This is a genomic window from Runella sp. (assembly GCF_027484545.1).
GTDB lineage: Bacteria > Bacteroidota > Bacteroidia > Cytophagales > Spirosomataceae > Runella.
The window spans coordinates 1-57,059 of sequence record NZ_JAIXST010000247.1 but is presented as its reverse complement, the minus strand read 5'-3'; the positions used below and the strand labels follow the sequence as shown (position 1 = coordinate 57,059).

Genomic DNA, 57,059 nt, shown 5'->3' with positions numbered 1-57,059 from the left:
GAGGAATAGGATTCTGAGCCAAAAATAAAGAAAGATTTACCCTTTTAATCGCTTTTAGTGAGATACAAGGAATCTTTATGATTTTACTTGCAAAGTTCAACCTCACCCTACCCTCTCCTTTCTGGAGAGGGTTTTAAATCCCCTTCTCCAGAAAGGAGAAGGGTTAGGGATGAGGTTGAATTTTCAAAGTGCAAGTAACTTCATAAAGAGCCGATACAAGCCCATTTAATCATGAAAAGCCTTTTCGTTTCTCTATTATTTTGCGCACATTTATATGCACAAACACCACTCGCCGAGAAGATTGTTAAGCTGCGCCCCGATACTCCGTGGAAACAGGTAGCGGCGGTAAAACTTCATTTCCCAAGTTTCCATCCGCAAGGCATGGTAAAAATCGGAGACTATTTTTTTATGAGTTCGGTAGAAGTGACGCGCAAACGCCAAAACAACGACGGAGGCGAAGGCATCGGACATCTTTTTAAGTTTGATGCGACAGGTAAACTCACCGCTAAAATTTCCTTGGGCGAAGGCTTAATCTATCATCCTGGAGGGATTGATTTTGATGGGCAATTTATTTGGGTGCCCGTAGCGGAATACCGCCCAAACAGCCGTTCCATTGTTTATAAAGTAGACCCCAAAACGATGAAAGGCACGGAGGTAATGCGTTTTGAAGAGCACATTGGAGGTATTGTGCACAATACAGAGGCCAATACGCTGAATGGAGTAAGTTGGGGTTCGCGCAGTTTTTATCGGTGGAAATTGAATGCAAACGGGAACGTCACCAATCCGACGGTTTCTCCTGACCAAATTCGTATCAACAATCCATCCTATTACATTGATTATCAGGATTGTCATTACATTGGACAACATAAGATGCTGTGCGGAGGGCTTCACAGCTACAAAACTTCGCCCGACGCTGTTGCCTTTCGTTTGGGAGGATTGGAAGTGGTGAACTTAGCGGATAATCGCCCCATACACCAAGTGCCGTTGTCGCTTTGGTCTCCCACAGGTGCCCCCATGACCAACAATCCCTTTTGGATAGAAACCACTCCTGATGGTCTTCGGGCGTATTTTGTGCCTGACGATGATGATGCCTCAACGCTTTTTGTGTATGAAGCAGTGGTGAACTGAGAGGAATCCTAAGAAATCTTTCCCCATCGTTAAAGATTTGGCCGGTCTTGTGCTTTTGGTTACAACTTGTTAAACCAAAAACTGACTAAATGATGAAGAAGTTCGTTGCTCAACACCGTCCGATACTCGTAGTTTGTCTACTTCTTACTTTCGCAATATCCACTCGAATCAAAGCCCAAGTGGGAGTAGGGGTAAAAGCGCCAAAAACAGCTGAAGTTTATTTTGACGGCTCGCGCAAGATGCTCGACGAAAAATGGACGTATTGGGATGGTCCGCGTTTGGCGGCTACGCTCCCCATTAAGTGGTTTATTGTCAATGACCCCGTCGATAAAGGAACGGCAGTAAATACCAATGACCCTGCCGCCGCAGGTGGAAAATATGGCTCTGCCGATATTGTAACGAACGATAAGTTCAAGGATTTTCGGGCACATGTAGAATTCTACATTTCCAAAAAAGGAGGCAATAGCGGTGTGTATCTCCAAAATCGGTACGAAATTCAGGTACTCGACGGCGATACCACTTCACACGGAATGGCGGCGGTTATCAACGAATCTCCCTCTCCATACTATGCGTATAATGGGATTGGTAAGTGGAATTCCTACGATATTATGTTCCGTGCGGCTCGTTTTAAGGACGGAAAACTCGTTGAAAAACCGATGGTAACGCTGTATTTTAACGGCAAAAAAGTACACAAGAACCAAAAAATCAGCCAAGTATGGGGTGGACCTAACTCAGGAATTGACGGTGGAAACGACGGTGGAAAAGGAATCACTGATACACCGGGTGGCCTCAAACTCCAAGCCGAAGGCCACGATGTGCTTTACCGTAACATCTGGATTCAAAAAATGGATATTAAAGAGGCTAATACGGATTTTTAAGTGGTCCACGGTCAATAGTCGACAGTCCACTGTTATGGTTGAGACTTGGAGTGTTTTTAAAACATTCCAAGTCTTATTTTTTGACTCTTCCAGTCTTTTTTATTTTTCTTCTCTTTACTATTTTTTCTACTTCTACCGCCCAAAAGGTAAGGCTGGAAACTCCAAAAGCTACGGCTAATTCCTGCCACGTAAGAGGTTGAGTATGAAAAAATTTATTCATAAAAGGTACATAAATCACGGCCATCTGCAAACTTACCGTCAGGGCTACTGCCCCCAGTAAGGTTTTATTGCTTAATAATTCCTGCGTGAATAACGATTCTTTATGGCTGCGAATGGCCAGTACATAGCAAAGCTGACTCATGCACAATACCGTAAATACAATCGTTTGCCAGTGTTTATCCCCTGACTTTAGTTCATACCATTGAGTGCCTACGGTCAATATCCCGGTTAGCAGACCTACCCAAATGATATGAATTCCTAAGCCATTGGCAAAAATACTCTCTTTAGGTTCACGCGGAGGATGTGTCATGAGGCCTTTCTCGGCAGGCTCAGCGGCAAGTGCCAACGCCGGCAAACCATCCGTAATCAGATTGATCCATAAAATATGAACAGGAAGCAGAGGAATAGGCAGTCCGATGAGCGGTGCCAGAAAAATGCTCCAAATTTCGGCCGCATTTCCCGTCATAATGTACTTGATGAACTTCGTGATATTATCATAAATACGACGCCCTTCCCGAACGGCTTTGATGATGGTGGCAAAATTATCGTCCAACAAAATCATGTGGGCTGCTTCTTTGGTCACGTCCGTGCCCGTGATTCCCATGGCAATGCCAATGTTGGCGCGTTTGAGCGAAGGTGCATCATTGACACCGTCGCCCGTCATGGAAACAAATTGTCCCTTGTCCTGTAGCGCTTTGACAATGTTAAGTTTTTGTTCGGGCGATACACGTGCGTACACCCGAATGTCCAGCACCTGTTTTTTAAACTCTTTATCAGTCATTTTTTCCAACTCCTTACCTGTGACCACTTTTTGTTGGTCATTGTCCAAAATACCGATTTCGCGGGCAATGGTGGCAGCAGTAAGCGGGTGGTCGCCGGTAATCATGACGGGAATTATTCCTGCGGATTTACATTCTGAGATGGCTTTTTTTGCTTCTTCTCTTGGCGGGTCTATCAATCCAACCAAACCCAAAAAGGTAAGGTCTTTTTCAATTTCTTCTATTTTGATTTCATTGGGTAAAGTATCCAGAACTTTGGAAGCATAGGCCAACACACGCATTCCGGCGGCGGCCATTCGCTCTTCCTCTTTTTGAATGGGTTCATCTTCGCCGACAGTGATTGGGGCTATGGATTCGGCGGCACCTTTGGTAAATACATAGTATTTTCCTTCGTATTCGTGAATCGTGGTCATTGCCTTTCGTTCCGAATCGAAAGGTAATTCATGAATACGTTTATCATCGTCAACCCAGCGTTTCTCAAAGCTATCCTGTGTTTGGGCGTATTCGAGCATGGCGATTTCTGTCGGGTCGCCCGTGAGTTTTTTATTTTGCAGTTTTACATCCTGATTGAGTGTCATGGCTCGCAACAGAGGAGTTCGGTCGTTTTCATTTTGCAACCAAGTCTCTTTTACTTCCATCTTGTTTTTGGTCAAAGTACCTGTTTTGTCGGTACAGATAAAGGTCACGGAGCCAAGTGTTTCCACGGCATACAATTTTCTAACCAGTGCGTTTTTCTTAGCTAACCGACTCGCTCCCAACGCCAACGAAACAGTTATGACGGCAGGCAAAGCCTCAGGAATGGCTGCTACGGCCAACGAAATGGAAGTGAGCAGCATTTTACCGATTTCTTCACCGCGTAAATAACCTGCCAAGAACAGCAAGGCGCAGAGAATGAGTATGATAACCGTAAGTCGTCGGCCAAATTCGGCCATGCGTTTTTGGAGGGGCGTTTCGCTGCCTTCTTCCTGCAACATGCCCGCTATCTTCCCCAATTCACTTTCCATTCCGGTAGCCACCACTACTCCCGTAGCCCGCCCGTTGGTGATGTTGGTTCCGCTGAAAGCCATGTTGGTGCGGTCGCCCAAAGAGGAATCTTCTTCCTTTAGTTGTTCCACGGTTTTATCCACGGGCAGTGATTCCCCCGTCAGGCCCGCTTCTTCAATTTTCAGTGAATGAACTTCCAGCAAACGCACATCGGCTGGAACGGTATTGCCCGCTTCGAGCAGTACTATATCACCCTTCACCAACTCAGTAGAAGGAATATCTATCGTTTTTTTGTCACGAATGACTTTAGCCGTCGGTACTGCCAGTTTGCCCAATGCCTCCATGGCTTTTTCGGCGCGGTATTCCTGCACAAAGCCAATGACGGAATTGAGAATAATAATCCCCAAAATGACATACGTATCGGAAATGTCACCCACGATCCCCGAAACGATTGCCGCGCCTACCAGCACCAGAATCATTACATTCAGGAATTGCTGAAGAAATAAAACGACGGGAGAGCGTTTGTTTTTCGCTTTTAACTCGTTTCGACCCTCTTTTTCAAGTTTGTCTTGGGCAGTAGAAGCGTTGAGCCCATCAATGGTGGTGTTGTTTTGTTTTAGAACTTCTTCGTTGGGGAGTAAATGCCAATTTGGGTTCATAGGTGTTTTGTTAAAAATGATTGAAAGCGTGGAGTGATACTATTTTGTGATTCACTAAAATTAGCTGAATATTTTGAAGAGAGGATAGGAAGGGGGATGGAATCCTGTCGAATTTTGGTAAATCTATACCCTCAAATCTCCTACATTCCTTGTATGTTCCGTTTTTTACCCATTCTGTTTGTGTTTTTCCCCACCTTTTCTTTTGTCTAACACAATGAAATTTTCAAGCCGGACTTCGTTAAGTAGTTGACAACTCGTCAAAAAACGACAACGGTCGGTATTCCCACGAATACCGACCGTTGTCGTACGCATTGTTGGTTTTCAATCGCCGTTGCGTTTACCGCAATTTCCATTGCTGAACAGTTGTGCTCCACCAACGCGCCCAACGGTGTGCGAAGTGACCGGTGAAAGGGAGGGTAAGTGCGTACAAAGCCGCTGTTTTGGCTTCTGTCATTCCCCACACAATACCGATTTGAATCAGCCAAATAAAAGGGAAGGTAATGAGCGCAAAGAATACGATACGAAAGGCACTGGAAAACTGTTGGTCTTTGAGTTTTTTGGTAAAAATAAACGGAATGGAGTAGGGGATAACGCTGTTAATCCACCCGTAAAAGGCAATGGGAGAAGTCAGAAGTAACGCTAACGTGTTTATTATCAACAAGGAAACAGAGGGCTGAGGTTGTCCGTAAATCTCAGCTTCAATGCCTTGTTGTGCTAAATCCTCACGTTTGGCGGTGGTTTCTGCCATCAGCCTGTCGTAAGCTGTTATATCCTGTTGGCGCAGTTGTGCCAATTCATTTGCTTTGCGACGAACGTTGGTAATGGTATCACCTTCTTTGCGCAGCTCCAAATCGGTCAGCCATTTGAGCGTATCGTGGTTAGGAAGGTCGTCAAAATGCAGCATCAGTGATTTGATATCATCCGACATTCGACGGGTAATTTGGGTCAGTGTGCGGGGTTGATTCTGTTCGTATTCAGCCCGAAAATCCCTGACTTTGAAGGGTTCTCCAAAATTCAGTATCAGACGTTCTCCCATTTTTTGACAGTGCGTATAGTACAGACCGCAAGGGAGAATTTGCAGATTAACGTTCCAATTATGCTCCGTTTCTGCTTTAAAAGCAATACGAGCCAGCCCCTTTTTGAAAGGACGCAAATGATATTGTACGCCGTGATTGCCTTCGGGAAAAGCTGCCAGTGTGCCGCCATTGCTCAGAATATTGACGCAGGTTTGAAATATTTCATCGTTTTGCTGCATTTCGTCCATGCCGTCGCGGAGGCGATATACCGGCAGCATTTTTAAGGACATGAGCAGTTTTCGTACAAAATCCTTCTTGAAAAGATCGGCGCGGGTCAAAAAATACGGTTGACGGGCTCCGACATTGAGCACCACCGCCAACGCATCCATCAGCGTATTTTGATGGTTGGTGACAATTAAAAGGGGAGTATTGGAAGGTAAGTCTTTAGGGTAATTCCTGATTTCCACTTTACGATAAAAAATAACATTATGCCAAAAACGGACGTAAGAACGAAGAAGATTGTAAAAAAGGCTCTTTTGCTTCATAGCACTAAAATATGTTCAAAGTTTAGTAAATTTGTTTTGAAAAATTTTCCAACAATATGACGACTGCCGAACAAAACCAAAAAATTGTTAATTATCTTATTCCCTATCACCCTACCAAAGTAGGAATATTTGGCTCTTATTCACGAGGCGATAATCGAAAAGATAGTGATTTGGACCTTTTGGTAGGGTTTGAAACAGCCTTAGATTTATTCAAATTTATGCGTATTTGGGATGATTTAGAGGATTTATTAGGGTTAAAAATAGATTTAGTTACTGAAAACGCACTTAAAACATCGAATGAACGCGTTCAGAAATCAATCAGCAATGATTTAAGACTTATATATGAAAAGTGATCTTACGTATATAGAACATATTGAAGACTGCCTGAAAACCATTATCAGCTATGTTGAAGATATTTCCCAAATTGACTTTATACAAAATCGAATGGTGCAGGATGCGACTATAAGGCAATTTGAAGTAATGGGAGAGGCTACGAAACGTATTTCTTTCACCCTTCGAGAGCAGTACCCAGAAATTCCCTGGAAACAAATGGCCGGTTTTCGAGATCGTCTTATTCACGATTATCTAAGGGTTGATTTAGAACTGGTATGGAATGCTGCAAAATTTGTCTCCATTGACCTTTTGATACAAATCGAAAAAATAAAAAAAGAAGTTGACGAGGATGTTTAGTAGCCTTTTTATTTATAGCTACGGTGCAATAACCTTTTTGCGGCTCCAATAAAAAGCAATGGCAGTTCCTGATAAAATGTGCCAGATACTCCACCAACCGGCAATGATAGCCATGCCACCCAAAGGTAAATCTGTCGGAAAAACGGCCGGATTGAATAACAACGCCAATCCCAAACCGGAGTTATGGATGCCCGTTTCAATGCTCAGGGTACGACGGTTTTGCAAAGATAACCCAAACACACTTCCCATGCCGTAGCCGGTCAATAAAGCCAACGTATTTTGTAATAACACCACGACAAACACGTAGCCAATGTGATTGATGAAAATATCGAAGTTTTGGGTAAAGGCAATAACAACGAGCGCGATGAAAAATACCAAAGACAAAATTCGAAACGGCTTGAGAAGCACCTGAGCCACTTTGGGTAAATAAATGGAACAAAGCATTCCTATCAGCATGGGGGCTCCTAAAATCAGGGAGACCGATTTGAGCAGTGTACGCCAATCCAACGACAAAGGCCGCACCAATGAACTACTTTGAGCGTATAAGTTGCCCCAAAAAGTAAAATTAAAGGGCGTCATGATCACTGCTATCATCGTGCTGATGGCCGTCAGGCTTACGGCAAGGGCAACGTTTCCTTTGGCCAACGAAGTGATAAAATTGGAAATATTTCCTCCCGGGCAAGCGGCCACGAGTATCATCCCTAAAGCTACACCTACCGTAATGTTGTTGCCCAAGGCCGTCACGAGTAGAAAAGTGACTGCCGGCATGACAACTGCCTGACTCAATACACCGGCTAACAATTGCCGCGGATTTTGGAGGAGGGTATTAAAATGGTGAGGCTTAATATCAAGCGCCACTCCAAACATCATTAATGCCAATGCAATATTGACAGTAGCGGAGCTTTCGGCAGAAAAATTGAGACGGATATAGTCTAAGGCAGTTAAAGATTCTTTCATAAAGGTTAGCTTATAGGTCAATTTTAGGCAATGACAAACGATACTTCACCGCAATCAGGCGGACAATAATAATCAATAATACGCATCCGAGGGCGTTCCAATCGGTTTTGATTCCGTAAAAATCCAGCAACACAAACACAACGGCACCCGCCATGCAAGCCGTAGCGTAGATTTCTTTCTGGAAAATCAACGGAATCTCATTGATAAGCGTGTCGCGAATGACACCGCCAAATACGGCCGAAATCATGCCCAGAATAATGGCGGCGAAAGGATTGACACCGTATTGCAGTGATTTTTGTACCCCAGGAATCGTATAAACGCCAATACCAACTGTATCTAACAGAAAAATGACTTTGTGCAGGCGAAGCATTACTTTTTTGAACAAAACGGTGATAATGACACCTAACGCAATAAAAATCAGGTAGTTCGTGTCTTTCACCCAGGCCAAAGGATACACTCCCAGCGTCATATCGCGAAGTGTACCTCCGCCAATCGCTGTAATGAAACCCGTAAAAAAACACCGAAGAGGTCTTGGTACATTTTCTTGTCGGAAGCCGCCAAGGCCCCCGATATGGCAAATACCAAAACACCAATCATATCAATAGAATACGGCAATGACATATTTTGGGCTGAAAACGAACTGAAGTGCAAAGTAAAGAGAAAGGTGAATGAGAAACCAATTTTTACCTTTCATCAATTATTTTTCACGCTTCATGCAACCTTTCCAGTTGGAGTGGCATCTTATTAGTGAATTTAGCAGCATGAAGACAAAGTAGGAAGTCTACAGTCGATAGTCTACAGTTCTTAGATTGATACCATGGACTATAAACTATCGACTGTAGACCATAAATTTCCAACTTCTCCCCGCAAAAACCGTTTGTAAAGAAAATTAAACCGCTTATGTAAAAAAAGGTAGCTTGTATAGCAAAGTACCGTAGTTTTGAAGCGGAAATTAATAACAGCCATTTTAATTAACAGCCATGAAAACTTTTACGAGTTATGCGGTAGCTATGCTGCTGCTCTGTTCCTCTGCATTTGCGCAATCATCCCTCAAAGGAAAAGTATCGGGTGAAGTTCAGGAAATCACCGCCAAACCCCTCCCATTTGCCACTGTTTTATTATTGAACGCCAAGGATTCTACCTTAGCCAAAGGGGCGATTTCGAGCGAAACGGGCAACTACGAATTTGAAAATGTTGCCTTGGGTCGCTATCTGGTTTCTGCGACCATGATGGGTTTTCAAAAATCCTTTTCGGCTCCGTTTGAAGTGAGTGCGAGCCAAACGATTGTTACCCTTCCCGCGCTGAAAGTAGCCGAAATGACCCAAACGCTTAATGAAGTAAAAATCATCACCAAAAAGCCGTTTGTAGAACAACAGATTGATCGAATGGTCGTAAACGTTGAAAACAACATTGGTTCAGCGGGCGGTACAGCATTGGAAGTGCTTGAAAAAGCGCCGGGAGTTACGGTTGACCGTCAGAACGATCGTCTTCAATTCAAAGGCCGTCAGGGAGTTATGATTATGATTGACGGGAAATTGCAGCAGATTTCGATGCAGGATTTGATGAATATGCTGCAAGCGATGCCCAGCGACAACGTCGAAAAAATCGAACTGATTTCCAATCCTCCCGCCAAATACGATGCGGCAGGTAACACAGGACTGATCAATATTGTATTAAAGAAAAACAAAAACTTCGGTACCAACGGTAACTATACGCTGAGCGCTGGCTACGGACGTTACGAAAAACTGAACGGTTCTTTGGGCCTCAATTACCGCAATGCCAAATTCAATGCCTTTGGAAATGTGAGTGTTTTTCACGCTCGTTTTCGGAACACGCAGGATATTGACCGTGTCATTGCCTACAAGGATCAAATCACGTATATGGACCAAAACAGTCCCCGCGTTGGCAATCCTCAAAACTTGAGTTTTCGTACGGGTATGGATTTTTTTGTCAGCAAAAAAACAACCATCGGCGTATTGGCAACGGGCTTTTTGAACCAATTTAAAATGAACGGTATTTCCAGCACTGATTTCCGCGATAAAAACCAGACGTTGACCAGTCGTTTTGCAACGGATGCGTTTAACCACAATCGCCTGGACAATTATACGGGAAATGTGAACCTGAAACACGATTTTGGCAAAGGTCGTGAATTTAGCGCCGATGCTGATTACTCTTATTTTATCGGAAACTCCGGGAATGACCTCAATACGACCTATTACAGCCCCGAAAATGTAATGACGAGCAAAGACGTTTTTCGCAACATCATGCCTTCCAATATCAGCATTGCAGGCGCTAAAGTTGACTATATTCACCCCCTCAAAAAAGGCAAAGTTGAAGTAGGAGCCAAAAGCAGTCTGGTAAATACGGATAACGATATGCGTTTTGAAACGTTTACTGACAATCAATGGATTTTGGATCCAAAACGTTCTAACCGCTTCATTTACAAAGAGAACATCAACGCAGCTTATGTAAACTACAGCACGACGTTGAATAAAAAGACGCAGTTGCAATTAGGAGTACGCGCCGAACATACGCATTCTAATGGAAACTCGGTAACCTTAAACAATGTAATTGACCGCAACTACGTCAACTTGTTCCCAAGCGTGTTTGTGTCGCGTACGTTGGATACCAACAATGTGTTGAATGTGTCATTCAGTCGTCGCATCGACCGTCCGAATTACAGTAACCTGAATCCATTTCAGTTCTTTTTGGATCCTTATACGTTCCAACAGGGAAACCCCAATTTGCGCCCGCAGTTTACCAATTCGTTCCAGATTATGCACGTTTTCAAAAGTGCTTTTTCAACTACGTTGGCCTACAGCCGCATCAACGACGTGATTGCTGACCAGATTCCAAAACAGATTCCTGAGGAAAACAAAACGTACGTAACCACCGAAAACCTCGACCATCAAGACAATTATAACCTGACGTTGAGTATTCCGATTACGGTCAAAAAATGGTGGACGATGCAAAACAACGTCAGCGCGTTTTATAACCGCTTCCGTTCCTTCTACTACGGAGCCGACTTGGATTTGGGACAATTTGGGGCAACGGTGTTCATGATGAATAATTTCACCCTGCCCAAAGGATACACAGCTGAGTTGAGCGGATTCTGGAATTCACCCACGCAATACAACATCCTCAAAGCGCAGGCTCAAGGACAAATCAGTGCGGGATTTGCCAAGTCATTGTGGAATCGGAAAGCATCGTTGCGTCTGAACATTCAGGACATCTTTTTCCTGAATCGCTTTGCGGGAACGGTTAACTACCAAGATTTGAACTTCAAGGTAATGTCGCGTTGGGAGAGTCGTCAAGTACGTTTGTCTTTTACGTATCGCTTCGGAAATCAGAATGTAAAAGCGGCACGTCAGCGCAGTACAAGCACCGAAGATGTACGTAGTCGGGCCAATTCAGGACAATAAAAACGAATAATTCTTACCGTTCCTTCTGTAACTTTTAGGGAAAAGCAGAGTATTCACGGTAACGAACCCGATAAAGACTTTTAAAGAATTTAGTTTAGGTTAAGAAAACGTCGGAAAGTCGGGCTTCACTTGAGGCCCGACTTTTTTATTATTGAGTTTTTTCCAATAATTCAAATTCAGCTTTAAATAGAGCAGGGCGTTCCTGCACTTTGTCACCAAATTCCATCACAATCCCCGATTTCTTATCGTAACTTTTCCATTCAGGAGCGCCTTTGGCGTTGGGGTTGCCGAATTTGGCAAAATTGACCCAATAATCGGACATGGTATTCTCCAACTGACGGTCTGTCTCCTGCCACGGACGGTTCCACGTATGAAGCGTATGCAGCACATAAGGCACTTCGGAGGTGTGAAAAGCACCGTAATTTGGGAAATTGGGCTTATCCGGTGGAATGTGCGTAAATTGGTAGAGATACGATTTGCTTTTATTGAATCCCGCCCACAAATTTGCCGACATCGCTGCAAACGACAACAGACCTACTTTCAGTTGCGCGGCTTTAGCTTCCTCGTCGGTAGCGGCGGGAAAAAGTTTTAAAAACTCCTCGGCGTTGGCACCGTATCTTTCCTGTGCCTGCTGCTTAAACTTCTCAGCCGTCAATGCCTGCCCGCCCATGATACCGCCGTCGCCCGACACCCAACCGGCCATGAGTGGCACGTCGTTGTGTTTGCCTTCTTTGAAATGTGAGTAAATGTCGGTGGGTAAAACGTGTCCATCCAACGTAACGCCAAATCGTATTCCCTGCGTAGCGGCCAAAATCTCGGCGGGCGTTTTCTTGCGTAATTCAGCCAAATTGGCTGCATTGGCTTTCTTTTGGAACGCTTCTCCGTTCTTTTCGGCACTCGCTAAGGTCGTTGGAATGCGGTTGGAAAGCATCCCGCCGCTTTCGGCAATGGCACGGTGGAAAAGGCGTTTGGCCAACGGCGAAGCTACCAAACAATTGACACTCATTGAGCCGGCCGATTGCCCCGCAATGGTCACATTATTGGGGTCACCGCCAAAGGCGCCGATATTTTCCTGTATCCATTTCAACGCCGCAATTTGGTCTAACAACCCATAATTGCCCGAGGCATTGTTTTGTTCTTTGCTCAATTCGGGATGCGCCATAAAACCCAGCGCTCCCACGCGGTAATTAATGCTCACAAACACCACTCCTTTTTTTGCCATCTCTGCGCCATCGTAAATAGCACAGGCGGCCGAACCCGACGAAAATCCACCGCCATAGATCCAGACAAAAACGGGACGATTTTCGTACGGTACTTTCGCGCCCGTCCACACATTGAGGTACAGACAGTCTTCGTTCAGCGGCTCAGGCGGAGCAATGAACTCCTCCGTCCAGCAGGAAAAAGGTACGGGTTTGGACTGAATAGGACTGGCCGAAAAAGCCTCGCATTTGCGGACTCCTGTCCAGTTTTTAACGGGTTGCGGTGCTTTCCAGCGCAAATCACCCACGGGCGGTGCGGCAAACGGAATGCCCTTATAACTGTGAATATCACCGTTTTTGGTGCCCGAAAGCGAGCCGTTTTCGGTTTTGACAATGTCAAGCTGTGCAAAGCTTTGCAGCCTGGCCACAAGCAACAAGGCAGAGAGTAGGATAGGAAGTTTTTTCATACATAAGAAATGTAAAAACGGGGGTAAACTACTCGTTCTCTGGAGGCAAAGTGAGCTGTTGAAAGTCTGATTTTAACTGAATGATGATTCAATTTGGCTTAACTTAAATACAAAGACTTATCTGCTTAAATATACACACAGATAAATGTTGAATGAGAAATAATTCATCTTTGTTAGTGAAGGAAGTTGATAAGTCTTATTTTTTCACCTTTCCCATTTCTTCCTTAAAAAAAGCAATCATCTTCTCATAATATTTTTCAATCATCACACCCGGTCCATGACCGCCTCCGGGGATAATAATTAACTCACTTTTGACTTTGCTTTTCTGTAAAGCTTCGTAGAGTTTTTCACTTTGACAATGAGGAACGAGTGGGTCTTTGTCGCCGTGAAAAATCAGGAACGGAGGGTTTTGAGCGTTAACGTACGAAATGGGATTGGCCAAGGCGCATTTATCGGGGTTTTCCTGAATGGCACCGCCCACCAACGAAGATTCGGGTGATTTGGTATCATTGTGCGCAAACGAACTGCCGCAGGCGTCCATGATAAGAAAGTCCGTCGGGCCAAACCAATCCACGATGGCGTTGACCTTGCTGTTTGTTTGGGTGTATTTGCCCAAACTGCCTTCGATATCAACTTCTAAGCCGTGGATGGAGTGCGTTTGGGTGGTGTTAGTCGTTCCCGTCAATGCCGTCAGGTGCCCGCCCGACGACCAGCCCGTGACGCCGATGAATGAGTTATCCATTGAAAATTTGGCCGCGTTAGCCCGTACAAATCGTATGGCGGCTTTCACATCCTGAATTTGAGCGGGAAATTTGGCATCGCTGCTTGAACGGTGGTTAATGCTTACCACGGCAAAACCATTATTCAGAAGAGTTTGACCTAATCCTTCATTGAATACCGTGCTTTTGGAAGAATTAGAAAACCATGCACTCCCGTAAATTGCCACTACAATTGGAAAAGGCGCTTTCCCGACGGCAGGCAAATGAATGTCCAATCGATGCCCCACGATGTCATCGCCTACGTAATCAATATCTAACCAGTGTTTGGAAGAAACAATGGCTGTTTGTTCCGCATTGATTTCTTTGGGTTGCGCCATTGCAATGAGGGAAATGAAGGTGAGCAGGAAAGTGAGGATTTTCATGTTTGGTTTGTTTTAGGCTGACGGATTTTTCCACTGCCAGCAGCATTGATTTTTATGTAATTTCAAAATAGAGTTTATGTAATTTCAAAATAGAGTTTATGTAATTTCAAAGTTAACGATATATTTGTATTGAAAATGAACAGGTTATGATAGAAAGGCAGATAGTGAGTATTATTAATGATTTATGTTCTAAATTTCCCGTAATTGCTCTGACCGGACCGAGGCAATCGGGAAAAACAACGCTACTCAAAAATACATTTCCCGATTATCAATACGTGTCACTTGAAGACATTGACAACCGTGATTTTGCTCAAAATGACCCGAAAGGGTTTCTGAAATTATATGGTGAAAAGGTTATTTTTGACGAGGTTCAGCGAGTACCTCATTTGTTTTCATACATTCAAACCATTGTTGATGAGCGTCGCCTAATGGGGCAATTTATCTTATCAGGTTCGCAAAACTTCCAATTGTTACAGAACATTACTCAGAGTTTGGCGGGACGGGTAGCCCTGTTTAAACTTTTGCCTTTTGATTTTACAGAACTCAGAAATGCGGATCTGTTACCTGACGATTATCCTGATCTACTTATCAAAGGGGCTTACCCGGCCTTGTATGACCGCCAAATCCCTTCCAACGTTTTTTATGCCAACTATCTTCAGACTTACATTGAACGCGATGCTGTTGAATTAATTCATATCAGAGAACTGCGTCAGTTCAGGTCTTTTTTAGGATTGTGCGCGGGTAGAGTCGGTCAGTTGCTAAATATCAGTTCGTTGGCCAATGAATGTGGTATATCGCAGCCTACGGCTAAAGCTTGGCTGTCTGTTTTAGAAAGCAGCTATATTACTTTTCAACTACCCCCTTATTTCAAAAACTTCAGCAAGAGGATTGTCAAAAGCCCTAAACTGTATTTTTATGATACAGGTTTGGTTTGTCATTTGCTCGGTATCAAAACAAGTACTGATTTATTGCATAACCCTTTGAAAGGCAGTCTTTTTGAAAATTTAATCATTGCTGAATTTTATAAACAAAACGAACACCGATACCAACATCAGGACTTTTATTTTTGGCGTGATTCCAACGGAAATGAAGTTGATTTGCTGCGCCCCGATGCAATGACTTTTGATATTTTTGAAATAAAATCGTCCCAAACTATTCTATCTGATCAATTTAAAGGTTTAAAGTTTTTACAGGAAATAGCCCAAGAGACAGTTGCCGCAAAAACATTGATTTATGGTGGGAGTGAAGTCCAACACCGCAGCCAATATACCGTATTGGGATGGAATCACTTATAATTCAATTCTTTAACGATTGAACAAAAAAAGCCCCATTACGGGGCTTAATTATTTGCTAATTAGCAGAATAAAAGATAACTATAGTGCTAAAGCTTTCTCTAACAGCGCCTTAGTGGCCTTTATACCCGCATCTTCGTCTAAGTAATTTTCTTTGGCACCCATCATTTTCATAAATCCTCCTTCGTACTCAATGCCGATGAATCCTTTGAAACTTTTGGGAAGCCCTGCTTTTACGATAGGCATCATTTTGTTGAAATCAACGTCGGTACAGTTTCCATTGGCATCAAACAAATGCGTTTTGGCACTGACTCCTTTGGCGTAAGGCATGAGCTTTTTCACCCCTTCGTATTTGTCAAATTCGTTCAAAACTTTGGCGTCCCTGAAACCTTCCATGGTCATAGTTTTGGGTGTTTCGCGCTCGGTGAAATTGCCGAAATCGGGTAAAACCCCCGCATACGGGTTTTTTACCTGTTTAACTAAACTCACCAACCAATCAGGATTGGTCGAAACGTTGATGTGGTTTTCGATGATGACGCTTATGCCGGTTTTTTGGCCAAATTCCGCCAATTTACCATAACCGTCTACGCCCGCCTTCATCAATTCATCGGGAGTACCGTCGCCGGTCATGTTGACCCGGACGGAATGACAACCTAAAAATTTAGCGGCTTCAATCCATTTGTAATGATTCTCAACGGCTTTCAGGCGTTTAGCTGCGTCGCTTGCGCCCAAGTCGCCTTCGTTGTCGACCATGATGAGCACGTTGGTGACCCCCAAATCTGAGGTACGTTGTTTAAGTTCGCTAAGATAAGCTTGGTCTTTGACTTTGTCGGCCCAAAACATAGACACGTATTCTATGGCATTGATGCCGAAATCGTTTTTGGCTTTGGCCGGAAAATCCATGTTTTTGAGCTTGCCACTGAACAAAGAACTGGCCAGAGAAAATTCAGCCAAAGAAATTTCAAACCATGGTTTGACGGTAGCAAAAGCAGATTCTGCTACCAAACTTGCCGCAGTGACCATTCCCAATTGATTCAGGAATTGGCGGCGATTAAGGTGATTGTCTTGAGATGTCATTTTTGTAAATGGTTACAGTTGGTTTTTAACGTCGGCGAGGACTATCAAACGTCGGCGAGGTTTGGAACGGGGGCGCCCAGCCCTCGCCGACGTTCCCTCTTTACCTACGCTTTACTCCTTTTTGCCTTCAAAAGCCATACCCATGGCTTCCAATTTGATTTTGGAAACTTTGGCCGCTTCGTCCCGAGTGAAATAGATGGTGGCTTTGCCGTCGGCATCAAATTTATCAGGGGTGCCGGTAGCTGTTAATTCTCCGCCCTGACCAGCCGCATTCATAATCACTTTGCCGTCTTTGACACTTACTTCGATGTAGTCAAAAGGCAATCCGGTCATTTTGTATTTACCAGCATACGTACTAAGGTCATTGGCAGGAGCAGTGGTTGCTGCGGGGGCGTTGCCTGAGGCAGGGGTGCCGGTTTTGAATTCAATTCCCATTACAACCATTAGCGAACCTTCCGCTTTAGGATTTTGGAAAACTAAATAAATGTCATGTACACCTTCGGTAGGAGTCAAGTTGATTTTTACCATATTTCCCCCAAAACCTCCTTGGTCAGTAGCTTCAATAAATCCTGATTCGCCAATGACCTTGCCCGTAGGTGAATCTAAGCGAAGCTCAATATTTCCTCCCTGTGCATTTAATTGAGCTTTGGGAGTGGCAACTGTCAATTCAACTCGTTGAATGCCCGTCAAATCAGCCTGGTTGAGTCCAATGTAAGCGCCTGATTTGCTTGGAATCACAAGTTCATTTCCACCAAAAGACATTTTATTTACTGACTCAAATTTATCAAAACCATGCGGACTTACTTTTGCATTGCGAAGCGTGTACGTTTGCTCCGAAGTAAGTGATGGCAAGCCGTTGTTTCCTTGGTCTTCGTAAGATGCCCGGAGAATATACACTCCATAGCCTTTGTCACCAGCAGGTACTTTGGTCGTATACGAACCTGCTGCCGGCAATGAATTGGCGTTGATTTTTTCATTGGAAAGGCTCAAAATGTATTTCACCATATCGCCGGCATCGGCTGCCGAAAGTTGTGGGTGGCCTGCCATGGGAGTTTCACCCCATACGCCGCTACCGCCTGAAATGACTTTTTTGGCGAGTTTTTCGACCGCACCGGCATCTCCTTTGTATTTTTGAGCAATGGCGCGGTACATAGGCCCGATGGATTTTTTGTCAATGCTGTGACACGCCTGACAGTCGCTGCCGGCAATCAATTTTTTTCCGGTGGCAAAACCCGCACTCGCATCCGCCGAGCGGTGACCTTGGGCAATCGCTATTTTGTCATAACCTTCGGCCAAATAGTCAATGCTGACCGCCACTTGTTCTGGTTTGATTTTTCCGTTGGCTAAGCTTCCGTCTTCTTTGTCGTTTACTTTTACCTCATAATCAAATGATTTGTTGGGGAAAAAGAACGTCTTGTTGCTTTTGGGTATATCAAAGGTCAATACCGGAGGTTCATTCCCGGCCGTCAATTCCAACGATTGAGAATTGGTAGCGCCTTTGGCGTCGGTCACGGTTAACGTAGCTTTATACACGCCCGCTTTGGCAAGGGCTAAGGAAGGATTTGCTTCGGTTAGGACTTTGTTAAAACCGTCTTTGGAAGTGATTTTCCACGAATATTTCAAGGCATCACCATCAGCATCGGTAGTTCCTTTGGAAGAAAGATTGACTTTGAAAGGAATCGAACCGCCCATTTTATCGGCAGCTATCTGCACGACAGGCTTTCTGTTTCCGCCGTTGTATTCGATGCGAATCAAACGCGCATCGTCGTTGGCGGTAAACCAACCCGAGCCGTATTCAAGCATGTATAAATCGCCGTTGGCGTCAAATTCCATATCCATTGGATTGCTGAATTTGTAGCTTGGCATGAAGCGGTCCATCGAAACGTAGTTGCCGTCTTTGTCCATCGTTACGGCCATGATCCAGCCGCGCATCCAGTCGTAGGTCAGGATTTTGCCTTCGTAATACTTGGGGAAAGCATGAGCCGAATTTTTGAAATTTTCACTGTAAAATACTGGACCAGCCATGGCATTACGACCGCCACTGCCTACCATTGGAAACTCGGGCGATTCGCCGTAAGGATACCAAATGAAGGCTTTTTGTGCAGGAGGCAATTCTTTTAAGCCGGTATTGTTAGGAGACGTATTGATGGGCTTGGCTGCATCCCATTTCTCTCCCGATTTATTGGCGGCAAAATCAAATTTGTTGTAGGCTTTGTTATCGCCCACAAAATGAGGCCAACCAAAATTTCCTGCTTTGCGAGCCTGGCCTACTTCATCGTGTCCGGCCGGACCGCGGTCGTCAGCCGGTTTGTTGGCATCGGGACCTACTTCGCCCCAATACACAAAGCCCGTTTTCTGATCGACGGAAATACGGAACGGATTGCGATGGCCCATGGTGTAAATTTCGGGACGAAGCCCCCCTGCCCCCGAAGGGGGGGGATTCATTGCAGAATACTTGTCTGTCCACATTTTTTTAGCTCCCCCATCGGGGGCAGCTTGAAAGAGATTTTCTTCAGGAATCGTATAGGTTCCATCCGGTTGCGGTTTGATGCGGATGATTTTCCCGCGCAAATCGTTGGTGTTTGCCGATGATTTTTGCGCATCCCACGATTCACGGCCCGGGCGCTCATCGCTTGGGCTGTAGCCGTTGGAGCCGTGCGGATTGGTGTTGTCACCCGTTGAAAGGTACAAATTTCCTACTTTATCCCACGCGATAGAGCCGCCTGTGTGGCAGCACTCTTCACGTTGGGTAGCTACTTCGAGAAGTACTTTCTTAGAACTTAAGACCAATTCATCGCCGCGTAATTCGTAGCGGGTCAGAATGTTTTTAGGATCGCCGCCGGCAGGAGAGTAGTAGAGGTAAATCCAATGATTTTGGGCGAAATTAGGGTCTTTGCTCAACCCTAACACTCCATCTTCTCCTTCCGAAACTTTGCCTTCTTTGCTCGTGTATTTGGTGCTTACGTCTAATTTAGCAATGGTTTTCAATTGCTTGGTTTTGGTGTTATACAACCGTATCTCTCCTTTGCGTTGGATAAACAAAATACGTCCGTCACCCAATACGGAAAGCTCCATGGGTTCGTCCAGTTTTTCTTCCAAAACCACTTTTGTAAAGCGGTTTTCTTCGGGGCGAGCTTTGTTATAGTCCAGCGCTTTTGGGTTTTCGCCGCCCATAACGTAATTCAAACCGGCCCAAATATGATTTAAGAAAAGAGGTTCCGAGAAGGTTTCGTCGGTGTGGCCCATGGCCGTGTAAAACGCTCTTCCGCCATCAAACTCCTGGTACCAACTCATGGGGTGATTATCGCCGTTTTTGCCGCCCTGATAGGTTTTTTCGTCAATTTTTACCAGTACATTGATGCTGGGGCTGATGTTTTTGAAAGCGTAAAATTCGTCGGTGCGTTCAAACTCGTCGGGCATCCCTTTGGTGGCCCAGTGGTTTTTCATGGCTACGATAAACTTTCCTTTTTGAACGTTGCTGGGAACCGAAGGGTGATCTAAAAAATACGCCCCCGCCAAACGCCCGTACCAAGCCCAACCGTATTCGGTGTCAGTAGCAGCGTGGATACCCAGATACCCGCCGCCTGCTTGAATGTAGTGCTCAAAACCCTCTTGTTGAGCCGCATTCAGCACATCACCTGTCGTATTCAAAAACACAACCGCACGGTAGCGTTTGAGATTTTCGGTATTGAATTGGCCCGCATCTTCGGTCAAATCAACGGTAAAGCCTTTTTCTTTGGCCATTTTTTGAAAAGTAGTTTTTCCCGCTTCAATCGAAGCGTGTCGAAAACTCGCCGTTTTGCTGAAGACAAGCACACGCGGAAGGGAAGTTTGACCAAAAATCAGCCCAGCGCTGAAAGCCGTTATTCCCCAGCAAAGCAGCAGACAACGGGCCGAGTTTCGGAAGTTACGTTTTGTTTTTGTCATGGAATTTTTTCAATTGATAGGTTTGAAAACTTACTAAAGTTAAAAAAAAAGATTGGGATGGTTTTATTATTATCTCAATGTGGGACAATATTAATAACTTTTATTTTATTCCTCAAATTTTTCTGTATTTTTGCCCGAACACCTGCTCTAAAGTATGCCACTTATGAATGAACTTGATGATTTTTTAGCATTAAAAGACCAGTTTATCCCTCAACTTTCAGTCGATTGCGTGATTTTTGGTTTTCATAATCAACAATTGAAAGTATTGTTGCTAAAATTGAAAAATTTAGATGTGTGGGCGCTGCCGGGGGGCTATGTGGAACAGAATGAAGGAATTGACGAAGCAGCCCAACGCATTTTGGAAGAGCGGACGGGGTTGAAGGATATTTATTTGGAACAGTTTCGGGTATTCGGTTCAGCCGACCGTTCCACCAAGGAATTTATTCAAAAAATTATGGAAGTTCATCATCCGGAAGCAATGAATGAACCTTGGGTGTTGCAGCGATACGTTTCCATTGGTTATTATGCTTTGGTCGACTTTTCAAAAGTGAACCCAATGCCCGATTTTTTGTCGGAGTCCTGCGAATGGTTTGAGATGAAACAGTTGCCGAAATTGGCCTTTGACCATAGCGAAATTACCCGAAAAGCCCTTGAAACTCTTCAGTTAATGTTGGATTATAAATTGGTAGGCTTCAATTTGTTGGCCGATACCTTTACGATGATTGAACTGCAAAGTCTTTACGAAACTATTTTGGAAACACCTCTGCGTCGCAATAATTTTCAGCGTAAAATGTTGAGTATGAATATTTTGGAAAGGGTAGAAAAACTCTACACAGGCGCCGCCAACAAAGCTCCTTATCTGTATCGTTTTAAGAATAAGGTAGTACGAAGGACGAATTTTCAATGACGAAGTACGAATGACAATCATTCTGACCCCTAATTTCTGTCTCCTGACTTCTCACTTCTGATTTCCTACTTCTGCTTTTTAGAGGAACATAAATGAAGAAGTTGGTGTTTTTTTTTCATGGATATACTTTACAGCTACCTTCGCCCTTATTGGAAACTCATTCTTGTGGCACTTTCGTTAGCCGCTGTCAACCAGATTTTCTCCCTGCTTGACCCCTACATTTACCGACTAGTTATTGACCGCTACGCTACTGATTTCAAGCGTTTTACGGAAAGTGAATATATAATGGGTATTCTCAAGTTTGTGGGAATGGCCATTGGTGCGGCCATGGTGTCGCGCATTGCCAAAAACTTTCAGGATTATTTTGTCAGTGTCATTACGCAACGTGTTGGAACTCAGATTTACACGGATGGAATCAAACATTCATTGGGACTGCCTTACCAAGTGTTTGAAGATCAGCGCAGCGGGCAAACGTTGGGTGTGTTACAGAAAGTAAAAACTGATACCGAGCGTATGATTACGTCAGTCGTCAACGTGGTTTTTCAGTCCTTGATTGGGATTACGTTCGTGATTATTTACGCTTGGAGTATCTATTGGCCTATCGCACCTGTTTACTTTTTAACGATTCCCGTCATTGCGTGGTTGAGTTCGGTACTGAGTAAACGCATCAAAAAAATACAGACCAAAATCGTAGCAGAAACCACCGCTTTGGCCGGTAGTACAACGGAATCTTTACGGAATATTGAGTTGGTAAAAAGCCTTGGTTTGACCGATCAGGAAATTAAACGGCTCAACGGAAATACTGAGAAAATCTTAGGTTTAGAACTTCGCAAGGTGAAGTTTGTCAGAACCTTAGGGTTTGTACAGGGAACGACCATTAACTTTCTGCGCAGTTGTATCGTGGCTTTGATGCTTTGGTTGATTTTCAAAGAAGTGTTGAGTATCGGTCAATATTTCTCGTTGCTGCTGTACTCGTTTTTTATTTTCGGGCCGTTGCAGGAATTGGGCAACGTGATTCAGTTGTATAGAGAAGCTGAAGTATCGCTTAATAATTTTCGCGACATCATGAGCCGCCCCAAAGAAGCCAAGCCGGCGCAACCGACTCCATTGGCCAGAATTGAAAAAGTAGCTTTCAATGACGTTTCGTTCAAACACCTCACTGCCGCTCGTCCCGCCCTTCGTAATGTCAATTTTGAAGTAAAAAAAGGAGAAACCATTGCCTTTGCGGGGCCTTCGGGAAGTGGAAAAACGACGCTTATTAAATTGTTGGTGGGATTGTATGACCCCGAAGGAGGAAGTATTCTGTACAATAACATTGACAGTCGACAAATAGATAAGGACGAATTGCGGGAACAAATTGGCTTTGTGGCTCAGGACGCCCAATTATTTTCGGGTTCCATTCGGGAAAATTTGCTTTTTGTAAAGCCTACGGCGACCGATGCTGAATGTTTGGACGTACTTCAAAAATCGGCTGCTTATTCACTGCTCAACCGGGCTGATAATGGCTTGGATACGGTCATCGGCGAAGGCGGTATGAAAGTATCGGGCGGCGAAAAACAACGTTTATCCATTGCCCGTGCGCTGTTGCGTAACCCTAATCTGTTGATTTTTGACGAAGCTACTTCGGCGCTAGACTCATTGACCGAAGAAGAAATCACGAAGACCATTCGCGAAATTTCCACCAGTGAACAGCATATTACGGTGCTGATCGCTCACCGATTGAGCACCATCATGCACGCCGACCGCATTTTTGTGTTGGAAAAGGGCAAAATAGTAGAGTCAGGAAACCACGACGATTTACTGACTCAGAAAGGTCTGTACTATGCCATGTGGCGTCAGCAATTGGGTGAAAGTGAAGTAATGACAAATGCCTGAAAAATTGACTGAGAAATGCGACATTTATTGATTGATACCGATACCGGCTCCGACGATGCAGTGGCATTGTTGATGGCTATGAAATACCCCGACGTACGAATTGAAGCCATTACGATTGTAGCTGGCAATGTTCCTGCCGCTCAGGGTTTACAAAATGCACTGTACATGACAGAGTTGTGTCAATACAGCACAAAAACGTATTTGGGGGCCGCCAAGCCGTTGTTACGCCCGTTGTTTACGGCTGAGTTTGTACATGGACAAGACGGTATGGGCGACATCGGGCTGGATTTGAAGGGAAGATTGCCGCACGAAGGAAATGCCGTAGATGCAATCATTGATACCGTCAACGCTTTTCTAGGCGAACTGGAAATCATTACGCTGGGGCCCTTGACCAATATGGCACTGGCTTTGTCGAAAGCACCGGAAATAGCGCAAAAAGTAAAATCCTGTACCATCATGGGTGGGGTTGGAATGGGGTATGGCAACGTTACACCCGTGTCGGAATACAATATTTGGGTAGACCCTGAGGCGGCACAGATCGTTTTTCAATCGGGAATGAACATGACCATGGTAGGGTGGGACATTTCGCTGAAATATGCTCATTTTGATACCGTAGCTGCTGAAACCCTGCGCGCGACCGAAAAAACAATGGCTCATTTTGTAGTGGACATTCAGGGTTCAAAAACCAACTTTACTGAAGATACGACGGGAAAAGCAGGCTTTGACCTTCCGGACCCAATTGCGACGGCGGTTGCCTTAGACAGAACCGTGGCTATTGACATTAAACATTTGTACGCGGAAGTGATTTTAGGAGAGGGCCTGACGCGCGGACAAACAGTGATTGACCATCTGAATGTGTTGAATAAAGAACCAAATATGCACGTAGTTTTCGCTGCGTCGAGGGAAAAGTTTCTGAAAATGCTGCACGATTCATTTGAATAACTAATTTCTGCTTCGTTCAAAGATGAAAATCCTTAATTTCGGTTCGGTCAACGTGGATTATGTCTATGGAGTTGACCATTTTGTGAAACCTTCCGAAACTCTTGCCAGCCAATCGTATGACGTGTTTATGGGGGGCAAAGGGTGTAATCAAAGCGTGGCTCTGGCTAAAGCAGGGGCAGAAGTGTATCATGCCGGGAATATCGGGAAAGACGGTCTGTGGATTAAGGAACAATTGGAAAAGTGGGGAGTAAACACTGATTTTTTACAAATCATCGACGGACCCACGGGCCATGCCATCATACAGGTAGTGCCCGAAGGCCAAAATGCCATCATTATTCACGGCGGGGCAAATCGGACAGTCACTCCTCAGCAGATTGACCAAACGCTGAATCACTTTGGATCGGATGATTGGTTGTTGTTCCAAAATGAAATTAATTGCATTCCTGAACTCATTGAAGCGGCTTTTGCCAAAGGAATGAAGATTATTTTCAATCCGGCTCCCATGACTTCGGAAGTTGCTTCGTTTCCGTTAAACAAAATAGATGTGTTCATCATTAACGAAGTGGAAGGGCAGGAACTTACTCAACAAACCTCACCTGCCGATATTCTTCAGGTAATGACAGCCCGCTTTCCAAATGCAGCTACTTTGTTGACATTGGGTGAAAAAGGGGCTGTTTATTCTCATCAGAACACTCATACGCAAGTAGAGGCGCAACGTGTAAAGACCATAGATACGACTGCTGCTGGAGATACGTTTATCGGTTATTTTTTGGCTTCACAGGCTTTGGGTTTGCCCTTGGAAGAAAGTCTCAACAGCGCTTCCAAAGCCGCAGCTATCTGCGTAACCCGCAAAGGAGGAGCGATTTCGATACCGAATAGGGAAGAGGTATAAATAAAATGTCGGTAAACTGCGAGTGTTTACCGACATTATGAAAACGAAAATTGAAAACTTAGTTTTTCTTACCGATAAGAGTTACGTTTCCCAGAGTGGGGTCAATCACATAAAGTGTCAATAAAGCGTTGCTGTAAGTTCCAATTTTAGAGGTTCCAATGTACGCTTCGATCTCGCCGGTCGTGGCCTTTTTTAACGTTACTTCCCCTGAATCGGTGACGCCGCTGGTAATTTTACCAGCTTTGTCTTTAATGGTTTGCGTGATTTTAGCAGTAATCTTGTCATCTGCTACTTTTGTGACTGCTACTGTACCCGAACGCGTCGAACCCGATGCAGGATCCGTTAAAGGCAAATCAGCGGTAAGCCCATTACTAAGTGCGAGTTTTGTAAGGGTATAATTACCAGCTACTTGGTCGCCCATCGAAGGTTCTGGTTCGTCTTTGCTACAGGAAATGATAAATACGGAGACAAAAATGAATAAAAGAGCGGAGGTAAAGCGTGAATGTTTCATAATTGAGTGGTTGTTGAGATGGGAGAATATTGTTTGATTTTAAGATATTAAGAGTCAACAAAGTTAGAAAAACAAATCCGATTTGGCACTTTTGACTTTCACAAATGGAGAATCCCTTTTATTTAACGGGTTTGTCCTAATTCTGTTTGCCTTTTTGAACGGGTCTTCGTAGTATTGTACAGCCGCTTCACTTTCAAACTGTACCTAAACTATGTTTAACCGTCGTCAATTTTTGGGGTCTTTAGGCGCTACTGCCGGCGCACTCACCCTGCCACCCTTTTTAGCACCTGCCGAAGCCACTAACTTCGAAGCCATCAACCGCCAAACGGCACACCTTTCTCCTTTAGACGCTGCCCAAAACGAGGATTTTTGGTCGTGGGTAAAGAATGAATTTACTGTTTCGCCTAATCTCTTAAACCTCAACAACGGGGGCGTATGTCCGCAACCGCGCTCGGTGCAGGAGGCTCACATTCGTTTTTACCAATATTGCAACGAAGCTCCCAGCTACTACATGTGGCGGATTTTGGACCAAGGCCGCGAGGCATTACGCACTAAATTGGCCGATTTGTCGGGATGCTCGGCAGAAGAGATTGCCATCAATCGCAACGCCACCGAAGGATTGAACACGGTTATTTTTGGCTTGGATTTGAAACCCGGTGATGAAGTGGTTTTGACCAAACAGGATTATCCTAACATGATTAATGCCTGGAAACAGCGCGAAAAACGGGAAGGCATCAAGTTAGTGTGGCTGAATTTGGAATTGCCGCAGGAAAACGACGATTATTTTGTGCAACAATTTGTAAGCGCCTTTACCTCACGCACAAAAGTGGTGCACATTACGCACATGATCAATTGGATTGGACAGATTCAACCCGTACGAAAAATTGCCGACGAAGCGCACAAACGCGGTATTCAGGTGATTGCCGACGGAGCGCATACGTTTGGATTACTGGATTTTAAAATACCTGATTTAGGATGTGATTATTACGCGACGAGTCTCCACAAATGGCTGTGTGCACCGTTTGGAAGTGGGATGATGTACGTGAAAAAAGATAAAATCTCGAATGTATGGGCTTTGCTGTCGAACAACGAACCCGACGGCCCGGATATTCGCAAATTTGAAAGCCTCGGCACGCGCTCTTTTGCTTCCGAAATGGCCATTGGAACGGCTGCTGATTTTCAATTGTCAATTGGAGCAGCTCGTAAGCAGGCACGCGCTCATTACCTTCAGCGGTATTGGACTGACAAAGCACGCCAAATCCCAGGGGTAAAAATCCATACTTCACCTGACCCCAAATACGCCTGTGCTATTGCATTGGTATCAGTAGATGGCTTGAAAACGTCTGAACTGGACGGGCAATTATACAACAAATACAAAATCCACACGACGGGTATCGAATGGGAAAACATCAAAGGCGTACGTGTAACGCCTCACGTATATCATTCACCCAAAGACCTCGACCGATTGGTGAATGCGTTGGATGAGATTGCATCGGCCTCGAAGCGGAAGAGTTAGAGGAAAAACTGTAAAAAACAAAGGGAGAAACACGGAATTTATATTCTGCATTTCTCCCTTTTTCTGTGGCAGGTGTTCCTGTACTTTACGAAAACCTTTTACTTGGTTTCAGCAGGTTTTTGGGTGGTGTTTGCGGTATCGGGTTTCGCTTTTTTTGATGGGCGCAATACCCCATACGAACCACGCCAAATTTTACCTTTTTTCGTCTTTCTGACTCCTTTTCCCATTACAATACAAGTTTTAAGAATTAAAGAAAATTGACCGCATAAATATAAAAAGCAATCGTTTTTAGGTCAAAGGCCTTTTGAAAATTCGATTTTCATTTGAGACGACATTTTTTCTGTTTTTCTGTAACAAATCCAACGTTTGACGAATTATTAAATAAAAAATGAATTCATGAATGAATTCGAATTTTTAGAAATTTTGCGCGTTAACCAAGGTACTTTGGTGAAAGTATGTACGATGTATTGCACAGATATCGAAGCTCGCCGCGATTTGTATCAGGAAATTGTACTTCAATTATGGCGTTCCTTTCCAAAATTTCGGAAAGAAGCCAAAGTGAGTACGTGGATATATCAAGTAGCGATTAATACCGCCATTACTGATTACCGACGCAGTCGTAAGCAAGCAGGGCATGTAGAAATTTCGGAACAACTTACCCAGATTCCGGACACTTCCTCTTCTGCTGAATGGCAGGAGAAAGTGCAGTGGCTTTATCAAGCTGTCGGCCGACTGTCGGATGCTGAAAAAGCGATAGTGATGTTGTATTTGGACGAAAAGAGTTATGATGAAATAGCCGAAATTGTGGGAATCACACCGGGCAATGTACGGGTAAAAATGCACCGGATTCAAGAAAAATTGCGTAAACTGAAAACAGACTAAGCCATGGAATTGGACGATTTGAAAAATACATGGAAGCAGGTGACAGAAGCCGAAAATCTACAATATGAAGTCTCCGTAACAGAGCTGAACCGAATCATTAAACAACGCTCAAGTAGTTTGACTGAAAAAATGCTGCGGAGTTTTTACGGAGAAATTGGAATTTTGGTATTGGGGATTCTGGCAATGGGTATCAGTCCCTTTCCCTGGTATTTTCGATTGAGTATGGTTAGTACTTTCGCTTTACTTTTAATCCCTTTTTTAAAACCTTTCGCACGGTTCTACCATGTGCTTAGGAACTTTAGTCAACTGCCCGTCGAGGATCTGCACCGTACGCTTCATCGACAGGTTGAGATGCTTCGTCAATACCTGCATTGGTATCGGCGTATGAATTTGATTTTGACTCCTATTGCTGGTTTCGGGGTTATTTGGGGGCTATTGTACGTGTATTGGTTGGAACAATTAATTACTAAACTTTCGCCAACCATCTTATGGGTGACTTTTGGACTGTCAGTAAGCTATGCGTTGTTATGTATTCCGTTTGTCAATTGGTATATCAATAAACTCTACGGCCACTATTTAGAGAAGTTGAGTGCCTGTCTGGAAGAATTAGAAGAAAAAAATCATTGAGTTTGTAACATTTCAATTTAATGGGCGACTTATTGGCAAACTAAATCCAAAATAATCATGGAATGGCAAAAGAAAAGTACAAACACATTTGAACTTGTTGATAATGGGTATTTACTCGGGACGCTTCGCAGAGAATTGTCACAAACCACGTGGGAATCGAAAGGCAAAATCTATCGTTTTCAACTCAGGAACAGCTGGAAACAAACGTATCAATTGATAGCTCCCGATGGAAAAGTTATGGGAGAAATGCGGTCTAAAAGTTGGTTCGGTTCTTCCTCGGTCATTACCTTAGAAGAACAACGGTATTATCTCAACTTCACAAACAATCCTTTAGCGGCTATTCAGTTATTGGATGCTGATAAGCAAATCTTAGTGGAGGCTCGGTTAACTACGGCCAAAGGGCGAGCTCAAGCAGAATTCAGTATGAAAGAAGTTTTTAAAACAAATCCTTATGCTTTTTGGCTGGCAAGCATTATTTGGCATTACTTTTACCCCATTGCGCTGAGCGAGTGTGGTGATGTTGACAGTCTTGGCTTCCTTTTAATGGCAACTGCTTAAAAATGATTAAATAAAAACCCATGAAAACACTTAAAATTCTTATTCTTTGCCTTTTTGGGCACTTTGCTAACGCGCAGGAAAAATCCCTTCTTTGGGAAATCTCAGGCAATGGGTTGACTAAGCCTTCTTACCTCTACGGGACGATTCACGTGATTTGTCCTAAAGATTACTTCATGACGGACTCGACCAAAGCCGCTTTTGAAAAAGCGGAGCAGGTATATCTTGAATTGGATATGGATGACCCCTCCATGATGACGAAAATGACTCAAACAATGATGTTGCCCAACGGGAAAAAGATGAAAGACTATCTCAAAGCTGACGATTATACCCTGCTGAGCGATTATTTCAAACAGAAAATGGGGATGGGGCTAGACCAGATTGGCGGAATGAAACCCTTTGCCCTCATGTCCATGCTTTACATGACATTGTTGACGTGTCAGCCGCAGTCGTATGAGTTGATATTCACCCAAATGGCCACTAATGCAAAAAAAGAAATGTTAGGCTTGGAAACGGTAGAGTTTCAAATGGGGGTTTTTGACAAAATTCCCTACGAAAAACAGGCTGAAATGTTGGTTGGCATGGTCAGAAAAAAAGAAGATTCTGCGAAAGAATTCGGAGATATGGTAGCGCTCTACAAAGCTCAGGACGTGGAAGGTTTGCTCAAAGTAATGGACGAAAGTGAGTGGGATTTCAACGGCTACGAAGATATTTTACTCTCCAATCGTAATGCGGCTTGGGTACCTATCATGGAAAAAGCGATGCAGGGAAAACCTACTTTTTTTGCGGTAGGAGCAGGGCATTTAGGAAGCGCAAAAGGGGTGCTGAGTTTACTGAAAAAGAAAGGATATACCGTAAAAGCCGTTTTGTAAAGTTAAGAGGCATAGAAATTATACCACAACCATTCAGCTAATTCATTGACCGCCCGTAAATAATTTGGCTCGATAAACACTTTTGAGGTTGGTGAAATGTAAAACCTTCCTCATTATTGCAAAAAACTAACAAACAACTCGATGAAAAAAATCAAGACGCTCGCACTATCAGCCCTTTTTGCTTTAACGGCAGTTGCCGCGCAAGCCCAAACGGTGGATGAAATTTTAAACAAGTATTTTGCCAACACGGGTGGTAAAGACAAATGGATGGCCATTAAGAGTATTAAAATGGCAGGAAAAATGAAAATGCAGGCAATGGAGCTGCCTATCACCATGATGCAGGCGGCTGATGGTAAAATCAAAATGTCAGCCAATTTTCAAGGTAAAGAATTTGTACAAGTAGCTTTCGACGGCACAAACGCTTGGAATACTAACCAAATGACCATGAAAGCCGAAAAAATGGAAGGAGAAGATACCGAAAACATCAAACGCGATGCCGTTGGTGATTTTCCAGATCCTTTTATTGACTACAAAACCAAAGGTTACAAAGTAGAATTGGAAGGCAAAGAAACCATTGAAGGTACGGAGTGTTTCAAAGTCAAATTGACCAAAAAGCCCCAAAAAGTTGAAGGGAAAGAAGAAGAAAACGTGGTGACCTACTTCTTTGACGCCCAAAACTACGTGCCTATTATGTCGCGGACAATGGTGAAGAAAGGCCCCATGAAAGGCATGGCACAAGAAAGCCTTTTTAGTGATTATCAGGATATTAACGGATTGGTATTTCCGTTTACAATCAGTTACCGTATGAATGGTCAAACGGGACAAAGCATCACAATGGAAAAAATCGAAACCAACGTTTCGCTCGACCCCAAAGAATTTGCTTTTCCTGACGGGAAGTAATCGTTAAAGTCAATAATCAAAAAGTGTAAGCCCCAAAACTTACACTTTTTGATTATTAAGCCTTTGTATCTCTTTACTTAAGGAGTATTAAGTAAAGAGTACCAAGTGTTGAGTTTGTCAAGTTGTTGATAAACAAACAATTACACATTTTCTAAATACTCAATTACTCAATTACTTAATACTTAAGAGAGTAATCAAAACATTTTTAAATTAGACATTCATTCAATTCGTACAGCTTTTATGAACAAAATCAACCATTTACTACAATCTTCGCTAAAAGCATCCTTGGGCTTTTTGGGGATGGTTTTTATTAACTTTTCTTCGTTGGCACAAGAGGCAATTCCCTTGAAAGGCGACGAACTTTTTGGTACACTTCGCGCCCGTCAAATTGGGCCTGCGCTTATGAGTGGCCGTATTGTTGAACTCGAAGGCCACCCTACCGACGCTCGCGTAATGTACGTAGGGGCAGCAGGTGGGGGCGTGTGGCGTTCAAAAGACGGAGGCGTTACTTATCAACCTATTTTCGATAAACATCCTCAGTGTATTGGGGCTATTGCCCTTGACCCCACCAATCCCGATAAAAACATCTGGGTAGGAACGGGCGAAATCTGGACCCGCAACAGCGTCAGTGTTGGTGATGGAATTTATAAATCAACCGACGGCGGCGACAACTTCACCAAAATGGGGTTAGAAAAATCAGAACGCATCAGTGCCATCGAAATTGACCCTACCAACTCCAACGTTGTATATGTGGGCGTTCAGGGGGCGTTGTGGTCGGCGAGTGCCGATCGGGGCGTTTACAAAACCACTGACGGCGGCAAAACGTGGGAGAAAATCTTGTACGTGGACGAAAACACGGGCTGTTCTGAATTGGTGATGGATCCTAAAAATCCCAATGTGTTGTACGCAGCTTTTTGGGAACACCGCCGCACGGCTTGGTCGTTTAATTCGGGCGGAATGCAGTCGGCCTTGTACAAATCTACCGACGCGGGTAAAACATGGAACAAAATCCACAACGGTTTTCCTTCGGGCAAACTCGGACGGATAGCGGTGGCGATTGCGCCTTCCAATCCCAATATTTTGTATTCGGTGATTGAGTCCGAAACCGATGCCACCAAAGGCTTGTACCGCTCAGACGACGCAGGGGCTACTTGGAAACGCTCCAACGGTGACTTTGAGCTTACCGTTCGGCCTTTTTATTTCTCTCGCATCGTCATTGACCCCAAAAACCCTGACATCTTGTTGAAAGGTGGTTTGAGTGGTTCTATCAGTCGCGATGGGGGCAAAACTTTCCGAACCTTGGGGGCAATGCACTCCGATATTCACGATTTTTGGTTTGACATCAACAATTCCAATCAAATAACTACGGGGACTGACGGCGGCGTGTATCGCTCTTGGGACGGTGGTAGCGTATTTGAAATGGTGAAAAACCTGCCTGTTTCGCAATTTTATCAAGTAAGTCTCGACAACGCCAAACCCTACAAAATCTACGGTGGGTTGCAAGACAACGGTTCGTGGTATGGCCCCTCAGAAAGCCCTGGGGGTATCGAAAACCGTGATTGGTTTAGCGTAGGGCAGGGAGATGGTTTTCGCGTTTATCGTCACCCAACCAAAGCCAATATCGTTTATTCGGAAATGCAAGGTGCGGAATACATTTGGCGATACGATACCGAACGCCGTCAGTCTAAAATCATAAAGCCACTGGCCGAAGCCAACGAACCCAAATTGCGTTTCAACTGGAACGCCGCCATGAACCTCAGTCCAGCCAAACCCGACCGCCTTTACATCGGTAGTCAGTTTTTGCACCGTTCGGACGACATGGGCGAAACTTGGGTGAAAATTTCTCCTGATTTGACCACCAACGACCCTGCCAAACAGCAGCAAGAAAATTCAGGAGGTCTATCAGCTGACAACTCTGGCGCAGAAAACCACTGCACGATATTCAGCGTAGCCGAGTCGCCCCTCGATGAGAATATCTTGTGGGTAGGCACCGACGACGGCAACGTGCAAGTGACCACTGACGGCGGCAAAACTTGGATAAACGTGGCGGCAAACGTGCCTAATCTCCCCAAAAATACTTGGGCGTACCAAGTAGAACCGAGCCGTTTCGACAAAAACACCTGCTATGTGGTCTTTGAAGGTCATTCATCAGGCGATTTTACGCCTTACACTTACAAAACTACTGATTTAGGAAAAAGCTGGAAATCCATTGTTACCAAGGATATTCCTACTTTCGTTCGCCACATCAAAGAAGATTTGGTGAATCCCAACCTGTTGTTTTTAGGGACGGAAATGGGGCTGTTTATCACCGTGGACGGTGGACAAAACTGGTCGCAGTTCAAAAATAACGTACCGCCCGTAGCCGTGCATTACATTGCGATTCACCCCGAAACCAACGATTTGGTACTTGCTACCCACGGACGCGGCATCATTATTTTGGACGACATCAGCCCGTTGCGCCAAATCACCAAAGAGATGGTAACCAAAGACGTACATTTCTTCCAAACCAACCCAACGGTGGTACGCGAAGATGCTGCTTTTGCCGAAGGAGGCGACGCGGGCGAGTACGTGGGCGACAACCCAAGCCGCGTGGCAAAAATCATTTATTACCTCAAAGGCCGCCATACGTTTGGCAAAATGGCCATCGAGGTATTTGATAAAGACGGCAAAAAAGTAGCCGACCTTACCCCAGGAAAATCGAAGGGTATCAACGTGGTGGATTGGGCGTATCGTCTCAAACCGCCTAAAGTAGCCAAAGCCAAAACCTTGTCTTTTGGGGGCTTTACTTCGCCTCGTTTGCCCGTGGGCGTTTATACCATCAAAATGACCAAAGGGACGAGCACTTACGAGCACAAAATCGAACTAAAGGCCGACCCGAATTCTATGCACACCGATGCTGACCGCGCCGCGCAGTATGAAACCACCATGAAGCTCTACGCCATGAACGAGCAGTTGGCTTCGATGGTAGATCAATTGGACGCCATGCGCGACGGTGCTGCCGACCGTTTGGCCAAAAATGCCAAGTTGAAGAAAATGGTAGAACCTTCACTCAAGGAGTTTGACGCACTCAAAGAAACCCTCGTAGTGACCAAAGGCGACAATTATGTGGGAGCTGCCGAACCGCAATTTCGCGAAAAACTTGCCAGTTTGTTTAGCGAAATATCAGGTTATGCGGGGCGTCCTTCTAATGCGCAAATGGCCAATGTAAAGGTGTTGGAGGAGCGTTTTAACGACGCAAAAACTAAAATAGAAGGTTTTAAAACCAACCAACTCACGAAGTTAAACGCACAGTTGCTAAAACTAAAAATGGAAGAAATAAAACTCCGCTCATTGGAGGAGTTCTTGAAAGCCGATAATTGATAAAATACCTAACAAAACGGCGGAGGTGCCAAGAAATAAAACACTTGGCACCTCCGCTTTTTTTGTTTTAATTCCTTACTTTTTGAATGAAATAAGCAGATTTCGGGTCTGAAGGAAAGTATGACCTGTAACGGCCGCGTTTTTGGCCTAATGATTAATAATTGAATCGTTTAAGTAGGGTTGTTGTCACCAACTCTTGGATTGAAAAAATAAATCGTTTGCGAGAAATTTGAAAATCTCACGCCAATTTGTTTTAGTTGTTAAAAAATCGCTGCGTCCAATAGTGTTGAACTGAGAAAATTAGGCGTACAATTGTATGTTGAAAGAATTTGTTCAACAAAACAAAAACCGCAACAAACTTTAGAATATTTGACAATTAGCAGTGAAGTAATAGTAACACTGGAAAATAATGGAAGAATTAACCAGAGAACAAATAAACAGTTTTATAAATGATGGGTTGGTCAAAATAGAAAATGCCTTTTCTACTGAAATTGCAGACGAATGCCGCGCAATTTTATGGAAAGCCACTCAATGCGACCCCAATAATCCCGATAGTTGGACACAACCAGTTGTTAGAATTGGCGAGTTGGGATTTGAACCATTCAAAAAAGCCGCAAATACGCTAATTCTTCACAATGCTTTTGACCAATTAGTTGGAAAAGATAACTGGTTACCGAGACTCACATTGGGTTCGTTTCCGATACGTTTCCCGAGCAAAGAATCAGCCAATGATACAGGGTGGCATGTTGATGCAAGTTTTGCAGGTGAAAATGCAAATAATTATTTCGAATGGCGTATAAATGTAAACTCAAAAGCTCGTGGATTATTGATGCTCTTCTTATTTTCAGATGTATCTGAAAACGATGCCCCAACCATTATCAAAAAAGGGTCTCATTTTGATGTTGCAAAAATTTTAGAACCAGAAGGAGAAAAAGGCCTTTCGTTTATGGAGTTAGCTCAAAAATTAAATACAATTTCTACAAAAGAAGAAATTTTTGCAACAGGTAAAGCAGGAACAGTCTATTTGTGCCATCCATTCATTGTTCACTCTGCACAAAATCATTATGGAACCACACCAAAATTTATGGCTCAACCCCCTCTTTTAACCAAGTATGACTTTAATCTAAATAAAATAAATGTTCTACTTAGCCCCGTTGAAAAAGCGATATTGCAAGGTCTTAAAATGTAAATACAAAATACTACTTGCAGTTTGACTATTGATGAATTTTAAAGCGTATGTTGCTGAAATAGTTTGATATTTTTTAGCTTAAAGACACATACGACTGGACAAAGCGAAGTTTTTAAGTGTTAGTTATCAGCAAAATATCAAACGTATAGTCAGTTTCGACATTTGCAATTCGTGGTATTTGCTTAAATTTTTCCCAGTTAATCGTAGTTTAAAACTGCAATTCAAAATAAGCAGCGTTTTTGTAACACGGCAAGTGCCAACGATGTTGCTCAATGTGCCTCTAAGATAAGCGGGTTTAGACCCCGAAAGCGTTCAGGGTGACAAAAGTGAGTATTTTTTTCGTTGTTGTTTCACCAATAACCTTTTTACTTGTCCTAATATATTTTGTAAATCCCTTACTTTTTAAATGAATTTAGCAGATTTAAAAATCAGAAAATTAGTTTCGCGCAAGCAACTGAAAGATTTTAGAACAGGCCTTGAGGATGTGGATGCGTATTTTTACGAGGATGCTTACAAACGCCACACCGAACTACTTTCCAATGTATTTTTGGTTACTTACCACAAAAAGTTTGTTGCATTTTTTAGTTTATCCAATGATAAAATCACCTTTGAAGACGTAGAAAGTGAGCCGTGTTGGAAGAAATTTAGAACCACTCACTTTCCCAATGAAAACGATTATGTATCATTTTCGGCTTTAATCATCGGGTATATTGGGGTAGATAACCGTAGTCAAAACGTAGGAATTGGGACGTATTTACTCAATTACATCAAAGCAAAAGCGAAAAAAGCCCCCGTTGGTGGAGCAAGATTTCTCACCGTAAATTCGTACCGAGAAGCGTTTGATTTCTACCTAAAAAATGGTTTCAAGTTCATCACTGAAGCCGATGTGGAGTACGATACACGACTGATGTATTTTGATTTGTTGGCAAATTGAAGAGTTAACTATACTTTTGAAAAACTAATAGAAAGTGTAATTGCCTGCTTGTTAAGGGATTGATAATTATGGTGATAGCCAATTAGCAAACAATCCACAAATGGCAAGTAACAAGTAAAACAAAAAATCATTATGTCAGAAAATACAAAGTCTGGAAATGGAATCGGTATTGGGGCAGCTCTTGGAGTTGCATTTGGTGCAGCCTACGGTGTTTCTTCGGGAAACACTTCTGCAAGTATAGCAATGGGATTAGCCATAGGCGTTGCTGTTGGTGCTGCTTTTGATTTTGTTAAAAAAAGGAAGTAGTACGGCGTTAGTCGTTGTTTGTAACTACATATTCAATTTTAAAAAATCGTCATCTTTTGTGATAACGATGCGGTTTTGTTGAATAGCTAAATCGGCAATAAAGATGTCAGGTGTTAGATTTTTGAGCGGTAAATCAAGCGTATGAATTACGTCATAGCCTTTATCGGTCAGCCATTTTTTTAGGCGATATGGTAGTTGAGCATCAATGACAAAGGAATTCATGCAGCGATAACTCGGCTAATGCTATTGATTTTGGTAAGCCGTGAGGCAAAAAGTAAACAAGCTTGAATGTCGAGCATTTCCAAGTCTGGATAGTCGTCTAAAAGTTCATCCGAAGTCATACCTGCTGATAGTAAATCCAAAATCATCTCGACAGGATAGCGCATATTTCGGATTGTTGGTTTACCAAAACATACGTCAGGATTTAGCGTAATACGACCCAATAGATTTTCCATAGTTATTCTATTTTTTACAAACATAACATTTTTACAAACAATTCTCACCGTGACTTCGTGCTTCTAAAGGCTATTTATACCCATATTGATTCCTCTCTTTAGCCGTATTTTATAAAATAATAGCAGGTGTTAAGGTTTAGAAGTATTTTCAAAGGCATTACTCGCTGATATTCAATATTTTTAGAGCTTTGTTCTCATTCCAACTGCAAGCGTTTCATTAGTTCTTCTTTGTAAGTAGCACCAATAGGCAAGAGTTTTTTGTGGATTTCTACCTGATTGCCCACGATGGCGTCGATACGAGCCAAGCTGATAATGTACGATTTATGAATTCTCAAATAAGCACCTTCGGGTAGCAACTTCTCCAAGTGTTTGATGGACTGAAGCGTTATGATACGCTGATTATCAGCAGTGTAGATGCTGACGTATTCTTTGAGACCTTCGATGTACAAGATATCTTCAAACCGAACTTTAATTCGTTTCCCATCGGCTTTTACAAAAAAATGGTCAGGTACAGCCAACGATGTTTCAGAAGGAAGGGTAGGAGAGTATTGTTTATGAAAAGCAACAAAATCGGTGGCTTTGCCGATGGCCTGTACAAAACGCTCAAACGAAAACGGTTTCAGCAGGTAATCCACGGCGTCGAGCCGAAAACCCTCAACGGCGTGTTCTGAATAGGCCGTCGTAAAAATAATGGCGGGCTTGGATTGTAAGGTTTGCACAAACTCAAGCCCGGTGAGATGAGGCATTTGAATATCCAAAAATACCACATCCACGGCTTCAGTTTTGAGCAAATGAAACGCTTCTAAGGCATTCTCGCAGGTAGCAATAAGATGCAAAGACGGGATTTTTCGGACGTATTCTTCCAATAAAAGCCGAGCCATGTATTCATCGTCAACAATCAGACAGTTCATCGTGGGGAGTTATTGCGGTTGAGTAATTTTTAAAGTCAAATGTACTTGGTATTGGTTGGGGGCTTCTGTGATTTGTAAATCGTGTTTTTGAGGGTACAAAAGTGCCATCCGTTGACGTACGTTTTGCAGCCCTAATCCGCCTATTTTGTCTTTACTTTTACTGTTTCCTACTGAATTTTCGACCGTAAATGCCAACTCGTGGGCTTGGTTGATGAGTTGAATCCGAATGAAAGCGGCAGGTTGACTCAGGTTACCGTGTTTGAAAGAATTTTCAATAAAATTGACAAAAAGCATCGGTTCAATCATCAGGTTAGGCACCTGATTTTGAATCTCAAACTGCACTTTAGGGCGGTCGGCTGGATTGAGCACTTGGAGTTCCACGTAGTCTTGTAAGTATTCGATTTCCTTTTGTAAGGGCACTTTTGGGGCATCGCAATCATACAGCATATAACGTAGCATTCCCGACAGTTTTAAAATCATGGGGGCGGCTTGGTCGGATTTGAGATAAGCCAACGAATACACATTGTTGAGGGTATTAAACAAAAAATGAGGGTTGATTTGTGACTTCAAAAAACGTAATTCTGAATGGAGTTGGGCGTTTTTGAGTTCATTTTCGCGTTGCATGGTTTTGATACGGTCTTCGAGCAATCTAAACAATGAACTCAGTACCCAAATGCTTAAAAATGAAAATGAAATAAAGATAAGTTTTAGGGGTAAAATGGGCGTTACGGATGAAATCAAAGGCGCAGGAATAGGAAATGCCGCCGACTCAAACCAATACCTGATAAAACCCAGAAGGAAAAGCAAACTAAGCGCCAATCCAAAATAACGAAGGTATTGCTTTTGTAAAAAAAAACGCGGTATCAGCCAAAACCAATTGAGATAAGCAAAACTTACGTGCAGTACCAAGCCCGTAAATACCCGACTTTGGGCCGCGAGAAAGGGCATAATTTGCCCAAAAGTGTAGGACAACAACAAAATGTACGTAAGCCAGAAAGCGACGTGCCAAACCCAACGGTACCGTTCTGCAAACAAGTTCATGTCCGAAATTAGTTTTTTGCGCTTCAATTTCGCCTTTTTTTCAACAAAATGCCCCTTTTCTTCAACGAATGAGGCCATTAGCTCAACTTAAATCCCTTTTGTCATAGGTACTATGTTGGGAATAGATTTTGCAATAAATAGAGGTGTTGGTTGAAATGTAAAGCGCATTGGTTGAATTGTTTTTTGGAGGTAATCGAAACCCGCCAATTTTGACCCATCAATTCAAACAAATGTTTTACAAATTCATAACACAACTCAAACAATGAAACACATCTCAATCGCAGCCATCTTCGCCGCTACTTTACTTAGCTCGTGCAATCGGACAGAAGAGACAAAAATCGAACCCGACGATTTTGCTCAATTCCAAACCTTAATCCAGCAAAATACCCGTATTCAGAGCGCCATTCAGGCGTTGATTCAAATGACCAACGATATTATGGACAAATCTAAGGCTAACGGCCGAGTTTCGGCAGAGATGGGAGAACTCCCCACTTGTGCTAATATTCAACCCGACTTGAAAAATAAAACCATTACTGTTGACTTTTCAAGCGGCTGCAATAGTCCTTATGGTTCAATCAAAGGCTCCATCACGGTTAGTTATACGGGGGCTTTTGGACAATCGGGTGCTTCTATCAATATCCGAATGAATAATTTTGCAGTAGGAGACGTAGCCTTAAATGGAACGGTAGGGTTAAACGATTTCAAAAAAACTGGCGTAAATTTGTTGGAATACAAAGTAAAAGTAACCGATTTGACGGCGGCGTATCAGGGCAGTAGTTTCCGTACTACGATGGAAATGGGGCAATCTTGGAAGAATTTTCAGACCACCAATACCAACGACGACGAAGTAATCACCTCATTAAAAGGAAGTTATTTTATGAGCGATTTGAACTATGACGTCGAAACTACCACCAATTTAATAATAAAAGGGGCGTGTTCGACCAACGTAGCGGTGAGTGGGGTCATGAAAATAGGAACAAAGGGCATGACGGGCGTGCTTGATTATGGCACTGGTAGTTGTGACATGGTAGGTACACTTACCGTAGGTAGTCAATCAAAAACGGTTGAATTAAGATAATATTCAAGATGCAAAACCTACTCTTTGTGGCCTTACTGGGTTTGGCCGTTTGGGGACGATGGGGAGATGAACGCGAGGCTTTTTTGAGCAGAGCCCGCGCTCACAAAGACCGCTACGAAAGGGCTGAAGCCCTTAAATTATACCAGCAAGTGCTTGCCACATCGCCCGAACATACCGAAGCTTTGTGTAATGTGGCAGTACTTTCGGTCGTTGAGGCGCACTGGCGAAAACACCCACAACCCAAGGCGATTGCCGAGAAAGCATTGTCGCTTCGCCCATTGGCTTATGAAGATGCTGAAATTCAGGAAGAATGTAGAATGTTACTCAAAAAAAATAGTTAAAACTTTAACCCGTGCCGAGGCACAAAACAGTCATGGAAACACTTCAAGAAATAGATGTACTGAGCCGTTTTTTACTTACGTTATTATTCCAGTTGATTCGCTACGTGTTAGTGGCAGGTACGGCTTATTGGTTTTTTTATCGCCTCAAAAAAAATGAGTGGTTTTACTTCAAAATCCAGCAAAAATTCCCCAGAGACAAAGACATTGTTCGCGAAATTGGTTATTCTTTGCTCACAATGGTCATATTCTCGGTGATAGGTATAGGAATATATTTTTTGCGGATGTACGGATACACGCAGATTTATACCGAAGTCGAGAAGTTGGGGTGGGGGTATTTAGTATTAAGCGTTGTTTTAGCCATTTTTTGGCATGATACGTACTTTTATTGGACGCACCGTATGATGCACCATCCCAAGTTGTTTCCTTATTTTCACAAAGTACACCATCTGTCGCACAATCCTACACCTTGGGCGGCATTCTCTTTTCACCCGTTAGAAGCAGTGGTAGAGGCTGGCGTATTGGTTTTTATGGTGATTCTTATTCCCATGCCTCCCCTTGCCATCTTTTTGTTCTTGATTTTTATGGTAACCATGAACGTACTTGGGCACACTGGTTACGAGGTTTTTCCGAAAAACTTTCTAAAAACGTGGTTTGGGAGTTGGCAAAATACCCCAACCCACCACAACATGCACCATCAACTGGGAAAAGGAAATTACGGTTTGTATTTCAACCTTTGGGACAAATGGATGAATACCAATTTTAAGCATTACGAAGCCACCTTTGAGGCCAATGCCGCTCGACCTAAACCTTTTGAAGCCACAACACGCTTACAAGAAAAGTCAACTGTTTAGCTTTTTCTTCCTGCTTCTACGGCGTTGCGCACACTGCCGTGGACGTCGAGCAAAGTTTGGGCTTCTTCGGCGGTTAGGTGGGGGAGTTCTTCTCTCACCATCCGAATGGCACGCTGCACGAGCTTGTAGTTGGTCATTTGCATATCTACCATTTTGTTGCCTTTGACACGCCCCAACTGAATCATTACGGAGGTTGAAATCATGTTGAGTGCCAATTTCTGAGCCGTGCCCGATTTCATGCGGGTGCTACCAGTTACAAATTCGGGGCCTACAACAATCTCTACGGGATATTCGGCCGCGGCAGCTACTGCCGAACCCGTGTTGCAAACTATGCAGCCCGTCAGAATGCCTGCTTTTCGGGCAGTTTCGAGGCCACCAATCACGTAAGGAGTTCGTCCTGAAGCCGCAATACCAATGAGTGAGTCAAGTTCGTCTATTTCGTAGGCTTGAAGGTCAACCCAGGCTTGATGTAGGTCGTCCTCGGCGTTTTCAACGGCTTTACGAATGGCTTGGTCGCCACCCGCCATGATGCCAATGACTAAATCGAACGGTACACCGTAAGTGGGAGGACATTCGGAGGCGTCCACAACCCCCAACCGCCCACTTGTACCTGCGCCAATATAAAATAGTCGCCCTCCTTGTTTCATTCGACTCACAATCTGTTCGACCAAGGCTTCGATTTGAGGAATGGCTTTTTCGACGGCGTAAGGAACAGTTTTGTCTTCGTTGTTGATGTTGGTCAGTAATTCCCGAACAGTCATTTGTTCGAGGTGGTCATACCGAGAAGTTGATTCAGTAGTAGATAACATGAATGTAGAGGGTCGAATGGGAGTGTCGAAGTGGGAATGCAGATTGTCGAATTAGTATTTCATTCTGCATTCTCACCTCGACATTTATTTTAAATGGGCTAATACTGTGATTCCTCCCTGCGTTTTTTCTTCTAAGTTTACGTTGATTTCGGCATCGAGGGGCAAATAGACATCCACGCGTGAGCCAAACTTGATGAAACCCATTTCATCGCCTTGAGTGACTTGTTGTCCTTCTTTGACATACCACACAATCCGTTTGGCCAGCGCCCCCGCAATTTGTCTAAATAATACTTCGGTGCCGCTTGGGGCTTGTATTACGGTGGTGGTACGTTCGTTTTCGGTGCTTGATTTTGGGTGCCAAGCCACTAAATATTTACCAGGATGGTATTTGAAGTATTTTACGATACCCGCAATTGGATTAAAGTTGATGTGAACATTCAAGGGGGACATAAAGATAGACACCTGACGTCGAGGGCCTTTGAAGTACTCAGACTCAATCACTTCTTCTATTACCACTACCTTACCGTCGCAGGGGGCAATCACGTGTTTGGGATTGACGGTAGTAACACGGGTAGGTTTACGGAAAAACTGAACAATGATGAAAAAGAAAATAATGGAAGCCACCAACCAAGCGGTAGTAAGCCAGGAAATTTCAGGGAAAAAATAGCGGATGAGCCCGTTAGTAAGCAAGACAAAAAGAGCTGCCAATCCAATGCTATCGAATCCTTCTTTGTGAATAGTCATAAGAGCCAAAAGTATGAATCAAAAATTGCGGGGTAAAGGTTTATTACCCTTTACCCCGCAAAAATAGTAATCTTCTCACTACTCACTACTCATTCCGCCCTACTTTATTAATAACCGCCGCGGAATTTGTAAGTACTGGCTACTTTATCAATGGCCACGATGTAGGCGGCCAAACGCATATTTACCTTGTATTTTTGAGAAGTGGCGTAGACATTTTCAAACGCATCTTTCATAATTCGGTCAGAACGGCGATTGATACGCTCCAAATTCCATTTGTAACCGATGCGGTTTTGTACCCACTCAAAATAAGAAACCGTCACTCCGCCCGCATTGGCCAAAATATCAGGCACCACCATGATTCCTTTTTCATTGATGATATCATCGGCACTGGCGGAGGTAGGTCCGTTGGCACCTTCTACAATCATTTTGGCTTGAATATCGGCTGCATTATCGTGCGTGATTACGTCTTCTTTGGCAGCAGGTACGAGCACATCGACTGGCAACGACAGGAGCTCTTCGTTGGTGATTTTATCGGCATGTTGGTAGCCATCCAAAATTCCCCCGTTATCAGCGCGGTATTTCATGGCATCTTCAATGTCGATACCGCGTGCATTGTAGTACCCACCTGAAATATCGCTGATAGCCTGTACCGTTACGCCACGTTCATGAAGCAATGCTGCTGCGTACATCCCGACGTTTCCAAAGCCCTGAATGGCTGCTGAAGCGCGGTAGGGGTTAATGCGCATTTTTTCCATGGCTGATAAAGCAGATACTGTTACGCCGCGTCCCGTTGCTTCGGTACGACCTAACGAGCCTCCCAAAACAAGCGGTTTTCCCGTAACAACACCGTGTACTGTCATACCCATGGCTTTGGAATATTCGTCCATGAGCCAAGCCATTTCGCGTGGACCGGTGCCCATGTCGGGAGCAGGAATGTCTTTGTCAGGACCAAATACATCAAGCATGGCTGTGGTGTAAGCCCGCATCAGGCGTTCGATTTCTCCCGCCGACATTTGGCGCGGATTGCAGGCCACTCCGCCTTTAGCACCTCCGTAGGGAATGTCCACTACGGCACATTTCCAGGTCATCCAAGCCGCTAAGGCCCGGACTTCATCAATATTGACGGCCATGTCAAATCGGATTCCTCCTTTGGCAGGGCCGAGTATGGTCGAGTGAATGACGCGGTACCCTTCAAAAACTTTGATTTGCCCGTTGTCCATGGTGACCGGGAGGCCAACCACTACCTGCTTGCGGGGCACTTTAAGAATGTGGTACATTTCGTCGCTGATACCGAGTAATTCGGCTGCTTTGTCAAAGCGCGACATCATAGACTCCAGTGGATTCTCCTTGTCTTTGATAGGAGCCGGCTCAATGTAAGTCATCATTTTCTTAAATTCTGATTTTTTGGAATATTTGGTTGCTGATAGAAATCACTTGTTGTCTGACTATTAAATGCAAGTGGATTTTCTGGCAGCAAACTTACTACGATTATAACGAAAAATACAAAAGGATAGTTTTTTCTTGCTTTTGTACAATTTTTGACAATAAAACGTTCTACCAAACATTGCTTAAAGTATAAAATCGTATAGAGGTCTATGGGTATTTGTCCAAATAATACTTGGTTTTTGGTCAAATTCTAAAAATCAAAAAAAAACAACTTTTTATTAAACGGTAAGAGAAATCATTTGTGAGAAATGAATAAAGCGTATTTTTGCGCCTTCAATAAACTTACGCCAAATAAGTAGTATCCCAAACAGGTAATTTAGCATGACAGGACAGGAAGACAAAAAACGGTACTCCGAAGATGATTTAAAGGAGTTCGAAGGTATCATTAACCAAAAACTGGAAACATCACGGACTGAATTGGCGTACATTAAAGATACGCTCAGTCGAAAAAATGACAGCGGTACGGACAATACAGGTGCTGCTACTAAACTCATGGAGGATGTAGATACCAGCGAACGTGAGCAAATGAGTCAGTCGGCTGCTCGTTTGCAGAAATTCATCACTCAACTCGAAAATGCACTTATTCGCATCAAAAACGGCACCTACGGTGTCTGCATTGATACGGGCAAGCTCATTCCCAAAGAACGTTTGCGAGCTGTACCTCATACACAGCAGACGATTGAGGCCAAATTGCGTCGAGTTTAAATAAGGGTTAAGGTATTACATAAAAAGGGTAGTTTGGTAACACCTTAAATCAGGCGACAAAAGCGCATTTTCTGTTTCATAAGAGCAGGAGAGCGGTTTTGTCGCCTTTTTAATTTAGGAAGGATTTTGTTGTTTGCTGGCCCGATTGGCATTTTTGATTTGTGCTTCCAACACATCCCACATTTCGGGAGTCACTTCGTTTAAAAAATTGAACTGACCGCCGTTCAATACTTCGCCGCCGTCGAGCGTAATCACTTCTCCCGTCATATAGGCCGAAAAATCGGACATGAGATAAGCCGCCAAATTGGCAAGTTCCTGATGCTCACCCGTGCGGTGCAGCGGAATGCGGTTTTCAAACGCAAATTTTTCGGCCAGTTCCTTTGGAAACAACCGATCCCAAGCTCCTTTGGTAGGGAATGGACCCGGTGCAATGGCGTTGAGACGAATACCGTATCGGCCCCATTCGTAAGCCAGTGATTTGGTCATGGCTAACGCACCCGCTTTTGCCATGGCAGAAGGAACAACCCAACCCGAGCCTGTCCAGGCATACGTGGTAGAAATGTTGAGAATGGTGCCTTTGATTTGGTTCTCGATCCAGTATTTGCCGATGGCGAGCGTAAAATAATAGGTGCCGCGCAAGACAATGTCAACCACCGTATCAATGGCTTTGTACGAAAGGCGCTCAGTAGGGCTGATAAAGTTTCCTGCGGAATTATTCACCAAACCGTGAACGGCTCCAAACCGTGCAATCGCCGCTTCAATAACGGCTTCAATTTGTTCGGGTTTGCGGACATCGCACTCTACCGGCAATACCTGTCCGCCCGTAGCTTCACTTAATTCCTTGGCGGTAGTTTCTAAAACGGCCAAACGGCGGCTGCAAATAATGACGTTGGCACCCAATTCGAGGAAATACTTCGTCATGGATTTGCCGAGTCCGGTTCCTCCGCCGGTAACGATGATGGTTTTGCCCGCAAGTGCATCCTCGCGCAGCATAGGTTTAGAATAGTCCATTGTAGTCAATGAGTGAATTGTGATTGAGTGAATTAGTGAATGACGATTTACGAGCGGACCGCTGCTGCGGTGACGAATTTTTGTTTTGCGACTTCTTAATTCTGACTTCTTATTTCTGACTCCTCACTTCTGCTTTTTACAAAAATACGGCATCGCGTTTCTGCATTTTGGCTTGGAAGGCTTCCATGAGGTCGTCGGAGAGGAGCATGGCGGCATTCCAAGTGGCCATGTAGTCGAGACCGTCAGCTACGGAATGATCACGACTGTGATTTAAAATGGCTTTGGTGCCCCGAATGGAAAGCGGGGATTTGGCAGCAATGTTTTGCGCAATTTTTACTACTTCAGCCTGCATGGTTTCAGCATCCGGAAAACTACGATTGGTCAGCCCAATTCGTTCTGCTTCCTTCCCCGATACGTTTCGGCCGGTATATGCCATTTCGCGGGCTATTCCGGGAGGAATGATTTTGGGAAGACGCTGAAAGGTGCCCAAATCGGCGACCATGCCCATGTCTATTTCTTTAATGGTAAAAAAGGCATCGTCGGTACTGTAACGCATATCGCAGGCACTGATGATGTCCACGCCGCCGCCAATGCATCCGCCATGGATGGCTGCGATAACGGGTTTGCTGCATTGTTCGATAGCATTGATAGGAGCTTGCAATTCAAACACTTTCTTCCGAAGTTTCTCCCGTTTTCTTCCTTCGCATTTTTGAGCAAACTGCGCTACGTTCATCAACAATTCCAAGTCAATACCCGCGCAAAAATGCTTGCCGTTGCCGCTCAGAACAATGACTCTTACTTCGTCATTTTCGTCCAATTCCTCAAAAATAGCTTTCATTTCGTCCCACGCTTTTTGGTTGAGGGCATTGGCACGTTCAGGTCGGTTGAAAATTACCTGCGCAACGTAATTTTCAATGGTTAGTTCAAAAGTTTCAAAGGCCATGGTTTGAAATTTGTTATGCTTGCATACTATATTGCAAACCTACACAACTAATTTTTGTTTCAAAAAGAATTGGTGTAAAATTGTAGATAGCCCCTTCTAATTCGATTTTTTTCAGGAAAATGGAAAACGGATTTGCGGAAAAAGGAGTTAAGAATAGTAGAACTCTAAAAATGGAAATAGAGTACGATCAAACAGTTTGAGTAGTTACTGTATAAATGTCTAATAATCAATGAATTTTGAAACCCTTGCCATTCAAAGCACTCAATTTCACGACGCTAATGCGAGTGCAGTAGTACCACCCATTTATCTTTCTACGACCTTTGAGCGCGAACCCGACAGCAGTATGCCGCACGGGCACATTTATACCCGGGCAAGTAATCCCAACCGCAATGCGTTGGAAAGTGCGTATGCCGTGCTTGAAGGCGGACAGGTAGGAATGGCGTTTGCCTCTGGACAGGCCGCTACCACCACCTTATTTCAGTGTCTGCTCCCGGGTGACCACGTCATTGTGCCCGATGATGCCTACTACGGAACGCCGGCGTTGTTGCAGGAGGTGTTGAGTTTGTGGGGACTTCAATTTACAAAAGTGGATATGAGTAACTTTGCCGCGGTAGAAGAAGCCTTTCAACCCAATACCAAATTGGTGTGGATGGAAACCCCTTCCAATCCGTTGTTGAAAATCACGGATATTAAAGCCGTTGCGGACTTGGCCCGCGCTAAAGGTGCTTATTCGGCCTGCGACAATACCTGGGCTACCCCTGTTTTGCAGCGCCCGTTGGATTTGGGGTGTGATGTCTCCATGCACTCGGCCACGAAATATTTTGGTGGACACAGCGATTTACTGAGCGGTGCGTTGATTTTCAAAGAAAATGGCCCCTTAGCTGAAAAAGCGCGACAAATTCAGGCATTGGGCGGGGCGGTGCCTTCGCCGTTCGATTGTTGGCTGATTGTGAGGGGAATCAAAACGTTGGCTTTGCGCGTGCGTCAGCAATCGGCAAATGCGACTAAGCTGGCCGAATTTTTGAGTACCCACCCTCAACTGGAAGCGGTACATTACCCTTTTTTAGAAAGTCATGCCGGGTATGAAGTGGCCAAACGTCAGATGGTATTAGGCGGAGGCATGTTGTCGATTCAGGTGAAAGGCGGGGCTGAGGAGGCGTTGGTCGTAAAAAGTAAAGTGAAGGTGTTTATTCGGGCTACAAGCTTGGGAGGAGTGGAGAGTTTGATCGAACACCGAGCCACTGCCGAAGGCGTTCATTCGGTCAGTCCGAAGAATTTACTGCGTATTTCAGTTGGGTTGGAGCACGTCGATGATTTAATTGCCGATTTGGCGCAGGCGTTAGAATAGTTTTAAGTGTTTGATACTCAAATTCTTGCTCCGCGAAACGTATTTAAGAGAATCAAATTGTCGTTTTTTTTATAAAATTTTCACATTTACCCCTTGACAGGAAACTAAAAACCGCTACCTTTGCAGTCCCAAAACAATGAGTTGCGGGAAAACTAGAGAGATGGCAGAGTGGTCGAATGCGGCGGTCTTGAAAACCGTTGACTGTTACAGGTCCGGGGGTTCGAATCCCTCTCTCTCTGCGAAAATTGTGTAAAACCCTCAAAATCAACGTTTTGAGGGTTTTTTATTTTAAGACGTAAACGATTGCCGTTACTTTTTTCCCAATGCCGTAAACGGGTTACTTTTCGCTTATGGGCTTTAAAGGCTTTTTAACAGCCCCCTGTAATATTCTTTGAATAATTACGGATATATGTTCGGGCTTATTCTTCATTTCTAATTAATGCCTAAAACGAACTTGTTTTGCATTACCCGAAAGCATGCTTTTCAAGGAATTAGTAACCAATATGTCAGTTTTGGCAGTTGGTGAATGAATAGACATTGTGCCATCAGGAAGCCACCAATTACCCTCTTTATCAACTGTTAGATGATTGGGCGGAGATTCACTTTGATTATTTTTACTATTATCCATTGCTTAGTTTAAGATGGGAAAAGGTGAGGGTTATTTTTACGATAATTCTCAATTATTGTTTTTGCACAGAAATTAACAGGCTGTTTGCTTTGCGTATTTGCTGCCGCTTCATTTTTCGTTTCCTGCTTCTTTCCTTTAGACTTACAATATTCTACTAACGGGATAAAATGGTTAAAGCCCGTTATTGTACATATCAGACTACCGGGATTAGAGTTAGTTTCAACAACGTAGGTTTTACCATCTTTATCTTTCAGCAAGTCAACACCACAAAAACCCCTTAATCCTACGGCATCAGCAGCGGCCACGGCAATTGCCTTGTCATCGTTTGATAGTTCAATTTTACGACCGCTTCCGCCCTGCGAAAGATTCGCCCTAAAATCGCCCGTTGGTGCGCTCCGTTCCATTGCCGAAACTACTTTCCCGTTTACCACAATTGCGCGTACATCCTGAAAGCCTACACCTTTGATGAATTTTTGTAGCAGAATGTCAGCATCAAACTTGTAAAGCGTCTGTAACGTCGTATTTGCGGCCAATGGGCTTTCTAAAATAAACACTCCTTCGCCCTGACTGCCTAATGATGTTTTACCAACGGCCGGCAGACTATCAAGCAGTTTTTTGAATACAAAATCAGTATGAGCAATACGATTACCCCAAACCGTTGGGGGTGTTCTGATTCCTTTTTGTGATAGCTTTAAATGGGTACGTAATTTATTAGAACATATCCTGATACCATCCGCATTTTGAGAACCAAACAAACCCATGTTTTCAGTTAGATGCTCTAAAATGGTTGCTCCTTTTTCGGCACCGCTTCCAATTCGTGAGATAACAAAATCAAAGTCTTTTGCTTTGAGTCTGACCGGTTCGGGAAGTTCCGAACGCGCATCAAAAAAGCGATCGTAGCCCGATGTTGATTCACTAACATAAATCATTAGCTGGTCGGGCTTATAAACCTCATAGCTTACGCCTGACTGTTTTAACGCTACTTCTAATGACTTGTCTAAATTTCCTAAAATCAATGCTTTCATCATTGTAGATGTTATTTTATTCGTGAGCAAAAATGAAATGATGAATTCATTTGAAAAAGGAAAGTAAGTCAACGACAGCCGCTCGAAATCTAAAATTCACATGTCGCAAAAAAAGAAAGGGGTGCAATTGCACTTTTCTACAGTGCTTTCAGGGCTTCTTCGGCTGAGAAACAAGGCAAATATTTTTTATTGACTTTGCTTCTTATTGATTATCAGGCGATTAACCAAAAAAAATACTAACTTTTAACAGCAATTCATTTGTAAATTGCATTGTAAAGTAATTTTAATGCTTTGACTATCAGTAATTTAACAGTAAAAAAAACACATTCTGTATGAATGTGTTATGTGCCGGTTGTTCTTCTACACTTCTGCTTTATGTAGTAGGGCAAATGCGCCTTTAATAGTCCTTAGAATGAGCGAAAGTTCTTCTATTGTGTCTTCTTTTTCGCTTGACCATTTATAATATTTCTTTCTTTCTTCCTCTCGCTTCTCCTTTATTGTTTCCAGTTCGGCCAATTTTTGGCCATAGTCAGAAATGATAAATTCAATGACTGATTGACCTGTCTTTAGTCCTTTGGTTTGCATGACCTTGTTCATAATTTCCACAAGGTTCTTTTTTTCTTCAAGCCCTCTAAGGGTAATTGTTTTAAAATCTTTAGATTCTGCTATCATTTTCGTTTGCCTTGGTTAATGATGGGCGCCGGAGCGGCACGGCCTCAGCGCAATTTGATTTATTTTTGCTATCAAAAAATAGTGCAGCTTTTCAGCTTCAGAAAAATCGAGCTTCTTTTTTGCTATCAAACAGGGATTTTTAAACCTATCCCCTAAAAGCCAAAAAGCTCATATTAAAAAAGCTCTTATTAATCATACATATAACTTTCGATTCTCATGTTGCGCTCTCTGATATTGCCCTCAAAATAAGCGGCTGTTATGATTTCGCCTTTAGCTTTCTCTCTTTTTATACATTCGATGGCTTTACCGAAATTGGCAACTTTAAACGTTAGTTGTTTTGTGGCTTTTGGATTATCGGTTGTTGGCCGTAATACGTAAAACTTTACTTTGGCCTGTTGTGTCTGTGTCATTTGATTTGAGCTTTTTAATGTGAGCTTTTTCGGGCTTTTAGGGTAGGGGTGTAAAACCTCTTACAATCTTGGTTTTATACAATTTTTGACCTTTGCGGCTTATAGGTTTTGTGCAAAAGGTGCAGAGAATTTTTGATTTTTACCTACTTAGTTACTTAGTAGGGGTTAAATTGTTGATTATCAGTTGTTTTGACTAAGTAAGTAGGATGAAAAACCGAATAAACCATCTTACTTAGTAGACTAATAAACGGAGACCAAACAACTAAGTAAGACTAAGTAGGATTAAGTAGGTAGTATCTTACTTAGTATTTTGGTGTTTAAGTTGCTGATAATTAGATATTTATAAGCAACTAAGTAACTAAGTAGGTAGATTTTCACTTTCAATTAAATAATAACCCTTTCTTTGGGAGCCATATTCTTTCAAATACTTTTGTTCCTGCTTCCATTTTAGACTGCTTAAAGCCCTTCCTACCTGTATTTCATGGATATTAGAATGTCCTTTGTCTCTAAGGTATTCTTTAACATCTACGGAGGTATAAAACTTAGATTCGGGTTCGGTTTTATCGGCACTTCTAAAGTACTTTGCAACCAGTTTCATTTCGGAAGTAATACGCATATAGGTTCGGTTTATTAACTCCGTTTGGTTTATATCGTCGTGGGACAATTCGCACTTATAGCCGTCTTTTAAAAGGCTGTAGGCTTGCGCCCAAACTTTGTTTATATCAATTTGGCAATAACCGTTCTTTCCTCCGTTATCATGGTTGATATTCAGCACGGTAAAGATTACCCAACGGACTGAACCCGTTTCATCGGTTAAGAATTCGGGATTATTTGTACTTGCTACAAAGGAAGCTCGACGGGCAAATAAAACTTCTGTATTTGTGAATAAAGGAGCGTATTTAACGCCACTTTCCGAAAGAGTTGATTTGAACTCGTTGTTAAGGTCTTTTTTGTCAAATTGGGCTAATTCATCAAGGTTGATAAGGAAGTTTTGGACCAAGGAAAATTTGCTTTGTCGACCGCCGTGAAAGTCGTATCCCTTCTTGTAGTAAGGCTTTAATTTAGGAGGGACTAAGAAATCAAAAAAAGACGTTTTTCCGTCATGCTGCTTGCCTACAAAGGTGAAGCAATGTTTATTAAATTGGGTACTGCCTAACGCTTGCGCCACAACCCGGACCAACATTTTTTTAAACATGACTTCAAACCATTTTTGGTCATCTGTCTTAATAAAATCGGTTAGTTTTTGGATGTAGTCCGGTTCTGAATTAGTCCAATTTGGCAGACTCTCAAAGTATTCTTTGAACGGGTCGTATTTGGGAATAATTGAAGAACCTAAAATGGCTTTTAACTCGCCATCAAAACGGGTGTATCCTGCCTTAAAAAGTTCGTATTTTAAATCACTATCATTGATTGACTCAAAGGCTTCTTTGCTGCCTTTTTGCCGTTTTTCAATGGTGTTAGTGATGATGTTTACACGAACTTCGTACTTTCTTAAAAGGAAGTTTTCTAATTCGTCAATTTTATTAATTTTGCCTTTAACTTGTTTGTTATCAGTGTTTTGCATACTTTTGTACAGTTAAAACGAAGTTTTTAGTTTTGTTTAAAAATGATTAAACGGCCACGGTATCCCCCCGTGGCCGTTTGTTATTAGTTGTGTGAGCAAATCAAACTTACAAGCCGTTCGCATTTTGCTTTTAGTTGTCCGTTTTTTTGCTGCAAATCCCAAATTTCCTCAAAGGCTTCCTGTAGTATCAAACGATGAAATTGTAAGGACTCGAAAAGAAAGACGGGGTCTAAGTTTTCGGGCGGTTCGGGGAACTCCAGACATACGTTCATTGGGCTTTGCTGACTTCAATGTTATTTTTCATAAAATCCTTGATAACGCGCTCGGACCGGGTTATGGCATACGACCGTTGAGTAGTGACCGTGTTTGTATGACCTAACATAGCTGATACTGATTCCATCGGCACGCCTTTGGTTAGGTAGTAGGTTGCAGCCGTCCGCCGGGCTACGTGCGACGTTAGGCGTTTTTTTGTACCCATAACCCCGGCCAATTGCTTTAAGTAGATGTTGTATTTCTGATTGCTGACGATCGGCATTAGCAAGCCCTTTTTTAAACGTTGGGGGTGGTCTTTAAAACGGTCGATGATGTTTTGAGCCTCTACGTTCAGCGGTACAATGGAAGGAACACCCGTTTTTTGGCGGTCTATTTTGATGTATTCCATCCCGGTAACATCGTCCCTTAAAATGTCGTTAGTCGTGACTCTGACAAGTTCGGCATAACTCAAACCGGTGTAGCATTGCAGCAAAAACGCTTGCCGTATATGGTCAAGTGTTGGGGCGAATATTTCAAAGCTTCGGATTGCGTCCATCTCTGATTCGGTCAAAATTTCGCCCTTTATTTTGTCGAGCTTGCGCCGGTAGTTCATCAATGGATTTCGGGTTATCCATTCATTTTCAACGGCATAATTCAACACTCTTTTAAAGTGTTGAACGACTCCGGCCGCGTAGTTATGGCTAAACTCGTGCTCTGTTTTTAGGTACAATAAGAAGCGTTTGGCGTCGGCCGGGGTTATGTCGTCAAGGTGTGCGCTATTGCCGTAGTGTTTACCCACATACGCCTTTATACGTTCGTTCCAAGTGGTTACTTTCTCCACGACCGCAAACGTAAATTCACCCGTTTTATATTGGGCCTGTATTTGCTCTAAAAATAGGGTGAGGCATCCGAATACATTGGGGATATTTGCATTTAGGATTTGCCCGTTTGATACCTGCCAAATAATTTCTAAGTTAATCGGTCGACCTGTTAGCCGTAGTTCGGCATAGGTGGCGTTTATTTTGTTCCGTAGGTCTTGGAGCATCAGCGTAGCAACGGGGTTGTTTGTAACCTTTAAGGTTGTTTTATCAAAGTTGCCGCGTTTGCAAATTACCCCCGTTGCGTAGTTTTTAACCTTGCCGTTGTAAGTTAGCTTCATTACAATACTTACTTCTATTTTAGCTTTTACTTCGCTTTTTCGTTCCCAAAACGAAACATAAAGGGTATTCCGTTGGGCTTTTGATTTGTTGCGTTCGGCTATCCGAACGTGGTTTGTTAAGTGGCTTTTGTGTACTTTTGACATGGTTTTAACATGGTTTGTAGTGGAACATGGAGAAACTAACAAGCCCGCCACTGGTGCAAACAGTGAGCGGGCTTTACTATATTAAAAAAGCGGTTTGCCGAAATATTCGGCTAAACGGTGAGCTTCGTCAACGTCGGGGCGTTTTTTACCTTCTACGAGTTGCCAAAACCGGATCCGGTTGATTCCGACTCGTTCGTAAAATGCGCGTTTGGGCTTGAATTCTGTAAGGTTCCTCTCCTCAAAAGAATCAATTGCAGCCTTGAGTGTCGTTAGTGAGATTGTATCCATAGTATTATTGATTTGTATGAGGCTACAAAGTTATAAAATACGATAGCAAAAAAGCAAATTATATGATAACAATTGTATAAAATAATGATAGCAACAATTATTAATAAGTTATTGACCTTTGTAAATTCTTATCAACATTTATAATAAAATGTCATTAGTTCAGAGAATAAAAGAGGTCAGAGAGGCAAAAAAGTTAAGTCAGTCAGAAGTTGCCAATGCCTTAAATATGGAAAGGTCAAACTATCACCGCTTAGAAAATAGAGGGGAGAAATTGACTATTGAGCAACTGGAAAGTATAGCGGGGGCGTTGGGTGTGTCGGTGGTAGAACTGCTGACAGGTGAGCCGGAAGCGGTGGAAAATGATGAACGGGTAACGGAACTTGTAAAGCGGGTAGAAGAACTGGAAGACCGGGTTAAGGATAAACAGTTTAAAATAGATGCAATCGAACGCGAGGCAAAAATATTTAGGGAATTAGTATTTGAAACCCTTTCGGAAGCCGTTGGTCATAGTGATAAATTAGAAAGTTATGTACAGGTCATTGAGTCTAATAAATGGCTAATACCATTATTGTCGGGTATTCCTTACAATTCGTTAAAATTGAAAGAATACGCTTGGAAGGAATATTGGTCAAAAGCTATTGAGATAGTTATTAATCGTATTTGGGATTTGGTAGAAGATGATAAAGAACCGGATGAGGAGTTATTAACAGTGTCAACACACTTGAAAAGAAAGTATAGACGAAATAGGGATATGTTTAAAGACCCTAAGTTTGGAGAATCGTATGAGGATGTAAGCTTTTTAGTGTATTACAGGCCGACAGGTTTAGAAAATGACATAGAAGGTAACGAACCCAATAAATAACAAATTCGTTATCGTAAACTTTGGCGTTTACGGCGCTAAGTATCTAATAGACAGGATGCTACAAGCGGTTTTTATTCCTGGCATAAACAACCGCAGTAACGGCATCTACAAAAATTTTGTCTTTTGGTTTATAAGTCGCTGATTGATAGGAAGTTACCCTTTAAGTTCTTACCCCTCTCTCTCTGCCAGAAGCAATTGATAATGAGGCCACCGCGATTCTAACGCGGTGGTTTTGTGTTATTTAGCCTCTGATCTTCAAAAACTTAATCCGCGGTTACGGTTGCGGTTACGTCAAATTACCACGGTTACGTCCACATTTAACAGATTTAACCCTGTTAAAACAACTCAAATAACCGCTTGTACGCAACGTATAAGCGGTTATTTTGTTTTTTGGCTTGTTTTGGCTTGCTCTCACTAATGAAAAGTTTAAGAAAAAGTTTCAGTAAAAGTTTAAGAAATTATGAGTAAGATTTCTTTTCACGTCGAATTGGACAACCGAGTTAAAAAAGACGGTACCCAAAACATTCAAATACGGATCACTCAGGCAAAAAAAATGCTTCGGGTATCCGTAGGAGCTTCCGTTGAAAAGAAATATTGGAACGATGAAAAGAAGGAAGTAAGAAAGAGACATCCACACTGCCCACAAATAAACACCTCTATAAAAGCAAAGTTGCTCGAACGGGAAACGACGTATTTGAAGGGCCAATTTGGTACCAAAAAAGTAACGGCCTCTACGCTTCAAAAGCAACTTAAAAAAGAGATAGTGGGCGAGAGCTTCTTAGAATACAGTAGGACAAGAGCAAGCAAGATTCCCAACCCAAGCACTAAGAGTACCACTATTGCCATCCTGAATAAGTTGGAAGTGTATTTGAAGGGCAAAGACCTGCTGTTTCCTGAAATAGATTACGATTGGATAAAGGACTATGAACGCTACTTGGTGAAGCTCGGAAACGTCACCAATACCGTGCATAATAACCTGGAAATCCTGAAAGCCTGCTACAATGATGCTATTAGGTCCGGAGTGTTTGAGCCTGAAAAAATGTCGCCTTGGATGCGCTACAAAGGCAAAAAAGCCAAGACCTCACGGACACGACTTACAGAAGCACAGATTTCCCAACTTGAACGCTTAGACCTTCGACCCGGCACTAACAAATTTCACGCTCGAAACTTCTTTCTTTTTGCCTTCTATATGCAGGGAATGCGGGTTTCAGACGTACTGCAATTGCGCTGGAGCAACATCGTCAATGAGCGCCTTGATTATACTGCCGGCAAAACTCAAAAGAGTAGGAGTAAGAAGATCATCAAAAGGGCCGGCGACATCTTGAACCTCTACCGAAAGCCAAAACAGAAGCCTACTGATTCTATTTTTCCCTTCCTGAAAGACTTAAAAAAGAGCCAATTTACACCAGAAGCGTGGCGCAAAAAGATTGAAGCTGCAACCTCGGTGATTAATATTGATTTGCTATCAAAAACGCGTTTCTGAATACAGTTTGAAAGCAGCTGCATTATACCTTTTGCTGTCAATATTTTTAACTTCCCCGCCGATCATGCACTGCCCAATGGTGCTTTACAACTTTTGATTTTGATAGTAATTTATCTTTAGATAAGTAGGGCAATTGCATGAAGTGGTAAGTTAGCCCGACCTTTGGGAAATGAATGTAGCTGAATTTTTCTTTGAGTTGGACGACCCTCGCCGGGACGGAAGCTGTTATCACGTCCTATCG

52 protein-coding genes, 1 tRNA gene and 1 pseudogene are annotated in these 57,059 nt (G+C 43.2%); 28 read left to right on the top strand and 26 right to left on the bottom strand.

Going from position 1 to position 57,059, the window contains the following annotated elements; all coding sequences use genetic code 11:
* Nucleotides 1-231 precede the first annotated feature (231 nt).
* Nucleotides 232-1,128 carry a DUF6454 family protein gene (locus Q0081_RS22595; RefSeq protein ID WP_298358951.1) on the top strand — a complete coding sequence of 299 codons (897 nt, stop codon included), beginning with the start codon at nt 232-234 and terminating at the stop codon, nt 1,126-1,128.
* A 92-nt stretch (nt 1,129-1,220) separates the two neighbouring features.
* Complete coding sequence (locus Q0081_RS22590) at nt 1,221-2,006, top strand: DUF1080 domain-containing protein (protein ID WP_298358973.1); 786 nt, start codon at nt 1,221-1,223, stop codon at nt 2,004-2,006.
* A gap of 73 nt (nt 2,007-2,079) precedes the next feature.
* On the opposite strand, the gene Q0081_RS22585 is transcribed toward Q0081_RS22590, so the two are convergent.
* Both Q0081_RS22585 and Q0081_RS22580 read right to left on the bottom strand, forming a co-directional pair.
* Nucleotides 2,080-4,647, bottom strand: coding sequence for a cation-translocating P-type ATPase (locus Q0081_RS22585; protein WP_298358948.1), 2,568 nt, complete (start codon nt 4,645-4,647; stop codon nt 2,080-2,082).
* A gap of 337 nt (nt 4,648-4,984) precedes the next feature.
* On the bottom strand, nt 4,985-6,208 hold the full coding sequence (locus Q0081_RS22580; protein ID WP_298358946.1) for a 1-acyl-sn-glycerol-3-phosphate acyltransferase: 1,224 nt from the start codon (nt 6,206-6,208) through the stop codon (nt 4,985-4,987).
* Nucleotides 6,209-6,264: 56 nt separating this feature from the next.
* Between Q0081_RS22580 and Q0081_RS22575 the strand changes: the two genes are divergently transcribed.
* Nucleotides 6,265-6,561, top strand: a complete 297-nt coding sequence (locus Q0081_RS22575) for a nucleotidyltransferase family protein (RefSeq protein WP_298358943.1) — start codon at nt 6,265-6,267, stop codon at nt 6,559-6,561.
* Entirely contained in the window at nt 6,551-6,898 is a 348-nt protein-coding gene (locus Q0081_RS22570; RefSeq protein WP_298358940.1) for a DUF86 domain-containing protein, read from the top strand. Before Q0081_RS22575 ends, Q0081_RS22570 begins: the two co-directional genes overlap by 11 nt.
* 18 nt (nt 6,899-6,916) lie before the next feature.
* On the opposite strand, the gene Q0081_RS22565 is transcribed toward Q0081_RS22570, so the two are convergent.
* From Q0081_RS22565 to Q0081_RS31675, 3 genes and pseudogenes are all read right to left on the bottom strand, one after another.
* The gene (locus Q0081_RS22565; protein WP_298358937.1) at nt 6,917-7,855 is read right to left on the bottom strand and encodes a bile acid:sodium symporter family protein; all 939 of its coding nucleotides are present in this window, start codon (nt 7,853-7,855) and stop codon (nt 6,917-6,919) included.
* A gap of 10 nt (nt 7,856-7,865) precedes the next feature.
* Nucleotides 7,866-8,225 carry a TRIC cation channel family protein gene (locus Q0081_RS22560; RefSeq protein WP_336912278.1) on the bottom strand — a complete coding sequence of 120 codons (360 nt, stop codon included), beginning with the start codon at nt 8,223-8,225 and terminating at the stop codon, nt 7,866-7,868.
* 66 nt (nt 8,226-8,291) lie between these two features.
* A pseudogene (locus Q0081_RS31675) lies at nt 8,292-8,452 on the bottom strand (TRIC cation channel family protein); the annotation flags it as partial.
* Nucleotides 8,453-8,835: 383 nt separating this feature from the next.
* On the opposite strand from Q0081_RS31675, the gene Q0081_RS22555 reads away from it, so the two are divergent.
* Nucleotides 8,836-11,277 carry a TonB-dependent receptor domain-containing protein gene (locus tag Q0081_RS22555; protein ID WP_298358934.1) on the top strand — a complete coding sequence of 814 codons (2,442 nt, stop codon included), beginning with the start codon at nt 8,836-8,838 and terminating at the stop codon, nt 11,275-11,277.
* Between the two features lie 148 nt (nt 11,278-11,425).
* Here Q0081_RS22555 and Q0081_RS22550 read toward each other — a convergent pair whose 3' ends face one another.
* Together Q0081_RS22550 and Q0081_RS22545 are read right to left on the bottom strand one after the other, a co-directional pair.
* A complete protein-coding gene (locus tag Q0081_RS22550; RefSeq protein WP_298358931.1) occupies nt 11,426-12,943 on the bottom strand; it encodes a carboxylesterase/lipase family protein in 1,518 nt (505 codons plus the stop codon).
* Between the two features lie 196 nt (nt 12,944-13,139).
* Entirely contained in the window at nt 13,140-14,084 is a 945-nt protein-coding gene (locus tag Q0081_RS22545; RefSeq protein WP_298358927.1) for an alpha/beta hydrolase, read from the bottom strand.
* 146 nt (nt 14,085-14,230) lie between these two features.
* Between Q0081_RS22545 and Q0081_RS22540 the strand changes: the two genes are divergently transcribed.
* Complete coding sequence (locus Q0081_RS22540) at nt 14,231-15,379, top strand: ATP-binding protein (protein ID WP_298358924.1); 1,149 nt, start codon at nt 14,231-14,233, stop codon at nt 15,377-15,379.
* 78 nt (nt 15,380-15,457) lie between these two features.
* Here Q0081_RS22540 and Q0081_RS22535 read toward each other — a convergent pair whose 3' ends face one another.
* Both Q0081_RS22535 and Q0081_RS22530 read right to left on the bottom strand, forming a co-directional pair.
* Complete coding sequence (locus Q0081_RS22535; RefSeq protein ID WP_298358921.1) at nt 15,458-16,453, bottom strand: sugar phosphate isomerase/epimerase; 996 nt, start codon at nt 16,451-16,453, stop codon at nt 15,458-15,460.
* 111 nt (nt 16,454-16,564) lie between these two features.
* Nucleotides 16,565-20,380, bottom strand: a complete 3,816-nt coding sequence (locus Q0081_RS22530) for a ThuA domain-containing protein (RefSeq protein ID WP_298358918.1) — start codon at nt 20,378-20,380, stop codon at nt 16,565-16,567.
* A 163-nt stretch (nt 20,381-20,543) separates the two neighbouring features.
* Between Q0081_RS22530 and Q0081_RS22525 the strand changes: the two genes are divergently transcribed.
* The 4 genes from Q0081_RS22525 to Q0081_RS22510 all read left to right on the top strand — a co-directional run bounded on the left by Q0081_RS22525 (nt 20,544) and on the right by Q0081_RS22510 (nt 24,996).
* Nucleotides 20,544-21,287 (top strand): NrtR DNA-binding winged helix domain-containing protein, encoded by a 744-nt coding sequence (locus Q0081_RS22525; RefSeq protein ID WP_298358915.1) that lies wholly within the window; start codon nt 20,544-20,546, stop codon nt 21,285-21,287.
* 117 nt (nt 21,288-21,404) lie between these two features.
* Nucleotides 21,405-23,162 (top strand): ABC transporter ATP-binding protein, encoded by a 1,758-nt coding sequence (locus Q0081_RS22520; protein WP_298358912.1) that lies wholly within the window; start codon nt 21,405-21,407, stop codon nt 23,160-23,162.
* Between the two features lie 15 nt (nt 23,163-23,177).
* Complete coding sequence (locus Q0081_RS22515) at nt 23,178-24,104, top strand: nucleoside hydrolase (RefSeq protein ID WP_298358910.1); 927 nt, start codon at nt 23,178-23,180, stop codon at nt 24,102-24,104.
* Nucleotides 24,105-24,126: 22 nt separating this feature from the next.
* Complete coding sequence (locus Q0081_RS22510) at nt 24,127-24,996, top strand: ribokinase (RefSeq protein ID WP_298358907.1); 870 nt, start codon at nt 24,127-24,129, stop codon at nt 24,994-24,996.
* Between the two features lie 58 nt (nt 24,997-25,054).
* On the opposite strand, the gene Q0081_RS22505 is transcribed toward Q0081_RS22510, so the two are convergent.
* Entirely contained in the window at nt 25,055-25,507 is a 453-nt protein-coding gene (locus Q0081_RS22505; RefSeq protein WP_298358904.1) for a hypothetical protein, read from the bottom strand.
* Nucleotides 25,508-25,718: 211 nt separating this feature from the next.
* Between Q0081_RS22505 and Q0081_RS22500 the strand changes: the two genes are divergently transcribed.
* Nucleotides 25,719-27,023: an aminotransferase class V-fold PLP-dependent enzyme gene (locus Q0081_RS22500; protein WP_298358901.1), complete on the top strand. Its 1,305-nt coding sequence runs from the start codon at nt 25,719-25,721 to the stop codon at nt 27,021-27,023.
* Between the two features lie 98 nt (nt 27,024-27,121).
* Here Q0081_RS22500 and Q0081_RS22495 read toward each other — a convergent pair whose 3' ends face one another.
* On the bottom strand, nt 27,122-27,250 hold the full coding sequence (locus tag Q0081_RS22495; RefSeq protein ID WP_298358898.1) for a 30S ribosomal protein THX: 129 nt from the start codon (nt 27,248-27,250) through the stop codon (nt 27,122-27,124).
* Nucleotides 27,251-27,419: 169 nt separating this feature from the next.
* Here Q0081_RS22495 and Q0081_RS22490 point away from each other — a divergent pair, with 169 nt between their 5' ends.
* From Q0081_RS22490 to Q0081_RS22450, 9 genes are all read left to right on the top strand, one after another.
* Nucleotides 27,420-27,905 carry an RNA polymerase sigma factor gene (locus tag Q0081_RS22490; RefSeq protein ID WP_298358895.1) on the top strand — a complete coding sequence of 162 codons (486 nt, stop codon included), beginning with the start codon at nt 27,420-27,422 and terminating at the stop codon, nt 27,903-27,905.
* Between the two features lie 3 nt (nt 27,906-27,908).
* Nucleotides 27,909-28,532, top strand: coding sequence for a hypothetical protein (locus Q0081_RS22485; RefSeq protein WP_298358892.1), 624 nt, complete (start codon nt 27,909-27,911; stop codon nt 28,530-28,532).
* A 57-nt stretch (nt 28,533-28,589) separates the two neighbouring features.
* Complete coding sequence (locus tag Q0081_RS22480) at nt 28,590-29,090, top strand: hypothetical protein (RefSeq protein WP_298358889.1); 501 nt, start codon at nt 28,590-28,592, stop codon at nt 29,088-29,090.
* A gap of 20 nt (nt 29,091-29,110) precedes the next feature.
* Nucleotides 29,111-29,959 carry a TraB/GumN family protein gene (locus Q0081_RS22475; protein ID WP_298358887.1) on the top strand — a complete coding sequence of 283 codons (849 nt, stop codon included), beginning with the start codon at nt 29,111-29,113 and terminating at the stop codon, nt 29,957-29,959.
* 141 nt (nt 29,960-30,100) lie between these two features.
* Nucleotides 30,101-30,859, top strand: a complete 759-nt coding sequence (locus Q0081_RS22470) for an outer membrane lipoprotein-sorting protein (protein ID WP_298358884.1) — start codon at nt 30,101-30,103, stop codon at nt 30,857-30,859.
* 240 nt (nt 30,860-31,099) lie between these two features.
* The gene (locus tag Q0081_RS22465; RefSeq protein ID WP_298358881.1) at nt 31,100-34,219 is read left to right on the top strand and encodes a VPS10 domain-containing protein; all 3,120 of its coding nucleotides are present in this window, start codon (nt 31,100-31,102) and stop codon (nt 34,217-34,219) included.
* Nucleotides 34,220-34,628: 409 nt separating this feature from the next.
* Nucleotides 34,629-35,408, top strand: coding sequence for a phytanoyl-CoA dioxygenase (locus Q0081_RS22460; RefSeq protein WP_298358878.1), 780 nt, complete (start codon nt 34,629-34,631; stop codon nt 35,406-35,408).
* A 406-nt stretch (nt 35,409-35,814) separates the two neighbouring features.
* Nucleotides 35,815-36,342 carry a GNAT family N-acetyltransferase gene (locus Q0081_RS22455; protein ID WP_298358875.1) on the top strand — a complete coding sequence of 176 codons (528 nt, stop codon included), beginning with the start codon at nt 35,815-35,817 and terminating at the stop codon, nt 36,340-36,342.
* A gap of 132 nt (nt 36,343-36,474) precedes the next feature.
* The gene (locus Q0081_RS22450) at nt 36,475-36,648 is read left to right on the top strand and encodes a hypothetical protein (protein WP_298358870.1); all 174 of its coding nucleotides are present in this window, start codon (nt 36,475-36,477) and stop codon (nt 36,646-36,648) included.
* Between the two features lie 24 nt (nt 36,649-36,672).
* Here Q0081_RS22450 and Q0081_RS22445 read toward each other — a convergent pair whose 3' ends face one another.
* The 4 genes from Q0081_RS22445 to Q0081_RS22430 form a co-directional block, all read right to left on the bottom strand.
* Entirely contained in the window at nt 36,673-36,870 is a 198-nt protein-coding gene (locus Q0081_RS22445) for a DUF5615 family PIN-like protein (protein WP_298358867.1), read from the bottom strand.
* A complete protein-coding gene (locus Q0081_RS22440) occupies nt 36,867-37,103 on the bottom strand; it encodes a DUF433 domain-containing protein (protein ID WP_298358862.1) in 237 nt (78 codons plus the stop codon). Before Q0081_RS22440 ends, Q0081_RS22445 begins: the two co-directional genes overlap by 4 nt.
* Nucleotides 37,104-37,297: 194 nt before the next feature.
* Complete coding sequence (locus Q0081_RS22435) at nt 37,298-38,014, bottom strand: LytTR family DNA-binding domain-containing protein (protein ID WP_298358857.1); 717 nt, start codon at nt 38,012-38,014, stop codon at nt 37,298-37,300.
* A gap of 9 nt (nt 38,015-38,023) precedes the next feature.
* Nucleotides 38,024-39,055 (bottom strand): sensor histidine kinase, encoded by a 1,032-nt coding sequence (locus Q0081_RS22430; RefSeq protein WP_298358854.1) that lies wholly within the window; start codon nt 39,053-39,055, stop codon nt 38,024-38,026.
* Nucleotides 39,056-39,317: 262 nt separating this feature from the next.
* Between Q0081_RS22430 and Q0081_RS22425 the strand changes: the two genes are divergently transcribed.
* From Q0081_RS22425 to Q0081_RS22415, 3 genes are read left to right on the top strand one after another with little or no spacing between them, the layout of a single operon-like run.
* Nucleotides 39,318-40,133: a hypothetical protein gene (locus Q0081_RS22425; protein WP_298358851.1), complete on the top strand. Its 816-nt coding sequence runs from the start codon at nt 39,318-39,320 to the stop codon at nt 40,131-40,133.
* An 8-nt stretch (nt 40,134-40,141) separates the two neighbouring features.
* A complete protein-coding gene (locus Q0081_RS22420; RefSeq protein WP_298358848.1) occupies nt 40,142-40,474 on the top strand; it encodes a hypothetical protein in 333 nt (110 codons plus the stop codon).
* A gap of 32 nt (nt 40,475-40,506) precedes the next feature.
* The gene (locus Q0081_RS22415) at nt 40,507-41,325 is read left to right on the top strand and encodes a sterol desaturase family protein (RefSeq protein WP_298358845.1); all 819 of its coding nucleotides are present in this window, start codon (nt 40,507-40,509) and stop codon (nt 41,323-41,325) included.
* Here Q0081_RS22415 and murQ read toward each other — a convergent pair.
* From murQ to Q0081_RS22400, 3 genes are all read right to left on the bottom strand, one after another.
* A complete protein-coding gene (gene murQ, locus Q0081_RS22410) occupies nt 41,322-42,134 on the bottom strand; it encodes an N-acetylmuramic acid 6-phosphate etherase (protein ID WP_298358843.1) in 813 nt (270 codons plus the stop codon). The two genes, Q0081_RS22415 and murQ, sit on opposite strands and share 4 nt — an antisense overlap.
* Nucleotides 42,135-42,218: 84 nt before the next feature.
* On the bottom strand, nt 42,219-42,878 hold the full coding sequence (locus Q0081_RS22405; RefSeq protein WP_298358840.1) for a phosphatidylserine decarboxylase family protein: 660 nt from the start codon (nt 42,876-42,878) through the stop codon (nt 42,219-42,221).
* A 107-nt stretch (nt 42,879-42,985) separates the two neighbouring features.
* Nucleotides 42,986-44,260 carry a Glu/Leu/Phe/Val dehydrogenase gene (locus tag Q0081_RS22400; RefSeq protein WP_298358970.1) on the bottom strand — a complete coding sequence of 425 codons (1,275 nt, stop codon included), beginning with the start codon at nt 44,258-44,260 and terminating at the stop codon, nt 42,986-42,988.
* A 385-nt stretch (nt 44,261-44,645) separates the two neighbouring features.
* Between Q0081_RS22400 and Q0081_RS22395 the strand changes: the two genes are divergently transcribed.
* The gene (locus tag Q0081_RS22395) at nt 44,646-45,029 is read left to right on the top strand and encodes a TraR/DksA C4-type zinc finger protein (protein WP_298358837.1); all 384 of its coding nucleotides are present in this window, start codon (nt 44,646-44,648) and stop codon (nt 45,027-45,029) included.
* Nucleotides 45,030-45,143: 114 nt separating this feature from the next.
* Here Q0081_RS22395 and Q0081_RS22390 read toward each other — a convergent pair whose 3' ends face one another.
* Together Q0081_RS22390 and Q0081_RS22385 are read right to left on the bottom strand one after the other, a co-directional pair.
* Complete coding sequence (locus Q0081_RS22390) at nt 45,144-46,040, bottom strand: SDR family oxidoreductase (RefSeq protein ID WP_298358833.1); 897 nt, start codon at nt 46,038-46,040, stop codon at nt 45,144-45,146.
* A gap of 136 nt (nt 46,041-46,176) precedes the next feature.
* Complete coding sequence (locus tag Q0081_RS22385) at nt 46,177-46,983, bottom strand: crotonase/enoyl-CoA hydratase family protein (RefSeq protein WP_298358830.1); 807 nt, start codon at nt 46,981-46,983, stop codon at nt 46,177-46,179.
* Nucleotides 46,984-47,212: 229 nt separating this feature from the next.
* On the opposite strand from Q0081_RS22385, the gene Q0081_RS22380 reads away from it, so the two are divergent.
* Both Q0081_RS22380 and Q0081_RS22375 read left to right on the top strand, forming a co-directional pair.
* Entirely contained in the window at nt 47,213-48,331 is a 1,119-nt protein-coding gene (locus tag Q0081_RS22380) for a PLP-dependent aspartate aminotransferase family protein (protein ID WP_298358826.1), read from the top strand.
* A 154-nt stretch (nt 48,332-48,485) separates the two neighbouring features.
* Nucleotides 48,486-48,570, top strand: a tRNA-Ser gene (locus tag Q0081_RS22375).
* A 397-nt stretch (nt 48,571-48,967) separates the two neighbouring features.
* On the opposite strand, the gene Q0081_RS22370 is transcribed toward Q0081_RS22375, so the two are convergent.
* From Q0081_RS22370 to Q0081_RS22345, 6 genes are all read right to left on the bottom strand, one after another.
* Nucleotides 48,968-49,987 carry a RimK family alpha-L-glutamate ligase gene (locus Q0081_RS22370; RefSeq protein ID WP_298358823.1) on the bottom strand — a complete coding sequence of 340 codons (1,020 nt, stop codon included), beginning with the start codon at nt 49,985-49,987 and terminating at the stop codon, nt 48,968-48,970.
* Between the two features lie 357 nt (nt 49,988-50,344).
* Complete coding sequence (locus Q0081_RS22365; protein WP_298358820.1) at nt 50,345-50,656, bottom strand: hypothetical protein; 312 nt, start codon at nt 50,654-50,656, stop codon at nt 50,345-50,347.
* A gap of 188 nt (nt 50,657-50,844) precedes the next feature.
* The gene (locus Q0081_RS22360; RefSeq protein WP_298358817.1) at nt 50,845-51,066 is read right to left on the bottom strand and encodes a hypothetical protein; all 222 of its coding nucleotides are present in this window, start codon (nt 51,064-51,066) and stop codon (nt 50,845-50,847) included.
* Nucleotides 51,067-51,424: 358 nt separating this feature from the next.
* Nucleotides 51,425-52,630: a VapE domain-containing protein gene (locus Q0081_RS22355; protein ID WP_298358814.1), complete on the bottom strand. Its 1,206-nt coding sequence runs from the start codon at nt 52,628-52,630 to the stop codon at nt 51,425-51,427.
* Between the two features lie 268 nt (nt 52,631-52,898).
* Nucleotides 52,899-54,185 carry a site-specific integrase gene (locus Q0081_RS22350; protein WP_298358811.1) on the bottom strand — a complete coding sequence of 429 codons (1,287 nt, stop codon included), beginning with the start codon at nt 54,183-54,185 and terminating at the stop codon, nt 52,899-52,901.
* Between the two features lie 81 nt (nt 54,186-54,266).
* Nucleotides 54,267-54,473: a hypothetical protein gene (locus tag Q0081_RS22345; RefSeq protein ID WP_298358808.1), complete on the bottom strand. Its 207-nt coding sequence runs from the start codon at nt 54,471-54,473 to the stop codon at nt 54,267-54,269.
* A gap of 148 nt (nt 54,474-54,621) precedes the next feature.
* Between Q0081_RS22345 and Q0081_RS22340 the strand changes: the two genes are divergently transcribed.
* Together Q0081_RS22340 and Q0081_RS22335 are read left to right on the top strand one after the other, a co-directional pair.
* Complete coding sequence (locus tag Q0081_RS22340) at nt 54,622-55,335, top strand: helix-turn-helix domain-containing protein (protein WP_298358805.1); 714 nt, start codon at nt 54,622-54,624, stop codon at nt 55,333-55,335.
* Nucleotides 55,336-55,795: 460 nt separating this feature from the next.
* Nucleotides 55,796-56,818 (top strand): site-specific integrase, encoded by a 1,023-nt coding sequence (locus tag Q0081_RS22335; protein WP_298358802.1) that lies wholly within the window; start codon nt 55,796-55,798, stop codon nt 56,816-56,818.
* Nucleotides 56,819-57,059: the final 241 nt, after the last annotated feature.

What these genes read in the sequence shown, in the direction of transcription:
- Q0081_RS22595 (WP_298358951.1), top strand. Translation starts at nt 232, where the DNA reads ATGAAAAGCCTTTTCGTTTCTCTATTATTTTGCGCACATTTATATGCA.
- Q0081_RS22590 (WP_298358973.1), top strand. Translation starts at nt 1,221, where the DNA reads ATGAAGAAGTTCGTTGCTCAACACCGTCCGATACTCGTAGTTTGTCTA.
- Q0081_RS22585 (WP_298358948.1), bottom strand. Translation starts at nt 4,647, where the DNA reads ATGAACCCAAATTGGCATTTACTCCCCAACGAAGAAGTTCTAAAACAA.
- Q0081_RS22580 (WP_298358946.1), bottom strand. Translation starts at nt 6,208, where the DNA reads ATGAAGCAAAAGAGCCTTTTTTACAATCTTCTTCGTTCTTACGTCCGT.
- Q0081_RS22575 (WP_298358943.1), top strand. Translation starts at nt 6,265, where the DNA reads ATGACGACTGCCGAACAAAACCAAAAAATTGTTAATTATCTTATTCCC.
- Q0081_RS22570 (WP_298358940.1), top strand. Translation starts at nt 6,551, where the DNA reads ATGAAAAGTGATCTTACGTATATAGAACATATTGAAGACTGCCTGAAA.
- Q0081_RS22565 (WP_298358937.1), bottom strand. Translation starts at nt 7,855, where the DNA reads ATGAAAGAATCTTTAACTGCCTTAGACTATATCCGTCTCAATTTTTCT.
- Q0081_RS22560 (WP_336912278.1), bottom strand. Translation starts at nt 8,225, where the DNA reads ATGCTTCGCCTGCACAAAGTCATTTTTCTGTTAGATACAGTTGGTATT.
- Q0081_RS22555 (WP_298358934.1), top strand. Translation starts at nt 8,836, where the DNA reads ATGAAAACTTTTACGAGTTATGCGGTAGCTATGCTGCTGCTCTGTTCC.
- Q0081_RS22550 (WP_298358931.1), bottom strand. Translation starts at nt 12,943, where the DNA reads ATGAAAAAACTTCCTATCCTACTCTCTGCCTTGTTGCTTGTGGCCAGG.
- Q0081_RS22545 (WP_298358927.1), bottom strand. Translation starts at nt 14,084, where the DNA reads ATGAAAATCCTCACTTTCCTGCTCACCTTCATTTCCCTCATTGCAATG.
- Q0081_RS22540 (WP_298358924.1), top strand. Translation starts at nt 14,231, where the DNA reads ATGATAGAAAGGCAGATAGTGAGTATTATTAATGATTTATGTTCTAAA.
- Q0081_RS22535 (WP_298358921.1), bottom strand. Translation starts at nt 16,453, where the DNA reads ATGACATCTCAAGACAATCACCTTAATCGCCGCCAATTCCTGAATCAA.
- Q0081_RS22530 (WP_298358918.1), bottom strand. Translation starts at nt 20,380, where the DNA reads ATGACAAAAACAAAACGTAACTTCCGAAACTCGGCCCGTTGTCTGCTG.
- Q0081_RS22525 (WP_298358915.1), top strand. Translation starts at nt 20,544, where the DNA reads ATGAATGAACTTGATGATTTTTTAGCATTAAAAGACCAGTTTATCCCT.
- Q0081_RS22520 (WP_298358912.1), top strand. Translation starts at nt 21,405, where the DNA reads ATGGATATACTTTACAGCTACCTTCGCCCTTATTGGAAACTCATTCTT.
- Q0081_RS22515 (WP_298358910.1), top strand. Translation starts at nt 23,178, where the DNA reads ATGCGACATTTATTGATTGATACCGATACCGGCTCCGACGATGCAGTG.
- Q0081_RS22510 (WP_298358907.1), top strand. Translation starts at nt 24,127, where the DNA reads ATGAAAATCCTTAATTTCGGTTCGGTCAACGTGGATTATGTCTATGGA.
- Q0081_RS22505 (WP_298358904.1), bottom strand. Translation starts at nt 25,507, where the DNA reads ATGAAACATTCACGCTTTACCTCCGCTCTTTTATTCATTTTTGTCTCC.
- Q0081_RS22500 (WP_298358901.1), top strand. Translation starts at nt 25,719, where the DNA reads ATGTTTAACCGTCGTCAATTTTTGGGGTCTTTAGGCGCTACTGCCGGC.
- Q0081_RS22495 (WP_298358898.1), bottom strand. Translation starts at nt 27,250, where the DNA reads ATGGGAAAAGGAGTCAGAAAGACGAAAAAAGGTAAAATTTGGCGTGGT.
- Q0081_RS22490 (WP_298358895.1), top strand. Translation starts at nt 27,420, where the DNA reads ATGAATGAATTCGAATTTTTAGAAATTTTGCGCGTTAACCAAGGTACT.
- Q0081_RS22485 (WP_298358892.1), top strand. Translation starts at nt 27,909, where the DNA reads ATGGAATTGGACGATTTGAAAAATACATGGAAGCAGGTGACAGAAGCC.
- Q0081_RS22480 (WP_298358889.1), top strand. Translation starts at nt 28,590, where the DNA reads ATGGAATGGCAAAAGAAAAGTACAAACACATTTGAACTTGTTGATAAT.
- Q0081_RS22475 (WP_298358887.1), top strand. Translation starts at nt 29,111, where the DNA reads ATGAAAACACTTAAAATTCTTATTCTTTGCCTTTTTGGGCACTTTGCT.
- Q0081_RS22470 (WP_298358884.1), top strand. Translation starts at nt 30,101, where the DNA reads ATGAAAAAAATCAAGACGCTCGCACTATCAGCCCTTTTTGCTTTAACG.
- Q0081_RS22465 (WP_298358881.1), top strand. Translation starts at nt 31,100, where the DNA reads ATGAACAAAATCAACCATTTACTACAATCTTCGCTAAAAGCATCCTTG.
- Q0081_RS22460 (WP_298358878.1), top strand. Translation starts at nt 34,629, where the DNA reads ATGGAAGAATTAACCAGAGAACAAATAAACAGTTTTATAAATGATGGG.
- Q0081_RS22455 (WP_298358875.1), top strand. Translation starts at nt 35,815, where the DNA reads ATGAATTTAGCAGATTTAAAAATCAGAAAATTAGTTTCGCGCAAGCAA.
- Q0081_RS22450 (WP_298358870.1), top strand. Translation starts at nt 36,475, where the DNA reads ATGTCAGAAAATACAAAGTCTGGAAATGGAATCGGTATTGGGGCAGCT.
- Q0081_RS22445 (WP_298358867.1), bottom strand. Translation starts at nt 36,870, where the DNA reads ATGAATTCCTTTGTCATTGATGCTCAACTACCATATCGCCTAAAAAAA.
- Q0081_RS22440 (WP_298358862.1), bottom strand. Translation starts at nt 37,103, where the DNA reads ATGGAAAATCTATTGGGTCGTATTACGCTAAATCCTGACGTATGTTTT.
- Q0081_RS22435 (WP_298358857.1), bottom strand. Translation starts at nt 38,014, where the DNA reads ATGAACTGTCTGATTGTTGACGATGAATACATGGCTCGGCTTTTATTG.
- Q0081_RS22430 (WP_298358854.1), bottom strand. Translation starts at nt 39,055, where the DNA reads ATGAACTTGTTTGCAGAACGGTACCGTTGGGTTTGGCACGTCGCTTTC.
- Q0081_RS22425 (WP_298358851.1), top strand. Translation starts at nt 39,318, where the DNA reads ATGAAACACATCTCAATCGCAGCCATCTTCGCCGCTACTTTACTTAGC.
- Q0081_RS22420 (WP_298358848.1), top strand. Translation starts at nt 40,142, where the DNA reads ATGCAAAACCTACTCTTTGTGGCCTTACTGGGTTTGGCCGTTTGGGGA.
- Q0081_RS22415 (WP_298358845.1), top strand. Translation starts at nt 40,507, where the DNA reads ATGGAAACACTTCAAGAAATAGATGTACTGAGCCGTTTTTTACTTACG.
- murQ (WP_298358843.1), bottom strand. Translation starts at nt 42,134, where the DNA reads ATGTTATCTACTACTGAATCAACTTCTCGGTATGACCACCTCGAACAA.
- Q0081_RS22405 (WP_298358840.1), bottom strand. Translation starts at nt 42,878, where the DNA reads ATGACTATTCACAAAGAAGGATTCGATAGCATTGGATTGGCAGCTCTT.
- Q0081_RS22400 (WP_298358970.1), bottom strand. Translation starts at nt 44,260, where the DNA reads ATGACTTACATTGAGCCGGCTCCTATCAAAGACAAGGAGAATCCACTG.
- Q0081_RS22395 (WP_298358837.1), top strand. Translation starts at nt 44,646, where the DNA reads ATGACAGGACAGGAAGACAAAAAACGGTACTCCGAAGATGATTTAAAG.
- Q0081_RS22390 (WP_298358833.1), bottom strand. Translation starts at nt 46,040, where the DNA reads ATGGACTATTCTAAACCTATGCTGCGCGAGGATGCACTTGCGGGCAAA.
- Q0081_RS22385 (WP_298358830.1), bottom strand. Translation starts at nt 46,983, where the DNA reads ATGGCCTTTGAAACTTTTGAACTAACCATTGAAAATTACGTTGCGCAG.
- Q0081_RS22380 (WP_298358826.1), top strand. Translation starts at nt 47,213, where the DNA reads ATGAATTTTGAAACCCTTGCCATTCAAAGCACTCAATTTCACGACGCT.
- Q0081_RS22370 (WP_298358823.1), bottom strand. Translation starts at nt 49,987, where the DNA reads ATGATGAAAGCATTGATTTTAGGAAATTTAGACAAGTCATTAGAAGTA.
- Q0081_RS22365 (WP_298358820.1), bottom strand. Translation starts at nt 50,656, where the DNA reads ATGATAGCAGAATCTAAAGATTTTAAAACAATTACCCTTAGAGGGCTT.
- Q0081_RS22360 (WP_298358817.1), bottom strand. Translation starts at nt 51,066, where the DNA reads ATGACACAGACACAACAGGCCAAAGTAAAGTTTTACGTATTACGGCCA.
- Q0081_RS22355 (WP_298358814.1), bottom strand. Translation starts at nt 52,630, where the DNA reads ATGCAAAACACTGATAACAAACAAGTTAAAGGCAAAATTAATAAAATT.
- Q0081_RS22350 (WP_298358811.1), bottom strand. Translation starts at nt 54,185, where the DNA reads ATGTCAAAAGTACACAAAAGCCACTTAACAAACCACGTTCGGATAGCC.
- Q0081_RS22345 (WP_298358808.1), bottom strand. Translation starts at nt 54,473, where the DNA reads ATGGATACAATCTCACTAACGACACTCAAGGCTGCAATTGATTCTTTT.
- Q0081_RS22340 (WP_298358805.1), top strand. Translation starts at nt 54,622, where the DNA reads ATGTCATTAGTTCAGAGAATAAAAGAGGTCAGAGAGGCAAAAAAGTTA.
- Q0081_RS22335 (WP_298358802.1), top strand. Translation starts at nt 55,796, where the DNA reads ATGAGTAAGATTTCTTTTCACGTCGAATTGGACAACCGAGTTAAAAAA.